Annotated in this window: 44 protein-coding genes and 1 pseudogene (1 of these 45 cut by a window edge); 12 read left to right on the top strand and 33 right to left on the bottom strand. The window is 34.0% G+C overall.

The features are described from left to right. Positions 1–946: DNA polymerase IV (dinB, locus tag RMO53_RS05540; protein WP_310378795.1), on the bottom strand; the 946-nt coding region annotated here is incomplete at its 3' end. Between the two features lie 154 nt (positions 947–1,100). On the opposite strand from dinB, the gene RMO53_RS05535 reads away from it, so the two are divergent. Beyond that, the gene (locus RMO53_RS05535; protein WP_310378793.1) at positions 1,101–1,568 is read left to right on the top strand and encodes a CYTH domain-containing protein; all 468 of its coding nucleotides are present in this window, start codon (positions 1,101–1,103) and stop codon (positions 1,566–1,568) included. Between the two features lie 3 nt (positions 1,569–1,571). On the opposite strand, the gene RMO53_RS05530 is transcribed toward RMO53_RS05535, so the two are convergent. The 11 genes from RMO53_RS05530 to uvrC all read right to left on the bottom strand — a co-directional run bounded on the left by RMO53_RS05530 (position 1,572) and on the right by uvrC (position 17,359). Next, positions 1,572–2,054 carry a septal ring lytic transglycosylase RlpA family protein gene (locus tag RMO53_RS05530; RefSeq protein WP_310378791.1) on the bottom strand — a complete coding sequence of 161 codons (483 nt, stop codon included), beginning with the start codon at positions 2,052–2,054 and terminating at the stop codon, positions 1,572–1,574. Positions 2,055–2,136: 82 nt separating this feature from the next. Continuing rightward, positions 2,137–2,559, bottom strand: coding sequence for a hypothetical protein (locus RMO53_RS05525; RefSeq protein WP_310378789.1), 423 nt, complete (start codon positions 2,557–2,559; stop codon positions 2,137–2,139). 99 nt (positions 2,560–2,658) lie between these two features. Further along, positions 2,659–5,433, bottom strand: coding sequence for a TonB-dependent receptor domain-containing protein (locus tag RMO53_RS05520; protein ID WP_310378788.1), 2,775 nt, complete (start codon positions 5,431–5,433; stop codon positions 2,659–2,661). A 228-nt stretch (positions 5,434–5,661) separates the two neighbouring features. Beyond that, complete coding sequence (gene pgi / locus RMO53_RS05515) at positions 5,662–7,305, bottom strand: glucose-6-phosphate isomerase (RefSeq protein ID WP_310378786.1); 1,644 nt, start codon at positions 7,303–7,305, stop codon at positions 5,662–5,664. A 112-nt stretch (positions 7,306–7,417) separates the two neighbouring features. Then, complete coding sequence (locus tag RMO53_RS05510; protein WP_310378784.1) at positions 7,418–8,632, bottom strand: peptidoglycan DD-metalloendopeptidase family protein; 1,215 nt, start codon at positions 8,630–8,632, stop codon at positions 7,418–7,420. Positions 8,633–8,658: 26 nt separating this feature from the next. After that, on the bottom strand, positions 8,659–9,591 hold the full coding sequence (locus tag RMO53_RS05505) for a tryptophan 2,3-dioxygenase family protein (RefSeq protein WP_310378782.1): 933 nt from the start codon (positions 9,589–9,591) through the stop codon (positions 8,659–8,661). Beyond that, positions 9,591–10,361, bottom strand: coding sequence for a DUF3108 domain-containing protein (locus RMO53_RS05500; protein ID WP_310378780.1), 771 nt, complete (start codon positions 10,359–10,361; stop codon positions 9,591–9,593). Before RMO53_RS05500 ends, RMO53_RS05505 begins: the two co-directional genes overlap by 1 nt. 291 nt (positions 10,362–10,652) lie before the next feature. Continuing rightward, the gene (gene hppD / locus RMO53_RS05495) at positions 10,653–11,813 is read right to left on the bottom strand and encodes a 4-hydroxyphenylpyruvate dioxygenase (protein WP_310378778.1); all 1,161 of its coding nucleotides are present in this window, start codon (positions 11,811–11,813) and stop codon (positions 10,653–10,655) included. A gap of 74 nt (positions 11,814–11,887) precedes the next feature. Next, positions 11,888–13,045: a homogentisate 1,2-dioxygenase gene (locus RMO53_RS05490; RefSeq protein WP_310378777.1), complete on the bottom strand. Its 1,158-nt coding sequence runs from the start codon at positions 13,043–13,045 to the stop codon at positions 11,888–11,890. A 167-nt stretch (positions 13,046–13,212) separates the two neighbouring features. Further along, positions 13,213–15,453 carry a patatin-like phospholipase family protein gene (locus tag RMO53_RS05485; protein ID WP_310378775.1) on the bottom strand — a complete coding sequence of 747 codons (2,241 nt, stop codon included), beginning with the start codon at positions 15,451–15,453 and terminating at the stop codon, positions 13,213–13,215. Between the two features lie 112 nt (positions 15,454–15,565). Then, positions 15,566–17,359, bottom strand: a complete 1,794-nt coding sequence (gene uvrC, locus RMO53_RS05480; protein WP_310378774.1) for an excinuclease ABC subunit UvrC — start codon at positions 17,357–17,359, stop codon at positions 15,566–15,568. Between the two features lie 89 nt (positions 17,360–17,448). Here uvrC and RMO53_RS05475 point away from each other — a divergent pair, with 89 nt between their 5' ends. Further along, positions 17,449–18,024 carry a 5-formyltetrahydrofolate cyclo-ligase gene (locus tag RMO53_RS05475; RefSeq protein ID WP_310378772.1) on the top strand — a complete coding sequence of 192 codons (576 nt, stop codon included), beginning with the start codon at positions 17,449–17,451 and terminating at the stop codon, positions 18,022–18,024. Between the two features lie 52 nt (positions 18,025–18,076). Here RMO53_RS05475 and RMO53_RS05470 read toward each other — a convergent pair whose 3' ends face one another. The 6 genes from RMO53_RS05470 to gdhA form a co-directional block, all read right to left on the bottom strand. Next, positions 18,077–18,694: a lipoprotein signal peptidase gene (locus RMO53_RS05470; RefSeq protein ID WP_310378771.1), complete on the bottom strand. Its 618-nt coding sequence runs from the start codon at positions 18,692–18,694 to the stop codon at positions 18,077–18,079. A gap of 86 nt (positions 18,695–18,780) precedes the next feature. Continuing rightward, positions 18,781–19,161 (bottom strand): TraR/DksA C4-type zinc finger protein, encoded by a 381-nt coding sequence (locus RMO53_RS05465; RefSeq protein ID WP_310378770.1) that lies wholly within the window; start codon positions 19,159–19,161, stop codon positions 18,781–18,783. A 7-nt stretch (positions 19,162–19,168) separates the two neighbouring features. After that, on the bottom strand, positions 19,169–22,582 hold the full coding sequence (gene ileS, locus RMO53_RS05460) for an isoleucine--tRNA ligase (protein ID WP_310378768.1): 3,414 nt from the start codon (positions 22,580–22,582) through the stop codon (positions 19,169–19,171). 180 nt (positions 22,583–22,762) lie between these two features. Then, positions 22,763–23,488 carry a DNA repair protein RecO gene (recO, locus tag RMO53_RS05455; protein WP_310378766.1) on the bottom strand — a complete coding sequence of 242 codons (726 nt, stop codon included), beginning with the start codon at positions 23,486–23,488 and terminating at the stop codon, positions 22,763–22,765. A 71-nt stretch (positions 23,489–23,559) separates the two neighbouring features. Continuing rightward, entirely contained in the window at positions 23,560–25,866 is a 2,307-nt protein-coding gene (locus tag RMO53_RS05450) for a T9SS type A sorting domain-containing protein (RefSeq protein WP_310378764.1), read from the bottom strand. 127 nt (positions 25,867–25,993) lie between these two features. Continuing rightward, complete coding sequence (gdhA, locus tag RMO53_RS05445) at positions 25,994–27,337, bottom strand: NADP-specific glutamate dehydrogenase (RefSeq protein ID WP_310378763.1); 1,344 nt, start codon at positions 27,335–27,337, stop codon at positions 25,994–25,996. 246 nt (positions 27,338–27,583) lie between these two features. On the opposite strand from gdhA, the gene RMO53_RS05440 reads away from it, so the two are divergent. Continuing rightward, positions 27,584–28,387: a THC0290_0291 family protein gene (locus tag RMO53_RS05440; protein WP_310378761.1), complete on the top strand. Its 804-nt coding sequence runs from the start codon at positions 27,584–27,586 to the stop codon at positions 28,385–28,387. Between the two features lie 76 nt (positions 28,388–28,463). Here the strand turns inward: RMO53_RS05440 and RMO53_RS05435 are convergent, their stop codons facing one another. Beyond that, on the bottom strand, positions 28,464–29,642 hold the full coding sequence (locus tag RMO53_RS05435) for a cystathionine gamma-synthase (RefSeq protein ID WP_310378799.1): 1,179 nt from the start codon (positions 29,640–29,642) through the stop codon (positions 28,464–28,466). A gap of 151 nt (positions 29,643–29,793) precedes the next feature. Here RMO53_RS05435 and RMO53_RS05430 point away from each other — a divergent pair, with 151 nt between their 5' ends. The 8 genes from RMO53_RS05430 (at position 29,794) to RMO53_RS05395 (ending at position 35,403) form a co-directional block, all read left to right on the top strand. After that, positions 29,794–30,150, top strand: coding sequence for an ArsC/Spx/MgsR family protein (locus tag RMO53_RS05430; protein ID WP_310378759.1), 357 nt, complete (start codon positions 29,794–29,796; stop codon positions 30,148–30,150). Between the two features lie 87 nt (positions 30,151–30,237). Next, entirely contained in the window at positions 30,238–31,098 is an 861-nt protein-coding gene (locus tag RMO53_RS05425; protein WP_310378757.1) for a YicC/YloC family endoribonuclease, read from the top strand. A 127-nt stretch (positions 31,099–31,225) separates the two neighbouring features. Continuing rightward, positions 31,226–31,798 carry a guanylate kinase gene (gene gmk, locus RMO53_RS05420; RefSeq protein ID WP_310378755.1) on the top strand — a complete coding sequence of 191 codons (573 nt, stop codon included), beginning with the start codon at positions 31,226–31,228 and terminating at the stop codon, positions 31,796–31,798. A gap of 68 nt (positions 31,799–31,866) precedes the next feature. Continuing rightward, the gene (gene nadD / locus RMO53_RS05415) at positions 31,867–32,502 is read left to right on the top strand and encodes a nicotinate (nicotinamide) nucleotide adenylyltransferase (RefSeq protein WP_310378753.1); all 636 of its coding nucleotides are present in this window, start codon (positions 31,867–31,869) and stop codon (positions 32,500–32,502) included. 258 nt (positions 32,503–32,760) lie between these two features. Then, on the top strand, positions 32,761–33,756 hold the full coding sequence (locus tag RMO53_RS05410) for an NAD(P)H-dependent glycerol-3-phosphate dehydrogenase (RefSeq protein ID WP_310378751.1): 996 nt from the start codon (positions 32,761–32,763) through the stop codon (positions 33,754–33,756). A gap of 53 nt (positions 33,757–33,809) precedes the next feature. Further along, the gene (locus RMO53_RS05405) at positions 33,810–34,526 is read left to right on the top strand and encodes a TIGR04255 family protein (RefSeq protein ID WP_310378749.1); all 717 of its coding nucleotides are present in this window, start codon (positions 33,810–33,812) and stop codon (positions 34,524–34,526) included. After that, positions 34,526–34,945, top strand: coding sequence for a hypothetical protein (locus tag RMO53_RS05400; RefSeq protein ID WP_310378746.1), 420 nt, complete (start codon positions 34,526–34,528; stop codon positions 34,943–34,945). The genes RMO53_RS05405 and RMO53_RS05400 overlap by 1 nt, the downstream gene beginning before the upstream one ends. Beyond that, a complete protein-coding gene (locus tag RMO53_RS05395; RefSeq protein WP_310378744.1) occupies positions 34,945–35,403 on the top strand; it encodes a hypothetical protein in 459 nt (152 codons plus the stop codon). The genes RMO53_RS05400 and RMO53_RS05395 overlap by 1 nt, the downstream gene beginning before the upstream one ends. Before the next feature lie 99 nt (positions 35,404–35,502). Here the strand turns inward: RMO53_RS05395 and RMO53_RS05390 are convergent, their stop codons facing one another. The 6 genes from RMO53_RS05390 to RMO53_RS05365 all read right to left on the bottom strand — a co-directional run bounded on the left by RMO53_RS05390 (position 35,503) and on the right by RMO53_RS05365 (position 40,821). Next, on the bottom strand, positions 35,503–36,384 hold the full coding sequence (locus tag RMO53_RS05390) for an aldehyde dehydrogenase family protein (protein ID WP_310378742.1): 882 nt from the start codon (positions 36,382–36,384) through the stop codon (positions 35,503–35,505). An 11-nt stretch (positions 36,385–36,395) separates the two neighbouring features. After that, positions 36,396–37,862 (bottom strand): aldehyde dehydrogenase family protein, encoded by a 1,467-nt coding sequence (locus RMO53_RS05385; protein ID WP_310378741.1) that lies wholly within the window; start codon positions 37,860–37,862, stop codon positions 36,396–36,398. Between the two features lie 5 nt (positions 37,863–37,867). Continuing rightward, entirely contained in the window at positions 37,868–38,770 is a 903-nt protein-coding gene (gene deoC / locus RMO53_RS05380) for a deoxyribose-phosphate aldolase (protein ID WP_310378739.1), read from the bottom strand. 85 nt (positions 38,771–38,855) lie between these two features. Continuing rightward, on the bottom strand, positions 38,856–39,263 hold the full coding sequence (locus RMO53_RS05375; protein ID WP_310378738.1) for a hypothetical protein: 408 nt from the start codon (positions 39,261–39,263) through the stop codon (positions 38,856–38,858). Between the two features lie 83 nt (positions 39,264–39,346). Beyond that, positions 39,347–40,366 carry a phenylalanine--tRNA ligase subunit alpha gene (gene pheS / locus RMO53_RS05370; protein WP_310378737.1) on the bottom strand — a complete coding sequence of 340 codons (1,020 nt, stop codon included), beginning with the start codon at positions 40,364–40,366 and terminating at the stop codon, positions 39,347–39,349. A gap of 98 nt (positions 40,367–40,464) precedes the next feature. Then, complete coding sequence (locus RMO53_RS05365; protein ID WP_310378735.1) at positions 40,465–40,821, bottom strand: hypothetical protein; 357 nt, start codon at positions 40,819–40,821, stop codon at positions 40,465–40,467. Positions 40,822–40,947: 126 nt separating this feature from the next. Here RMO53_RS05365 and RMO53_RS05360 point away from each other — a divergent pair, with 126 nt between their 5' ends. Then, positions 40,948–41,448, top strand: a complete 501-nt coding sequence (locus RMO53_RS05360) for a CvpA family protein (protein ID WP_310378733.1) — start codon at positions 40,948–40,950, stop codon at positions 41,446–41,448. 52 nt (positions 41,449–41,500) lie between these two features. Here the strand turns inward: RMO53_RS05360 and RMO53_RS05355 are convergent, their stop codons facing one another. From RMO53_RS05355 to RMO53_RS05315, 8 genes and pseudogenes are all read right to left on the bottom strand, one after another. Continuing rightward, on the bottom strand, positions 41,501–42,247 hold the full coding sequence (locus RMO53_RS05355) for a tetratricopeptide repeat protein (RefSeq protein WP_310378731.1): 747 nt from the start codon (positions 42,245–42,247) through the stop codon (positions 41,501–41,503). 171 nt (positions 42,248–42,418) lie between these two features. Then, positions 42,419–44,170 carry a BatD family protein gene (locus RMO53_RS05345; RefSeq protein WP_310378729.1) on the bottom strand — a complete coding sequence of 584 codons (1,752 nt, stop codon included), beginning with the start codon at positions 44,168–44,170 and terminating at the stop codon, positions 42,419–42,421. A 117-nt stretch (positions 44,171–44,287) separates the two neighbouring features. Continuing rightward, the gene (locus RMO53_RS05340) at positions 44,288–45,031 is read right to left on the bottom strand and encodes a tetratricopeptide repeat protein (protein WP_310378728.1); all 744 of its coding nucleotides are present in this window, start codon (positions 45,029–45,031) and stop codon (positions 44,288–44,290) included. After that, positions 45,031–46,065 carry a VWA domain-containing protein gene (locus tag RMO53_RS05335; RefSeq protein WP_310378726.1) on the bottom strand — a complete coding sequence of 345 codons (1,035 nt, stop codon included), beginning with the start codon at positions 46,063–46,065 and terminating at the stop codon, positions 45,031–45,033. The genes RMO53_RS05340 and RMO53_RS05335 overlap by 1 nt, the downstream gene beginning before the upstream one ends. Before the next feature lie 226 nt (positions 46,066–46,291). Next, positions 46,292–46,585: pseudogene (locus RMO53_RS05330) on the bottom strand (GxxExxY protein); the annotation flags it as partial. A 146-nt stretch (positions 46,586–46,731) separates the two neighbouring features. Then, complete coding sequence (locus tag RMO53_RS05325) at positions 46,732–47,733, bottom strand: VWA domain-containing protein (protein ID WP_310378724.1); 1,002 nt, start codon at positions 47,731–47,733, stop codon at positions 46,732–46,734. Beyond that, positions 47,733–49,358 (bottom strand): hypothetical protein, encoded by a 1,626-nt coding sequence (locus RMO53_RS05320; protein ID WP_310378722.1) that lies wholly within the window; start codon positions 49,356–49,358, stop codon positions 47,733–47,735. The genes RMO53_RS05325 and RMO53_RS05320 overlap by 1 nt, the downstream gene beginning before the upstream one ends. A gap of 50 nt (positions 49,359–49,408) precedes the next feature. Next, a protein-coding gene (locus RMO53_RS05315; RefSeq protein ID WP_310378720.1) for a DUF58 domain-containing protein crosses the window boundary here: on the bottom strand, positions 49,409–49,815 show its 3' portion. The gene runs 457 nt beyond the window's last position; 407 of the gene's 864 nt are visible here — the last part of the coding sequence; its start codon lies off the right edge, out of view; its stop codon occupies positions 49,409–49,411.

The raw sequence follows: 49,815 nt of genomic DNA, 5'->3' as shown, positions 1-49,815 counted from the left end.
TTCCTTTGTTAGCTATAAAATACGGAACGGTTTTGCTCCGTGTTTGTTGCGTAAAATCACTGTATTTTATTTTTAGCGTGACAGTTTTGCCTGCTATTTGATGTTTTTTTAATCTTTTTTCTAATGAAATTGCAATGTTTTTTAGTTGCTCCATCATAAAAATTTCGGAAGATAAATTGACATCAAAAGTGTGTTCTGCCGCTACTGATTTTGTAATTCGGTCCGATTTGACTTCGCTGTTGTGAATGCCACGAACCACATTATAATAGAAATTTCCTGACTTGCCAAAATGTTTCTCCAGAAATTCAACCGATTTACTTTTTAAATCTAATCCGGTAAAAATTCCTAGTTGATACATTTTTTCGGTGGTGACTTTTCCCACACCATAAAATTTTCGAATGGGCAATACTTCTAAAAAAGAAATTACTTCATCTGGATTTACCGTTTTTTGACCGTTGGGTTTGTTGTAATCACTAGCGATTTTAGCCACAAATTTATTAATTGATATTCCAGCCGAAGCAGTTAAACCGGTTTCATTTAGAACTCTCAGTCGGATTTCTTGTGCTAATAAAGTGGCACTCGGATTCCCTTTTTTGTTTTGAGTTACATCAAGATAGGCTTCGTCGAGCGAAAGTGGTTCGACTAAATCGGTATATTCGTAGAATATTTTTCTTATTTTGTTGGAAATTTCTTTGTAGCGGTCAAATCGTGGTTTTACAAAAATAAGTTCTGGACAATTTTTTCTAGCAAGAACGCCACTTATGGCAGAACGAACACCAAATTTTCGTGCCTCGTAACTTGCAGCAGCGACAACGCCTCGATTTTCTTCTCCACCTACAGCCACTGGTTTTCCTCGCAATACTGGATTGTCTAATTGTTCCACCGATGCGTAAAAAGCATCCATATCGATGTGGATAATTTTTCTTAAGGAATTCGATTCTGGCATAAAACAAATTTATGAAAATTATTAGTATGAGATAGCCAAAGATTTTTTATACATTTGAAATTGTAACTATCCCAGATTGCAGTAGAAATCCTTTTCTCACGCTTTTTTGCGTGATAAAAGATTGAAGCGAAAAGCTGGATAAAGCTTCAAAAAAATGATAGAAATAGAAAGAAAATTTCTCGTAACCTCTGATGCTTTCAAAAATGAAGCTTACACTCAAAACCGAATTACACAGGGGTATTTGAGTACTGTTCCTGAGCGAACAGTTCGTGTGCGAATAAAAAGCGGTAAGGGTTTCTTGACTGTAAAAGGGGTTTCTAATAATTCTGGCATGTCACGGTTTGAATGGGAAAAGGAAATTCCGTTTGATGACGCTAAAAACTTATTGCTACTTTGCGAGAAAGGAATTATTGATAAAACACGTTTTGAAGTAAAAGTCTGCAATCACGTGTTTGAAATCGATGAGTTTTATGGCGAGAACGATGGGTTAATTATTGCAGAAATAGAACTTAATTCTGAAAATGAACCGTTCGATAAACCGGATTGGTTGGGGAAAGAAGTTACAACAGATTCCCGTTATTATAATGCCTATTTAAGTATAAACCCTTATAAGAACTGGTAAAATTTATTCTAAAACGACTTCGAGTGTTACCAACATCATTCCGGATTTGGTGTTTTTGGTTATTTCCATAAAAGCTTTTTTTGACAAGTCTATTTCTCTTGATTTTACAAATGGACCTCTATCTGTAACTTCTACAATTACTGATTTTCCGTTGGCTTCATTGGTTACTTTTACTTTTGTTCCAAAAGGTAATTTTTTGTGAGCAGCAGTGTATTTATTCATGTCAAACTTTTTACCACTTGCGGTCTTTTTACCGTGAAATTTGTCTGCATAATAAGATGCATGTGCTGCTTTCTTGAACAATTTTAATTTTTCGTTGCCTGTAAATAAACTGTCTAATTGAAACTCATTTTGAAACAGTACATTTTTGTTTTTTTTGAGTGTATCTTTTTGGAGTGGTGCGTTTTGTTTAGTTACACTAGCGTTTTGACTTAAACCTAAACTTATTATAGCTACTAAAAAAAATAATGATATTGCTCTTTTCATTTTAAAAATTTTTGTTGAACTCTATTTTACAAAAACCATACCTTAACTAAAAAAGTCCCATTTCTAGGACTTTACACTTTGCTTACAACCACATTTTCCATGGAATTCTACTCAAAATAAACAGCAATCCCAAACCATAAAATAGAGACAAGGTTTTGAATTTTGACTCGCTTGTTACTTGTTTTTTGTGTTTAGACCAACCAATTGTAATAAGTACAATTGCAATAATATTGATTAACGGATGTTCTAATGAAGTCAATCTTAATGCTTTGTCAGCCATTTGCCCGAGTGATGCTAGACCTAATGGAGAAACAAAATAGAGTATCAATCCTGCTAATAATTGAATGTGTGTTGCTATCAAACCAAAGAGTACAATTTTTCTATCTCTGGTCGTAAACTCTTTTTTAGAAAACATTCCAAATAAGGAATTAGCCACTCCAATTATTAATAACAACAGTGCTACGTATGCCCAACCAGAATGGAATTTTTGAATAAAATCGTACATATATTAAGTTTTAGTTTAAACAAATATAAACAAAAAAAGACATAAAAAAAACGGCATCTACATTGAAGTGATGCCGTTTTTATATTTAAATGGTTACTTTTAGAACTTATAGTTTAAACTAAAGTTCCAAGTTCTTCCATAACCAAAGAATACTCTGTTTGCGTCTGCAACTCCTTTATAAAGTCTGTTGTTTGAAGCGTATGTTCCAAGAAGTGGATTTGTGCTACTTACATTATCGTCTGCAAAAATATTATCTCTAGATTCCGCAATGTAAACCGTGTCAAAAAGGTTGTTCACATTTAATCTAAAATTAATTGAATTTGAATCATTTTTCCCAACTGGCAATTTATAAGTAAATCCAGCATCAACTAGATTATAAGAAGGTAATTCTAAAGAACCTTTATTTGTTGGTGAATCAAAATTATTAGGGAAAATAAGCGCGTATAATTTATCGTAATAATTAAAGTTTGCATCAATTTTTGCTCTTCCTGATACCTGATAAGATGCCCCAAATGAAGCAGTAGTTTGTGCAGCATCGCCCACTTTTACATCTTGTAAATACAATGTTCTAATCGTTCCACCTGCAAAAGGTTCGTTTTGTGCATCAAATCTATTGCTCACACTGTTCCCATTATATTTCCAATCTCCTACTGAAGCTGATCCTCTTAATTTGAATTTCTCTGTAACATTTAAACTTGCTTCAAATTCAACTCCTTCGTGTACTTCATTAATTCCAGTAAAATCATAATAACCTCCGGGATTATCTGCAGCTATATCTGTTTGTCTCTGATATCTATCTTTCCAAGTAGTTTGATACGCATTCAAATTAGCTGTAAAGTTTCTAGATTTAAAACCGTATCCTGCTTCAAAACCAATAATGGTTTCATTTACCAAATTTTTACCTACAACAGAACCGTTATTTGGGTAAACCGCGTTAAAGAAAGGTTGTTTAGAATAATATCCTGAATTTACAAACACATTGTGGTGTTCGTTGATATTGTAATTTAATCCCCCTTTTATATTTCCTCCTAAAAGGTTTTCATAATCTGTTTCAGACAAAGGATTTGATGCTAAATATTTAAAATAATCAACTCTTTTAAATCCTTGTTGCGAAACTGATCCTTGTATGAAAGCTGTTAATTTTTCAGTTGAATATTCTAATTGCGTAAATGCTCCATACCATCTAACAAGTCCATCATTGTTAAAAGTGATTTTTTCTTCAAGGTTTGTGTTATAAAAAGGATTCCAAGAAGGACTTGCTGGATATGTTCCTGTAAGAAAACGGTTTGGATTGTTTACATCTGTGTTGTCTTTAAAAACTTGACCTCCTAATAAACTATTTACATTTTGATAGTGCAACCCTTTGTAGGTTCTTGCGTCAAGTCCAAAATCCAAAGTCAAATGTTCTCCTAATTTTTTATTTAATCCAATTACCGCACCATACCAATCGTGCGAATTAACCGAATTGATTCTAGAAATTCCAGAAGTTGAAGTGGTTGAAGACCCAGAAGTTGAACCGTTTTCAAATTGGCCTCCAACTTTTGTTCTTGTTCTTAGAACTCCAGCAATATAAACTGGTGTACCTGCATTGTAAGCTGCAATTTTGTCAAAGTCTACTAAACCCGTTGCTGTTCTAAAATTTGAGCTCAAATAATTTGAACCTCTAATTCCTCCTGTTCCATTAGAACCTGCTCCACGCCCTTTTGATGCATAAAGTACGGTAGATATTTTTGTAGTCTCGTTTATTCTCCAATCCCAGTTGATTGAAGCTATAGGTTTATGATAAAAATTTCTTCTCATGCTGAATTCTTGACCATCCAAGTAACCCCAATCCGAGTTGTATCTTGTATTAGGTGCTCCGTCTTTTCCGTATAATAAATACGTTGCTAGAGTAGGTGCAGCTGATCTTTGATTGTGCCATTGTGGCGCTCCAGTTACTGTTAATTGAAAATCATGCTTTTTATTTTTTGAAGCATAACCCACTCCAATAAAATAATTATTCCCTTTAAATCCTGTACCATCAATATAACCATCTCCTTGAGTTTGGCTAAATAAAACTGACATTGATAATCCATTTGCTAATAACCCTGTTGAATACGAAGCTTGGGATTTTAAATATCCTGAATTACCTATAGATGTACCTACTGTTCCACCTTGCTTTTTGTCAGTAGTTTTTGTTACTACGTTAATGGTTCCTCCAACTGATGCAATAGCTAATTTTGAAGATCCTAAACCTCTTTGTACTTGCATGAAAGTTGTAACATCAGACAATCCAGCCCAGTTACTCCAGAAAACGGCTCCGTTTTCCATGTCGTTCACTGGAACTCCATTTATCATCACAGCAATGTTTCGTTGATCAAAACCACGAATGTTGATTCTAGAGTCTCCAAAACCACCACCTGCTTTTGTAGCATATACAGAAGGTGTGTTTTTTAAAATTTCTGGGAATTCTTGTGATCCTAATTTTTCTTGAATTTCCGCAGCTCTAATAGTTGAGACGGCAACAGGTGTTTTTCTTTCTTTTGCAATATCAATTACGGTACTTTTTACAACAACCTCTTCTAATTCGTTTGAATTTGAAGTTAAAGCAATTGCTCCTAAATCTTGTGTTCCAGAAACTGTAAAACTTATTGTTTTGGTTTCGTAACCTAAATAAGTAATCACTATTACACCAGAGTTTGTTGTAGCATTAATAGAAAATTTTCCGTCAAAATCTGTAGTAGCTCCAATTGTAGTTCCTTTAATAGCAACGTTAGCGCCAGGTAAAGATCCTTGACCGTCAGTAATAGTTCCAGTAATTTTTCCTTGCGAGAATACAGTTGTTACTATCAAAAACAGTAATCCAGAGAGTAACCAATTTTTCATTGTCTTCATTTTTTTTAGTTTATTTATTTTTGGCAAAATTCTAACATTTAATTACAAAAAGTGTTAAGAAAATGTTAAGAAAGATGTTTTTAATGTGTTATAGTTAATAAATACATGTATTTGTTAATAAATCTTCATGCAATAGATTTTAAATTATTGGTAATCAAATAAATAGTTTTTTTTAAAGTATTATTATTGTGATAGAAAATTAGAATAAATGTAAGATTGTACTCTAAATTACTTGTTGTTCAAATAATGTTTTAATAAGAATTGCGTAGAGCTGTCGTGATTGTTTACATTTTTAGCCTGTATTTCGTCTAAAATTGAATTGGCTAATTGTTTACCAAGTTCAACTCCCCATTGATCGTAACTAAAAATATTCCAAATAATTCCTTGTACAAAAATCTTGTGTTCGTATAATGCAACCAAAGAACCTAGTGTTTTAGGTGTCAATTTTTGAATTAGAACTGTATTTGTAGGTTTGTTTCCAGAAAACACTTTGAATGGTAACAGAAACTCAGCTTTATCTTTAGAAAGTCCTTGTTTGTCAAATTCAGCTTGAACTTGTTCTGCAGTTTTTCCGTGCAATAAGGCTTCGGTTTGAGCAAAAAAATTAGACATTAATTTGTTGTGATGATCTTCGTTGCCGTGTAATGGTTTTACAAAGCCAATAAAATCGGTAGGAATCAACTTTGTCCCTTGATGAATCAATTGGAAAAAAGCATGTTGAGAGTTTGTTCCTGGTTCACCCCAAATAATAGTTCCTGTTTGATAATTTACTGTTTTTCCGTCACGCCCAACGCTCTTACCATTACTTTCCATGATGCCTTGCTGCAAATACGGCGCGAGTTTTTGTAAATATTGAGTATATGGAATTAAAGCTTCACTTTCGGCACCAAAAAAATTATTGTACCAAATGCTCAATAAGGCCAAAACTACGGGTATATTTTTATCGAAATCGGCAGTTTTGAAATGCTCGTCCATTTCGTTTGCTCCCACTAATAATTCGTCAAAATTATCAAATCCTACTGCTAAACTTATTGATAGTCCTACTGCGCTCCAGAGTGAAAATCTTCCTCCAACCCAATCCCACATTGGAAAAATATTATCTGGATTTATGCCAAACTCGGTTACCTTATGAATATTTGTAGAAACGGCAACAAAATGTTTGGCTACATCTTCTTGTGAAGCTGATTTGAGAAACCAAGTCCTAATAGTTTCTGAATTTGTTAATGTTTCTTGTGTGGTAAATGTTTTAGAAACAATAACAAAAAGCGTCGTTTCTGGATTTAATTTCTTGATGATTTCGTTAACATGATCGCCATCAACATTAGACACAAAATGAACATTCAAATGGTTTTTATAAAATTGCAACCCTTCTACAACCATTGCTGGTCCAAGGTCTGAACCTCCAATTCCAATATTTACTATATCGGTAAACGATTTGCCTGTAAATCCTTTTCGATCTCCGTTTACAATTTCGTTTGTGAAGTTTTTTATTTTGCTTTTTACAGCATAAATTTCTGGAATAACATTTTCACCATCAATTTTTATATTTGAAGTTGATTTTGCTCGCAAAGCGGTATGCAAAACGGCTCTGTTCTCTGTTTGATTTATAATATCTCCTTGAAAATATTGATTAATCGCGTCTTTTAAATCCAATTCATTTGCCAATTCAAGCAACAAATCCATGGTGCCTTGGTTAATGATATTTTTAGAATAATCGATCAAAAAATCATTCCATTGAAAATGAAATTTTGCAGTTCTAGTGTTATCGTCATTAAACATTGCAGACATGGAAACGTTTTTCATTTCGTGAAAATGTTTCTCGAGTTTTTGCCATGCAGCGGTAGTTGTGGGATTTGTATTTTGTAAAGCCATTTTGAAATTTATTTTTAAAAATGCAAATTTACACTTTTAGTTTGTAAAATTAACATTTATGGTTTGCAGCCAAAAACATGGTTGGAAACTATAAAATAAATTAAAGTTTGATTTACAATTTTGCAACACTGTCTAATGTTCGTTTTAAAGGTTTCATCTGTGTCATAAATCGAGGTAAATTATTTCTGTCCATGGGCTGAGAATTGGGCAGTTTTAATCTTAAAGCATCAACTTGAACACCGTTTTTCCAGAATCTATAGCATACATGTGGTCCAGTTGCAAGTCCAGTACTTCCTACTTTGCCAATAACGCTTCCTTGATTGACTCTCTGACCTCTGCGAACTAGAATTTTTGACATGTGTAAATATTGTGTAGCGTATGTTCTATCGTGTTTTACTTTTACAAAATTTCCGTTTCCGGCGGAATAGCCTGTCTGTTCAACAATACCAGATGCCGTTGTCATGATGGGTGTTCCTGTTGGCGCAGCATAATCAGTTCCTTTGTGGGCTTTCCAAATAAGTTGTACCGGATGAAATCTTTTTTTAGTGAAATGCGAAGTGATATTTACATACTTCAAGGGCGATTTTAGAAAGAAATTCTTGAGTGCTTTTCCTTGATCATCATAATAATCATGTTTCCCTGATGTTGCGTTTTGAGCAAATGGGAACGCATAAATTAATTTTCCTTTGTATTCAAAAAAAGCTGCTTTAAGGCTATCAACTCCGTCATAAATTGTGTCATCAATATACCTTTCGGTAAATGTTATCCCAAACTTATCGCCCTTTTTTAATTTAAAAAAATCAATTGACCAGGCATACACTTTGGTTAATTTATTGGCCAAAGCCGCATCAACGCCTTGTTTATTTAAGGCTTCGGACAAGGAACCGTCTAGTTTACCGGCAATTGTACGTTGCTTTATAGTAATGGGTCTGGTTTTCTTAAAAACCGTGATAGAATCTCTTAAATCTATAACATAATAGTTTGCTCTATCAGGTTGATAGACCAAAACTTGTAGTTTTTTTAAACGATCTTTTGTTCTTAAAAAAGTAAATGCTTTGCCAATTCTAACGGTTCTTACATCAAAGCTGTCTTTTACTTTTGCAATGAGGTCATATACTTTTTTGTCTCCAATATTTTGATGCTCTATAATACTCCCAAAAGTATCTCCTTTTGCAATGGTGTCGTGTTGGATATTAAAATCGTTGAAGTTAAACCCGAATTGTTCCACTTTTGGCAATGGTTTAAATGTTTTTTCAACTGTTTCATCGTCTGATTTTTTGCAAGAAAAAATACAGAATAGTATTAGGAGTAGGAATGCTTTTTTCAAAGATGGTTCTTTTATTGACAATTAAACTATTTCTCTTCTCCCCAATTTTTTAATTCCTCGACACTCCATAATTCTGGGAAAAATATTCTTCGTTGAAATTTTGGGTGCATGTATTTTTTCCAATCACTTCCACCAGTTGCTTCACCGTTTCCATTACCATTGTCTATATATTTTCTTGCGGCGTTCAAATGTCCCATTACCCAAGTAATATTTACAGTATGATCGTAATGACGCATGGCATTAATTAATTCTGTGTTTTTTTGATCTGACTCTGGTAACTGCTTGAATTTTTGCCAAAGATTAATAGTATTGTATTCCTTCATTTTTATTAAAAATGAAGCTTTATATTTTTCTTCAAATTCTTCTAACAAATAAGATTTTTTACCCGTTTGATGATCTTTTCCTGCGGCTTGCCAATACAAGTGTTCAAAAGCATTCTCAAAAGAAGTGTCTCTGTCAATATTTGCTCTAAAACGATAATCTATTAAATTAATCAAATCCGTTGATGCAAATTCAATAAATCTGTATTGTGCACTTTGAAAACCACTAGCTGGTGTAAGTGTATTTCTAAATTTCAGGTATTGTTCGACTTCCATTCCGTCACCCATAATATCAAATGAAGTGGTTAGCATATCAAAATACCTGCTGATTCGAGTTAACCTTTCGGTGAAGAACGGTGTTTCAAGATTTTGATGATGCGAAATTTGATTCATTTCCCATAATATCATTTTAAACAACAATTCATTGACTTGATGGTACATAATAAAAATCATCTCGTCCGGTAAAACTGTTCTCTGAATTTGAAGATTTAATAGCGCATCTGTTTGAATATAATCCCAATAAGTAATGGGTTTTGACCAAAGTAATCCTTCGAGTTGGGTTTCGGTCTTTTGATTTATGGCTTGGTATTTTAGCTCAATTTCTTTTAAAATTGCAGCCGAATTATCCTTTATTTTCATTATATTTTTATTTTAAACGGATATTTTAATCCTTTAAATCCTTCTAAATCAGCTTTTATGGAACCTACGGCTAAACTTGCTTTTATTCGTAATGGTAATTTATTATCATCATCTGAAATCCATACAGTCAAACTTTCTTCTTCTTTAAAAACACGCCCTGATTGCACTAATGGTCTAAAAATCATGGTTGATATTAATCCAAATTTAGTTTTAATATCTTCTCGACCTATAAATTTTAACTTAAATTTTGTGGTTTCATCATCAAAAAACAGGTCTACTGCAACTGATTCTCCTATCTTCATCTTATCAATATTTGGATAATTCCTCAAATAATAAAACGTAGATAAAATGTCTTGTGTGTTTTTTGGAATTATAAATGTTTTCTCACTTTTATTTTTATAATCTTTTACTAGAATTTTATTTTCTGTTTGATTAAAGAATCCTTCTTGATTTTTAGTATAACCACCTTCATTAATTTTTCTGACAAACTGATATGGAACACCTGTTTCTTTATCAATATAGCTCTCATATAAATCGTCTACTTTGAAAAAAAATCGAGACATTCCAGTAGTGTAGCCTTTCCCGATTACATGAAAAACTTTTTTGCTTTTTATTGTAGCTTCTTTTACCTCAACTGTCGAATATCCAGCGTTGACAAATCCGTAATGGATCCGAAATTTAAACCATTCGCCTACTTCAAAAGCATCTTCTTTAGGGGAACTGAAACCAGCAGTAAGGATAAATAGAATTAATAAAACTACTTTTTTCATGTTTTCATTTTTATAAATAACCTTAAATACAAATTTTGTTCCAAATGTATTAAAACAAAAAAACTCAGTCAAGTAATGACTGAGTTTTTATGCTATTAACTAACCAAAAAAACTATAAATTATGAAATTTATATGAAACTATTAAGGGAACCACCCCTTTCTAATTTACAAGTACAAAGTTAATTAATGAATCTAGTTATTGTTATCAAAAAATAAAGTTTAACACAATATTTGTAAACAAACCTGTCGTTCGTCGGTTATTTTTTTGCATAATGTAAAAAAAAGGCGCTTTTATAGTGTTCCTCGCAATTGTTGCTCTCTTTCTATAGACTCAAACAAGGCTTTAAAGTTTCCTGCGCCAAAACCTTTGGCTCCCATTCTTTGAATAATTTCAAAAAACAGTGTTGGTCTATCCTCAATAGGTTTGGTGAAAATTTGTAATAAGTAACCATCTTCATCTGCATCAACCATAATAGCGAGTTTCTCGATTACGGCTAAATCTTCGTGCATCATTTCCATGTGAACGCCCAGCCGTTCTGGAATAGCTTTATAATATTCGTGTGGCGGAGCAGAAAGAAACTCAATTCCTCTGGCTTTTAATTCTGACACTGTTGTAATGATATCATCCGTTGCAATGGCAATGTGTTGCACTCCTGAGCCTTCATAAAAATCCAAATATTCTTCTATTTGAGAACGTTTGTTTCCTTTTGCGGGTTCGTTGATGGGGAATTTTATACGTCCGTTTCCGTTGCTCATTACTTTACTCATCAAGGCGGAATATTCCGTATGAATTTGTTTGTCGTCGAAAGAAAGAAAATTGACAAATCCCATGACTTCTTCGTACCATTTTACCCAAATATTCATTTGGTTCCAACCTACATTTCCAACCATATGGTCAATGTATTTCAGTCCAATAGGAGTTGGGTTATAATCTGATTTCCATGCTACAAAACCTGGAAGAAATGCTCCAGTATAGTTTTTTCGTTCTACGAACATGTGGACGGTTTCTCCATAAGTATAAATTCCAGCCCGAACGACTTCGCCATATTCGTCTTTCTCGACAACGGGTTCCATATATACTTTTGCACCGCGACTGGTGGTTTCTTCGAATGATTTTCGCGCATCTTCAACCCAAAGTGCGATTACTTTGATTCCGTCGCCATGCTTTTTTACATGTTCGCCAACAGGTGAGTCGCTCGTTAATGCAGTTGTTAATACCAACCTGATTTTGTCTTGTTTTAAAACATACGAAACTTTATCTCTTGATCCTGTTTCTAATCCGCAGTAGGCATGGGATTGAAAACCAAAGGCAGTTTTGTAGAAATGTGCAGCTTGTTTGGCGTTTCCTACATAGAATTCTACATAGTCTGTTCCCATTAATGGAAGGAAATCTTGTGCTCCTTCGAATATTTTTTCGAGTCCGTAGTTCACGGATTTTATTTCTTTTGACATGATTTAGTTTTTTTAATTTAACCAAAGCTTCCAGCCTTAAAAAGGCTGGAAGCTTTTTAAAACATTCAGATTAATTATTCTACCCAAGATTTATAATATTCTCCATCGTCCAATCCCATGGCTTCTTGAGTTACCATAAGTGGACGAAACGTATCTACCATAACCGCCAATTCTTGAGTTTCGGTATGACCAATACTTCTCTCCATTGCTCCTGGTGCTGGACCATGAGGAATTCCTTTTGGGTGCAGAGTAATGTGTCCTTGCTCGATATTATTTCTCGACATAAAATCGCCATCTACATAATACAAAACCTCATCACTGTCTATATTGCTGTGGTTGTATGGCGCAGGAATTGCTTTTGGATGATAATCGTACAATCTTGGACAAAAGGAACAAACTACAAAAGTCGCCGTTTCGAATGTTTGATGTACTGGTGGCGGTTGATGCACACGACCGGTTATGGGTTCAAAATTTTGAATGCTAAAGCCATACGGAAAATTATAACCGTCCCAACCTATGACATCAAAAGGATGTGTGGCATACACTACTTCATGTATCATGCCTTCTTTTTTTATTTTGATCAGAAAATCTCCTTTTTCGTCGTGGGTTTCAAGCTCGGATGGGAGTTTGAAATCGCGTTCGCAAAATGGTGCATGTTCTAGGTGTTGTCCCGATGTGTTTTTGTATCGTTTAGGTGTGTAAAATGGCGCAAATGATTCTACATAAAATAATCTGTTTTCGGGTGTGTCAAAACTTATTTGATAAATCATTCCGCGAGGAATAATGAGGTAATCTCCGTATTCAAAAGGGATGTTACCCATCATGGTGCGCAATTTTCCACTTCCTTTATGGATGAAAATTAGCTCATCGGCATCGGCATTTTTATAGAAATAATTGGTTAATGATTTTTGTGGCGCTGCCAGACCAATGGTACAATCTTTATTGACCAACATGGGTTTTCGACTGTCCAGAAAATCTTCTTCGGGTTTTAAATCAAAGCCTTTTAATAATAATGATTTGATGTTTTTGCCAATGGCTATTTTTGGTTCAACCGAATAGGATTTGATAATTTCCTTGACTTGTGTTGGTCTGTGTACATGATAAAGCAAGGATGAATGCCCATGAAAACCTTCGGTACCAAAGAGTTGTTCGTAATAGAAGTTTCCGTTGGGTTTCTGGAATTGTGTGTGTCTTTTTTGAGGGAAATCTCCCAATTTATGATATAGTGGCATTTGAATTTAGATTTAAGATTTTTGAATTTAGATTTAAGATTTCTTTAAAGCTAAAAACGCTATCACTCCGGATTTCTCTTGATGAGAAATTGAAGATAGTCTAACAAACCGGTCCATATTGCTTTCATAATAGCAAATATCGTTATTTTTATTGAACTAAATTAAAATCAGAACGAAAAACCAATACTGAACCAAGTATAGCCTTTTGAAGTTTCTGGTGACCAAGAATGTTTTATTTCTATTGGCCCAACAATAGTTTCTAAACCATAACCTAGTGCATATCCAGAATATTTAGGCAATGATATCCAATCTATAGTTTCAAAAAGATTGTTTTCTATATTGGCGAAATTTGCAGAAAAATTTATGTGTTGTTTTTTAAAAATCTCATAATCTATAGTAAGGCTTGATTTTAAATAACTGTTTCCGGCTATACTTAAAAAATCATATCCATAAAAAGGTTTGAAATTATTTATGTTGTTGAACCCGTATCCTCCAAGTATAAAATTAAAAAACGGAATACTTTCATCTCCAAACGTAAATCCGGCTTCAGTTTGCAATTTAACAGTGGTGTTTTTAAAAACTGTTTTTACTATACTTACGTCTGCTTTTGCAATTGAAAAGGGATTGAATTCGTTTGTGTAATTTGATGAATATAAATACGATTGTATGTCTCCAGAAAAGCACCATCCTTTTTTGGGAAAATACTTGTTGTCTAATGAGTCATATTTCAGGTATCCAAAAACACTTAAATAACTGCTTTTGTCAATTAAAGGGGAAGCACTTGACAGCGTTTCTGAAGCGATTTTTAAAAGCTTAAATTCAACACCGCCACCTATTAAAAATTTTTGCACAAACAAAGACTGGAAATAGGCTTGATTTGTAAAATCCGAAAAGTCAATATTTATTGAACTAATTCCTGGAATATTATTGCTAAAATCACTTATTTCTGAAGTTACATTCTTGTTGAATTGATTGTAATGTGATTTAAAACCAAAACTCCAATAAAATCCATTGTCAATATAATAATCAAAATTATACCTGAAATTATCTCCAAGTATTATGTCTATAGATGCAATATCATTTTTTAAAAACGTCTTTTTTTGCGTAAGATTTACTAAAATTGCACTTTTAAATAAACCATCATAATGCAATCCAAACTTTAAAAATGTTCTGTTTAGGTTTTCTGTTAAAGTTAATTTCAAATCGTCTTTTTGATCGTTTTCATCAAAAAAATAATTGATTGTGCTGAAATTTTGAGTAGCATTAATGTTGTTTATTCCGTTTTTTAGATCGTCATAACTTATTTTATCACCTTCCTTAAAACGCAATTTCCCTTTTATATAGGAACGTGTATAGTTTTTTAATCTATTTGTACTTATGGAATTTATGTGCAGACTATCATCAACCCATAGTTGCCTTTTTTGTACAGAATTGTCTTTACCTCCATACTTTTTAATCTGTTCATAAACAGCGAATGCTGCTTCTTCTCCTTTCTTGATAATATCTATTCCTTTGTCAAATGAAATTACTCCATAGTTTTTGATGTCTGGTTTTATATAAATATCCGTGTCTTTTATTTTTTTCTTCATCTTTTCAATAGATTGAAGGTTGGTGATTTGTCCTAATATTTTAGTAGCATTCTTAAGTTCTGATTTGTCTAACAACCCATCTTGAACATCTACCCCAATGATGATGTCTGCACCCATAATTCTGACGGCTTCAATTGGATAATTGTTTGCAACTCCGCCATCGACTAGAATTTTTCCTTCTATTTCAACGGGTGAGAACAAAGTAGGAAATGCAGAACTGGCTATTAATGCTGTTGCTAAATTACCTTTGTTTAATATAACCTCTTCGCCAGTTTCTATATCTGTAGCGATACCTATAAAGGGAATTTTTAATTTATTGAAATCTCTTACATGTCTAACGTTTCTGGTAAGTGCGCTTAATAAATTGAAGTTATAAATCCCTTTTGATAGTGCATCGGGAATTCCTACATGAAACTTGTTAAATGGCAATACAACAGCATAAACTTCATCATTTTTTTTTTCATAAAAAGTCTTCGAGGATCTAGGAATAAAGTCTTTTATTAATTCGTTGAAATTTATGGTTTTAAAAATAGAATCGATTTGAGTTGCATTATATCCTGATGCATATAATCCTCCAACTACTGCTCCCATACTTGTACCGCCAATAAAATCAATTTTAACTCCCGCAGATTCTAGTACTTTTAAAACGCCAATGTGTGCAAATCCCTTTGCTCCACCTCCGCTTAAAACTAATCCTATCTTCGGTTTTTTCAGGGTGTCTTGTGAATAGCTGTTTTGAGATAAAAAGCAAAATATAAAAGCTAAAAGACTCGAAAAGCCCCAGATTGTAGTGGAAAGTCGCGATAGTAAAAAAGCCATTTTTTCTTGAAAAAAAAGAGCGACCAAAGAAGCTCCTTTTTTTTTATTAGAAAAAAAGATTTTTTGCAGAGCGCTTGAATCGGAAAGCTGGAATAGGCTCATAAAAAATTTGCTAATTTGTTTTGTAAAAGTCGGCAATTTTTTTGGCTTTTGAAACACCTACAACCTCAGAAACTTCTTTTTCTGTAGCTAATTTCAATCTTTTAACACTTTTGAAATGTTGTATTAAAGTTAGCATCGTTTTTTCGCCAATTCCTGGTATGCTTTCCATAGAGGAATTAAGGGCGGATTTACTGCGTTTGTCACGGTGATGGGTTATTCCAAAACGATGTGCTTCGTTGCGCAATTGCTGAATAACTTTTAAGGTTTCTGACTTTTTATCCAGATACAATGGGATTGAGTCGCCGGGATAAAACAACTCTTCTAGCCGTTTTGCTATGCCAATAATGGCGATTTTTCCTCTCAAACCCAATTCATCTAAACTTTTTAATGCCGATGATAATTGTCCTTTTCCGCCGTCAATAATTATTAATTGAGGTAAAGGTTGATTTTCGTCGAGCATGCGTTTGTAGCGACGATAGACCACTTCGGTCATTGAGGCAAAATCATCTGGTCCTTCAACGGTTTTTATATTGAAATGGCGGTAGTCTTTTTTGCTCGGTTTTCCGTCTTTGAAAACTACACATGCTGCAACTGGATTGGTTCCTTGAATGTTCGAATTATCAAAACATTCTATATGTCTGGGTTCTACAGGCAGTCTCAAATCCTTTTGCATTTGAGCCATAATCCTGTTTGCGTGTCGATCTGGATCTACAATTTGAAGTTGTTTTAGTTGTTCTATTCTAAAATATTTAGCATTGCGAACGGATAAATCCAGAATTTGCTTTTTGTCGCCTAATTGTGGAATGGTGATTTTGATGTTTTCGCCCAGATCAACATCAAAAGGTACAATAAGTTCTTTGGATACTAATTGAAATCGCTCTCTGAGTTCAACAATTGCTAGCGCGAGTAACTCCACATCGGTTTCGTCGAGTTTCTTTTTGATTTCCATAGTATGGGAACGAATAATCGAGCCATGTGATATTTGCATAAAATTTACGAAAGCGGCACTTTCGTCCGAAACTATCGAAAACACATCGAGATTGGTAATTTTTGGGTTTATAATTGTAGATCGAGATTGGTAATTTTCGAGAATTTGTATTTTTTCTTTTATTTTTTGGGCTTCTTCAAAATGCATTGCTGTTGCAAAGTCATTCATTACTTTCCTGAAATCCTTTAAGGATTCCTTGAAATTCCCCTTTAGAATTTCACGAATGGCATCAACTTGTTTTTGGTAATTTTCTATGGGTTCAAATCCTTCGCATGGACCTTTGCAATTGCCAATATGATATTCGAGACAAACCTTGAATTTCATGCTTTCGATATTGCTTTTGCTCAAATCATAATTGCAAGTCCGCAGTGGATAGAGCTCTTTTATCAAGTCTAAAATCGTACTTACGGTTTTGAAACTGGTATAAGGTCCAAAATATTCCGAACCGTCCTTGATTAGTCTTCGGGTGGAAAATATTCGCGAAAATGGTTCTTTTTTGATGCAAATCCAAGGATAACTTTTGTCGTCGCGCAACAAGACATTATATCTTGGCATTAACGTTTTTATGAGATTGTTTTCTAACAATAGCGCATCGGTTTCAGTGGCAACAACAATGTGCTTTATGGTAACAATCTTTTTGACCAAAACATTGGTTTTGGCCGTATCATGAATTTTATTAAAGTAAGACGAAACTCTTTTTTTTAGGTTTTTGGCTTTGCCCACATACAATATCTTCCCTGCTGCATCGTAATATTGATATACTCCTGGACTGTCGGGTAAAGTTTGAATTTGAAGTTCGAGCGTAGGGTTTTGCATGTAACAAAGTTAATAAAATGTGGGAACGAAAGACAAGTAATTCACAAAGAGATTCGGAATTTAACTACTTTTAACTTTTGAAATTTATTATGAATAAAAAAGAGTTACGGTTAAAATACAAATCCTTACGAAATCTACTTTCCGAAAGTGAATTGGAGAAAATGAGTTTGGCTATTGCCAATAAAATTTTGACACTTCCTATTTGGGAGAAAAATTATTTCCATATTTTCCTTCCCATCACGGAACATAAAGAGGTCAACACCGAGTTTATTTTGCACTTGCTTTCCGGAAAAGATAAAGAAATAATTGTCTCAAAAAGTAATTTCGAAACCCATAACATGACTCATTTTCTATTGACTGATAATACCAAAATCAAGAAAAACGAATACCATATTCCAGAACCTGTTGATGGTCAAGACGCTTCGGGAGAAGTTCCTGTTAGCAAAATTGATATAGTTTTTGTGCCGTTACTTGCTTATGACAAAACCGGACATCGAGTAGGTTATGGCAAAGGGTTTTATGATAAATTCTTGAATGAATGCAAGCCGGAAACCATAAATATTGGGCTTTCCTTCTTTGACCCAGAAGATTTAATTGACGATGTTTTTGAAAACGACGTGAGGTTGGATTATTGTGTAACTCCAATTGAAGTTTATCGGTTTTAATATTGTCAAGATTATTGCGTTCCAATAATTATTGGAATTTATAATAATTTCATTAATTACCAAAAGGCTTATGGTGAAATGCTTTTCGATTAAAAACAATTAGAATTCCTACACCTGTAGAAATCGCCATATCGGCAATATTAAAAATAGCATTAAAAAATTTAAACTGGCTTCCGCCCCAAAAAGGAACCCAACTTGGCAGATTTGTTTCAAAAAAAGGAAAATACAACATGTCAACAACTCTACCATGAAACCAAGTTCCATAAGGGTTTACGGCATTGAATGTTGCCAAATTATTGTAGCTGTCATCAAAAATAACCCCATAGAAAACGGAGTCAATGATGTTGCCTAAAGCTCCTGCAAATATCAGAGATATAGCAACAATCAAATAATCAGAACTGTGTCTTCTCTCTACTGAATCCCAAAGCCAATACCCAATTCCTGTTACTGCAAAAAGTCTAAAAATTGTTAATATTAATTTCCCGTGCTCGCCCGGTATTTGAGTTCCCCATGCCATTCCTTCGTTTTCTATCAAAAGTATTTTAAACCAACTTGTTATTTCTATCTGTCCGCTTTCGCCGTAGATAAAATTAGTTTTAATATAAATTTTGGTGATTTGATCGACAATTAACAGGATAAAAATAAGGAGGTAAGCTCTTCGTAAATTCATTTTTCTAATTTTAGTGTGGCAAATGTAATGTAATTTTCTAAAAAAAACGCTCCAAATGGAGCGTTAATAATTTAAAAATTAGGTGCTTATCTTTGTAGATTTTTTGCCTCAATACTCATTGTTGCGTGTGGAACTATCAAAAGTCTTTCCTTACTTATTAATTTACCTGTTACTTTACAGGTTCCGTAAGTTTTATTTTCAACACGGAAAAGTGCATTTTTTAAATCGCGTATGAACTTCTCCTGACGGATTGCTAATTGTGAATTAGCTTCTTTAGACATGGTTTCGCTTCCTTCTTCAAAGGCTTTGAATGTAGGCGAAGTGTCATCGGTTCCGTTATTTAAATCGTTCATGTAGGCACTTTTTATCAAATCTAAATCTGCCTGTGCTTTAGCAATTTTTTTAAGGATAAGCTCTTTGAACTCTGCTAAATCAGCTTCTGAGTATCTTGCAATTTCATCTATCATTTTCGAATTATTTTGTAATTACTATTTTTGTTTTTATTTCGTCGAATTCTATTTCTGTACCTTCTTCTATTTTTTCTTCAAAAACGAGTTCCCGTGAGAGCGTTTCAGATTTAATATAGGCTTCATTTGCTTTTACTGCTTTTTCTAATGCAGCATTTTTTTGCAAATGTACTTTAATTTTATCAGTAACTTCAAAACCAGAATCTTTTCTTATATTCTGAATTCGGTTCACTAATTCCCTTGCAATTCCTTCTTCTTTCAATTCCTCTGAAATTGTGATGTCTAGCGCAACCGTTATTCCGTTTGAATTAGCAACAAGCCAACCTTCAATATCTTGAGAAGAAATTTCTACATCTTCTTGAGATAAAATTATACTATTTCCAGCAATAACAAGAACTAAACTTCCTTGCTTGTCTAATTGATTGATTTGCTCCGCAGAAAAATTTTGTATCTCTTTGGCAATCAAACTCATATCTTTTCCAAAACGTGGTCCAAGTGCTTTAAAATTAGGCTTAATTTGCTTTACTAAAACACCCGAAGCATCATCCAAAAGCACAATTTCTTTGACGTTAACTTCGGCTTTTATAAGATCAGAAACAGCTTCAATTTCGGCTCTAAAACCCTCTTCAAGTACCGGAATCATTACCTTTTGCAGTGGTTGTCGTACCTTAATCATTTCTTTCTTTCGAAGTGATAATACCAGTGAAGAAACAATCTGTGCTTTCAGCATTTTGCTCTCTAACGATTTATTAACATAGTTTTCAACCGAAATTGGAAATTTTGCCAAATGTACAGAGTCAAATTCTTCGGTATGTGTTGTTTGCGTTAAGTCTCTGTAAAGCTTGTCCATAAAGAAAGGAGCAATTGGCGCACCGAGTTTACTTATGGTTAACAAACAGGTGTATAAAGTTTGATAGGCAGCGATTTTATCTTGCGCATATTCGCCTTTCCAGAAACGACGGCGACACAAACGAACGTACCAGTTGCTTAAGTTTTCTTGAACAAATTCTGATATCGCACGAGCGGCTTTTGTAGGCTCATAATCTGCATACGCTTCATCAACAACTTTTACTAATGTGTTCAATTCCGAAATAATCCATTGATCAATTTCGGGTCTTTCGTTCAACGGAATTTCCGCTTCGGAATAAATGAATTTATCGATATTAGCATACAAACTAAAGAACGAATACGTGTTGTATAGTGTTCCAAAGAATTTGCGTCTTACCTCAGCAATTCCCTCTAAATCGAATTTCAAGTTGTCCCAAGGATTCGCATTCGAAATCATATACCAACGTGTGGCGTCTGGACCATATTCATTTAATGTTTCAAATGGATCGGCTGCATTTCCTAAACGTTTTGACATTTTTTGTCCATTTTTATCCAAAACTAAACCGTTTGAAACTACATTTTTAAATGCTACTTTGTCAAAAACTAATGTTCCAATAGCGTGCAAAGTATAAAACCAACCCCGAGTTTGATCGACGCCTTCGGCAATAAAATCCGCAGGGAAATCTTTGTTTTCGTCAATCTTGTCTTTGTTTTCAAATGGGTAATGCCATTGTGCATAAGGCATTGCGCCAGAATCAAACCAAACATCAATCAAATCAGCTTCGCGTTTCATTGGTTTTCCAGTAGCAGAAACCAAGGTGATTTCATCGACTACATTTTTGTGCAAATCAATTAAGTCATAATTGGCTTCAGACATATTTCCGATTTCGAAACCTTTGAAAGGATTAGTGGATTGGAAACCTGCTGCGATAGATTTTTCTATTTCGTTGTATAATTCTTCGACAGAACCAATTAGAATTTCTTCTTCCGAACCTTCGGAACCAGGTTCGGTTCTCCAAATAGGCAATGGAATTCCCCAAAAACGGGAACGTGATAAATTCCAGTCGTTGGCGTTTTTTAACCAATTTCCAAATCGTCCTTCGCCCGTTGCTTTTGGTTTCCAGTTGATGGTTTCGTTGAGGTCAAACATTCTATCTCTCACTTCCGTGATTTTGATGAACCACGAATCTAGCGGATAGTATAAAATTGGCGTGTCGGTTCTCCAGCAATGTGGGTAACTGTGCACGTATTTCTCTACTTTAAAAGCTTTATTTTCTTCTTTTAACTGAATAGCGATTTCAACATCAATTGAGCGTTCTGGAACTTCGCCTTCGTTGTAATATTCGTTTTTAACGTATTTTCCAGAATAACTTCCTAAACCATCGATGAATTTTCCTTGTAAATTGACTAATGGAACTGGATTTGCGTTTTCGTCAAGAACTAACATTGGCGGGACTTCTGGTACAGCTTCTTTGGCAACTTTAGCATCATCAGCTCCAAATGTTGGAGCCGTGTGTACAATTCCTGTTCCGTCATCGGTGGTTACAAAATCTCCTAAAATTACTCGGAAAGCATGTTCTGAATTTTCGAAAGGCAACGAAAAAGGTAATAATTGTTCGTAACGAATTCCAACTAAATCAACTCCTTTACATTCGGCAATAATTTGGTATGGAATTGATTTATTGTCTTCTTTAAAGTTTTCAAAATCAGTTGGCTCGGTTGATGCAAAAAATCCTTTCGAAAATTGTTTTCCAACTAGATTTTTAGCCAAAATCACATTCGAAGGTAAAAAAGTATACTGATTAAAAGTTTTAACTAAAACATAGTCAATTTTTGGACCAACAGTCAACGCGGTGTTTGAGGGCAAAGTCCACGGCGTCGTCGTCCAAGCCAAAATATGAATAGGTCCAAAACCTTGAAGAAAACTAGGTAAAGTTTCGTTTAATGCTTTGAATTGTGCCACAACAGTTGTATCCGATACATCACGGTAACTTCCGGGTTGGTTCACTTCGTGAGACGATAATCCGGTTCCTGCTTTTGGCGAATACGGCTGAATGGTATAGCCTTTGTACATCAAATCCTTATTATAGATTTGTTTCAAAATCCACCAAACCGATTCCATATACTTGGATTTGTAGGTGATGTATGGATCTTCCATATCAACCCAATAGCCCATTTTTTGGGTTAAATCGTTCCACACATCGGTGTAACGCATAACGGTTTTTTTGCAAGCTTCGTTGTATTCTTCGACTGATATGGTTTTGCCAATATCTTCTTTAGTTATACCTAATTCTTTTTCGGTGCCTAATTCTATTGGTAATCCGTGTGTATCCCAACCTGCTTTTCGTTTTACTTGAAAGCCCTTTTGGGTTTTATATCTGCAAAAAATATCTTTAATCGCACGTGCCATAACGTGATGAATTCCTGGCAAACCATTTGCGGATGGCGGACCTTCAAAAAAAACGAACGGCGGGTTGCCTTCGCGAGTGGTTACACTCTTCTCAAATATGTTTTCTTTTTTCCAAAAATCAAGTACTTCAGATGCAACTTCGGGCAAGTTAAGTCCTTTGTATTCAGTAAATTTTATGCTCATTTTATCCTTTTCTTAAATCGTGGTGCGAAAGTAATAAATAGTTATGAGTTATGAGTTATGAGTTATGAGTTTTTGCGATTGTGCAGAAAATTTAACCACAAAGTTCACAAAGAAAAATCACAATGCTTACAAAGCTTTGTGTACTTTGAGCAAAAACTTAGTGTGCTTTGTGGTTAGATTCTAAGAAAAAACAGCTGCCAAAACCTCCAAAGATTTTGGTTTTCTGAAACCATCCAGATGAAATGCGTAGTAATCTATGAGGATTTTCAAGACGATTTGACGCTCGATAACGTGAAAAATTTTCTGGTCGTTATCGAATTTTAAATTAATGAGTTTTTTGAAAAGATTGGTTTCGTGTTCGGTAAGTGAATTAATGCCGTGAAAAGGTGTGAAAACGCCTTCAATCATTCCGAAAAAAGGCATGTCAATATCCGATACATCTGGGTAAAAACCAAGGTATTTTGTAATTTCGAGCATTAAAATTAGATGAAAATTAGCGGTTTGGTCGTGATTGTCGAGCCAATGTAATGCGGTTTCTAGAAAGGTAAAAAGTGACTCGTTTTTCTCTTCTTCGTGAATAGAATGGTGCAAAATTTCGGAAAGAAACATTGCAATGGTACTTTTATAAATATCCGAATGAATGGAATGAAATGGCGTGGCAATTTTAATCTCTTTGAAATTCTCAAGTGTTCCTTTGTTTTTGTGAACGGCTTCGATTTCGAGAATGGTCAGCGGCTGGAAATAAGCATTTTTTGTCCCGAGGCTTCGGGAGGATTTTCGGGACGAAAAAGCATCGCGGACGAAATACGATTTCAAACCGTGTGAGAGTGTAAAGCATTTGACAATCAAACTTTTCTCCTGGTATTTGAGGGACGAAATAACGATGGCTTTGGTTTTGACTTGCAATTTTAGATATTAGATTTGCCACGCCAGTTCGCTGACGCTGGGGTTATATTTTCAGAAACTGAAATCTGATTTTACCTTATAATCATTACTTTTTTGACTTTGGTTTCAATTCCGTCTTCAGCCGATATGAAAATCATATACACTCCTGATGCGACTTTATATTTTCCAAAAGCGCTGGTGTCCCATTCTATTGTTCCTCCTTCGGAAGTGGTTTCGTGAACAAGATTTCCTTCGATATCGGTAATTTTAATTGTTGCTTTATTGAGTAGTCCCGCAATTTTAACTGTGCCATTATATTCTGGTCGAACTGGATTTGGGTAGACATAAACATTGCTTAAATCATCATTTGCCTTTGTGGCTGTACCTTTGAACGAAACTAATCCTTTTTGGGTGGCTATAAAAACTTCTCCGGTTGTACTGTTGATGTCAATGTCATTTATTTCGTTACTGGGTAATGGGGAGTTTGTTGTCGTGAAATGATATTTTGTTTCTTGCCCGTTTGGTGATACAAAAAAAATACCAGAGTCTGCTGTGCCAATCCATTTGTTATTTGCACCATCAACAACTATGTCTGTAATAAACTGTTCGTATAACAGTTCTTGCGCAAGGTCATCCTCTAAAATAATTATTGGATTGGTTTTTAATTGATCATCGGTAAGGAAACTGCCTACATTTGGCAAAACCCGCAATCCTTTTGTGGTTCCTATCCATAATTGATTTCTGTTATCTACGGCAACAGCTCTCACGTCTATGAATGGTAAATTTCCGGTATCGTCTCCTGTTCCTATTTTTTTAAATTTATTACTACTTTCGTTAAAACCTATTACGCCATCTCTATAAGTGCTTAACCATTTTGTTCCGTTTTTATCTATTGCTATTCTTCCAAAACTGTTGTCTTCGGCTTTAACTAGTATGTTTTCAAGCGAAAAACTTTGCCATTGATTGCCTGGTTTTAAAACCTTTAATCCGTTTTTTATTCTACTGTTTGTAACCCAAAGATTACCAGATTTGTCGAATGCTGTTCCATTTATTCTAACATCAAAATAATTTGGCCCTGCAAAAGTTAATGTTTCTAAACCGCTATTGGTTTGGTTGTATAAAAATGTGGGAACATCTTCTTCAATTTTTAATAATCCCGAAAAAAAAGAGCTTGCATAAACCTCACTTTCGTTATTAGGATTTACAATTATTCTTGAAATGGCTTTTGCTCCTAAAACTTTTTCGTAGGGTAAATTTAACCAGCCTGTTTCGCTATATTTACTTATACCATAGGTGTTTAACTGATTTGATGGCGTGTAAGAATAAGGATTATAGTTTACTGAATAACCGCCATAAACCGTCCAAAGGACAGTTGAAGTGGCTTGCAAAGCAAATATTTTATTCCTAGAAGGTCCGTTTGGGGTTGTGTTTTCAAAAGTTACACCATTCGTTATTTCGGTTGAATAGATTCCGTTTTCGGAAGTTCCTAGGTAAAGTGTTTCGGAAATTTCTGTGGCACAAGTAAACCTTATGTTGGTTTCTGGTATTTGACTATTGTTTATTTGACGAATTAATGCCATTTGTTTATTGTAAACAAAAACGCTGTTTGGTGTAGTTATAATTAAATAATTAGCGGTTGCTCTCATATCCATAGTGGCTTGAGAAAGTGCTAAATAACCCGGAAAGGAATTTGAAGCTTCATTATATTTATGGATGTATCCTGCAGAATTTATTGCAAAAAGTGCGGTGTCAAAAGTTTCAATGCTAGACCAACTTCCTGCAATGACTTGTGACCACTGGTTAAAGTCAATTAAATTTTTATTGGTACTGTCGGCTCTTCGTATTCCGTCTACAGTTGCCGCATAAATAAATCCGTTGAAAACTGCTGTTTGAGCAACGCGTAATTCTGCTCCGTTAGTTCCTATAAAATAAGTATCGCCAAACAACATGGTTGCTAAGTTGAATTGTACAATTCCAAAATCACAAGAAACATACACAATCCCTTTGTATTCCATAAAATGATTGACCCTTTTAATGCTTGAGGGCAATTGTTTATTGATAATATCTACAATGTTTAACATGCTGCCATCGGCTTCGTTTATTACAATCATTAAGCCATTTTCATAACCTACAATAGTTTTATTAAAGGTTTTGCTATAATACAAAGAAGTTATTGTTTGTCCTGAAAGCCCATCGATAGTATTGGTGGTTTTAAGGAGATTTGTGTTCGTATTTATGGTAAACAAAGCGTTTTCTGCTGCCGCAAAAACGGAGGTTTCTGATTGCGACAAGTCTTTTATTTCATTATAAGAAAAATAGCCTTGCCACAATAAATTATTTTGTGCAAAAGCTATTTGTATGAATAAGAGAAACCCTATGTAAAAAACCTGCTTTTTCATTAATCTATTCCTGATTTTGTTCACAAATATAATACAAACGAAAGTATTAGAATTTTGTTATAAAAAAAACCTTCTTCCAATCTCGAAGTCTCGATAGGAAGAAGGTATTTAAAATAATAAATTAGATTTATACTACGCCTTGCGCAAGCATAGCATCGGCAACTTTTACAAAACCTGCAATGTTAGCTCCTTTTACGTAGTCTACATATCCGTTTGAATCCGTTCCGTATTTTACACATGAAGCGTGAATGGCTAGCATAATTCCTTTTAATCTTTCGTCAACTTCTTCAGACGACCAGCTCAAACGCAATGAGTTTTGAGACATTTCTAGACCTGAAGTGGCAACTCCACCAGCATTTGATGCTTTTCCTGGAGCGAATAATATTTTAGCTTTTTGAAAAACATGAACTGCATCTGGTGTTGTAGGCATGTTTGCTCCTTCGGAAACACAAATACATCCATTAGCAACAAGCATATTAGCTTCGTCTGCGTTCAATTCGTTTTGAGTAGCACAGGGTAATGCAATATCACATTTTACTTCCCAAGGACGTTTTCCAGCTATATATTTTGCGTTTGGATATTTTGTCAAATAATCAGAAATTCTCCCACGAAGTTCATTTTTAATTTCCATAACATGTGCTAATTTTACACTGTCAATTCCATCGGCATCATAAATATATCCAGCAGAATCTGACATTGTTACTACTTTTCCTCCTAATTGAGTAGCTTTTTCGGCTGCATATTGTGCCACATTTCCTGATCCTGAAATCACTACTGTTTTTCCTGTAAAGCTATCTCCTTTTGTAGCTAACATGCTTTGTGCAAAATACACATCGCCGTATCCTGTAGCTTCTGGACGAATTAGTGAACCGCCAAAAGAGATTCCTTTACCTGTTAATACACCGGTAAACTCGTTTCTTAATCTTTTATATTGCCCAAACATGTAGCCTACTTCTCTTCCTCCAACTCCTATATCTCCTGCTGGAACGTCTGTATTTGAACCTATATGTTTTGAAAGTTCTGTCATAAATGCCTGGCAAAAACGCATTACTTCATTATCTGATTTCCCTTTTGGTTCAAAATCCGCACCTCCTTTTCCACCGCCCATTGGCAATGTTGTTAAACTATTTTTAAAAGTTTGTTCAAATGCAAGAAACTTTAAAATACTCAAATTTACCGAAGGATGAAAACGAATTCCGCCTTTGTATGGTCCAATTGCTGAATTCATTTGAATTCGATATCCTCGATTCACTTGAGTTTCTCCTTTATCATCTATCCAAACTACACGAAACATAATGATACGATCTGACTCGACCATTCGTTCCAAAAGCATTTTGTTTTGGTATTTTTTATTTTCTTCGATAAAAGGAATTACGGTTTCAGCAACTTCTAAAACAGCTTGCATAAATTCCGGCTCGTTTGGATTTTTTTTGGCAACCAATTCGATAAAATTCGTAATACTTTGTGACATGATAATTAGATTATTAACGTTTAAGAAAACGTTTTCGTTAGTGGGTACAAATATACATTTTATCATAATATTTAGTAATTAATTTTAAATTTCTTATAAATTTTATGTTCTTTTTATAGATGCTGAAACGTTTTTTATTAAAATCAATGTTATCAACAGATAAATTAAGTAATCAATATATTTTATTTATATAATCTCCGTTATGATTGATGTTTTTATATATTTGTAGAAAGTAATTTAGTACAAATGGTCCCAAAGTCTATTATTTTATTCTGTTTACTGTTTTTTGGATTCTCAAATGTGGCTATAGCCCAGTTTGGTTTTTCTCATGAAATTGGCGTTATTGCTGGACCTGTTGCCTTTCAATCCGACTATGGCGAAAGGTATGATTTGAGCACAAATGCTGGGAATACAGGTTATGGCATAGGTTTAATTCATTATTTAAACTTTTCTTACAAAGCCGAATGTAATTGTTACACTCCTGAGACCTATTTTAATGATCACTTTAAATTACGAAGTGAGTTGTCTTATAATAAAACAAAACTAGAACATTTTGGGCGATGGGTTGAGGGCAATAATTCACTTGGAAAACAGCAGTTGCGTGCGATGACTGGAAGTACTGCAGTTACTAATATAGGTATGCAATTAGAATATTTTCCATGGAGCATTCGTGATTTTACCTCAAGAATTGAAAGTTGGGGACCGTTTATAAGTCTTGGCGGACAGTTCAGTTATTACAATGCAGAAGCTTCATCAACCCTAGGTAAATTAGGAACTCCTCTGACCACTTTCCCCAAATATTTAGTACCTACTGACGATCGTCCATTTGGTTTTTCGACTGAAAGCAATTCGGTTTGGTCCGTTGTAACTAGTGTTGGGACACGTTACAAATTAAGTCCATTGCAAGATTTAATGGTAGATTTAAGATTTCAGTATTATTTTTCAAACTGGGTCGATGGCTTAAACCCCAACCCAACTTTTTTTAAAGAAAACAAAGCTAACGATTGGTTGGTTTGGTTCAATGTAGGCTACATCTATTATTTACAATAGCCAAACACAAGGATATAAAAAATAAAAAACGGTGTTCTAAAAATTTTAGAACACCGTTTTTTTATGCAAAATCAGCTTATCCTAATGCTTGTTTCAAATCTTCGATTAAATCATCAATATCTTCGATTCCTACACTCAATCGAACCATGTCATCAGTAATTCCTATTTCTTTACGTTTGTCTTCTGGAATTGAAGCGTGTGTCATTAATGCTGGATGGTTTGCTAGTGATTCAACTCCACCAAGCGATTCCGCCAAAGTGAAGACTTTTAATTTTTCTAGAAATTGTACTGAATCTTCTTTTTTTTCTGAAACGAAGGTAAAAGAAACCATTCCGCCAAAATCGCTCATTTGCTTTTTGGCAATTTCGTGATACGGATGACTTGGTAATCCTGGATAGTAAACGGTTTTGATTTTTGGGTGATTTACTAAAAATTCTACCACTTTTACACCATTTTCGCAATGTCTTTGTACTCTTAAATGCAATGTTTTTATTCCTCGCAAAACCAAAAAACTATCCATTGGTCCCAGTGTTGCGCCTGTGGCAAATTGTTGAAAATGCAATTGATTTCCCAACTCTTCATCTTTTACAATCAATGCGCCCGCAATAACATCAGAATGTCCGCCAAGATATTTAGTTGCGGAATGCATCACAATATCTGCGCCTAAATCCAATGGTTTTTGTAAATAAGGTGTTGCAAAAGTATTATCTACGGCAAAAAAGATTTTGTTTTCCTTAGTGATTTTGGCAATTTCTTGAATGTCTGCCAGTTTCATCAAAGGATTTGTGGGTGTTTCAACCCAAACCAGTTTTGTGTTTTCATTGATATGCGATTTAAATTTTTCTATATCATTCATATCTACAAAGTGAAATTTTATTCCACTGTCTTTATAAATACGCGTAAACATTCTGTACGTTCCGCCATACAAATCGTCCATAGCGATAATTTCGTCTCCTGCTTTGAAGGAACGCAACAAACAATCTGTTGCGGCTAATCCTGACGAAAAAGCCAGTCCGCGAGTTCCGTTTTCTATGCTTGCCAATGCATTTTCAAGCGCTGTCCTTGTTGGATTTGCGGCGCGAGAATATTCGTAATCAGGATTTAATGGTTTTCCAGGACTGGTTTGAACAAAAGTTGATGTTTGATAAACTGGTGGCATTACGGCTCCAGTTGACGGATCATGATGCTGTCCTCCGTGTATGGTTTTTGTATTGAATTTCATTTTAGAATAATTTTTTGTAAATTTAAGTTTAATTCTACTTTATATGTCCTTCAAAAAATAAATAAATACAATTTTAAACTTACTTCCTAAATTTTAAAAAGGATATGCCTAAATAAATTTTTGATAAAAATAAACATTTTCAAAGTCAAATGAATTTTCTTTGCACAAAGAAATTCTTCAGACTATGAACAAAATATATTATCTCGCTTCCTGTGATACGTGTCGAAAAATTATAAAAGGTTTGCCAAAAAATAATGATTTAGTTTTTCATGACATCAAACAAAACCCAATTTCAATTGAAGAATTAGAAGAAATGCACCGCCTTTCAGGAAGTTACGAAGCACTTTTTAGCAAAAAAGCACAACTTTACAAAACGATGGATTTAAAAAACAAATCCCTGACCGAAGAAGATTTCAAAAAACACATTATGGAACATTACACGTTCTTGAGTCGTCCCGTTTTTATTATTGACAACAAGATTTTCATTGGCAACAGCCAGCAAAACATGCTACAAGTGATGAAAGTTTTCAATGGTTTGTAATATTTCAGGCTGAATACTAATCCCGTAGCCTCGGGACTGAACACTGACCACTTTTTCCTTATCTTTGAGAACTTTTAGAATAAATTTATGATACAATCAATGACTGGTTTTGGTAAAGCCACTTTGCAATTACCAACCAAAAAAATTACAGTTGAAGTAAAATCCCTGAATAGCAAAGGTTTGGATTTAAGCGTGCGCATGCCATCGCTTTATCGTGAAATGGAATTGGGTTTACGCAATCAAATTGCTTTGAAACTGGAACGCGGAAAAGTTGATTTTTCCGTTTTTATCGAAAGTACCGCTGAGCAAACTTCGACTAGAGTTAATGTTCCAATTGTAAAAGGATATATCAATCAGCTTCGCGAAGTTTACGCTGATGCTGACGAAACCGAACTGATGAAAATGGCAATAAGAATGCCCGACACCATGAAAATTGAGCGTGATGAAATCGACGAAAATGACTGGATTCAAATTCAAACCGTAATCGAGGAAGCTTTGCAAAATATTTTGAATTTTCGTCGTGATGAAGGATTGTCATTAGAAAAAGAATTTCAGTTGCGCATAAGTAATATTCGCCAATACATGAACGACGCATTGGTGCTTGATCCAGAACGTGTTAAAGCCATAAAAGACCGTTTGCAAACCGCGATTTCAGAGTTAAAAGTCAACGTTGACGAAAATCGTTTTGAGCAAGAATTAATTTATTACCTAGAAAAACTAGACATCACCGAAGAAAAAGTTCGTTTAACAAATCACCTAGATTATTTCTTGGAAACCATCAAAGGAACCGAAGCCAATGGTAGAAAACTAGGTTTTATCACTCAAGAAATGGGTCGCGAAATTAATACTATGGGTTCGAAATCGAATCATGCCCAAATGCAAAAATTGGTTGTGATGATGAAAGACGAATTAGAAAAAATAAAGGAACAGGTTTTGAACGTGTTGTAATTACAATTACTAGTTGTAAAGACGCCATTGTAAAGACGCGATTGTAAAGACGCGATTGTAAAGACACGATTGTAAAGACACGATTGTAAAGACGCGATTAATCGCGTCTCTACCAAAAAAAATATCAATGAAAAAAGGAAAATTAATAGTGTTTTCGGCACCATCAGGTTCAGGAAAAACAACCATAGTCAGACATTTATTAGGTATTCAAGAATTGAATCTGGAGTTTTCGATTTCGGCAGCTTCACGCGAACCAAGAGGTGAGGAAGTTAATGGTAAAGATTACTATTTTATTTCAACCCAAGAATTTAAAAAACACATCAAAGCCGAAGATTTTTTAGAATGGGAAGAAGTCTATCGTGATAATTTTTATGGCACTTTAAAAAGTGAAATAGAACGCATTTGGGCAATGGGAAAAAACGTTATTTTTGATATTGATGTTGCGGGCGGATTGCGTATAAAGCATAAATTTCCGGACGAAACTCTAGCAGTTTTTGTAAAACCACCAAGTATTGACGAGCTAAAAATTAGATTAAAAAAACGCTCCACAGAAAGTGATGATAAAATCAATATGCGAATTGCAAAAGCATCTGTGGAACTTGCAACAGCGCCACAATTTGATAAAATTATTAAGAATTACGATTTAGACATTGCTAAAGAAGACGCATATCAGTTGGTAAAAGAGTTTATAAACACCTAAATCGAAAAATTTAATACTTGAAAAATTACGAAAAGTGACTTAAATTTTTAAATCTTACAATTAAATTAATGAAAATAGGCTTGTATTTCGGAACATTCAATCCCATTCATGTTGGGCATTTGATAATTGCAAACCATTTTGCAGAGCATTCTGATTTAGAACAAATTTGGATGGTTGTTACGCCACACAATCCCTTAAAAAATAAAGATAATTTACTGAACGATTATAAACGTTACGAAATGGTGTTTTTGGCCACAGAGGATTATCCAAAAATTAAACCTTCGGATATTGAATTTAAATTACCCCAGCCTAATTATACTGTAAATACATTAGCTCATTTGCAAGAAAAATTTCCGCAACATGAGTTTTCGTTAATTATGGGGGAAGATAATTTGAAATCATTACACAAGTGGAAAAATTTTGAAGTGATTTTACAAAGTTATTCGATTTATGTTTATCCAAGATTAGAGGTGAAAGACCAAACTAAAGATGCAATTTTAAAAGCCGCTGTAAATTCAACGTCAAATGAATTGTATAATAAATACCTAGATAAAGGAGTAAGAATACACATTATAAATGCTCCTGTAATAGAAATATCATCTACATTTATACGAGAAAATATAAAAAATAAGAAAAATGTTCAGCCACTTTTACCTCAGAAAGTATGGGAATATATAGAGTATGGAAATATTTATAAAAAATAAAAAGGCGCTCTGGTACTACCTTTAGAACGCCTTTTTCAAAATACTAAAACAAAACTAACTAATTCAAATTGCATACTATAAATTTATATTATTTAACAACGGAATTCTAATTTAAATATTGTGTAGATTAGTATAAAAGTTTTATTTATATCTAAATTACATTCACTTGTTCTAAAATAAAAAGGACTGCTTACTTTCAAAATAATTTATTTATGTTAAGAAATACATTTTTAATTACTATTGGTTAAATCAAAAAATATGACAGAAAATCTAAAATTTGCAGTAATTGGCGGTGGAAGTTGGGCAACTGCAATAGCTAAAATGCTATGTGTTAATCTGCCTGAAATTGCTTGGTATATGCGAAATGAAGATGCAATACAACATCTGAAAACACATCGTCACAATCCAAATTATTTAAGTTCGGTTGAATTTGATATTTCAAAACTTAAACTAACCCATGATATAAATGAAGCAGTAGCTTATGCTGATTACATCATTTTTGCTATACCATCGGCTTTTTTAAGCAATGAACTCAAAAAATTAACGGTGTCTTTGAGTGATAAAGTCATTTTTTCTGCGATAAAAGGGATTGTTCCAGAAACGAGTCTAATTGTTGGAGAACATTTTAACAAAACCTATGATATTCCGTTTGAAAATATTGGCGTAATTACTGGACCTTGCCACGCCGAAGAAGTAGCGCTGGAACGATTATCCTATCTTACAATTGCCTGTGGCGATGCAAAAAAAGCTAAAATTGTTGCCCAATGTTTGTCTGGAGATTTTATCAAAACAAAAATTTCTGATGATATCATTGGTACAGAATATGCAGCAATGCTCAAAAACATTTATGCAATTGCAGCCGGAATTGCACACGGTTTGGGTTATGGTGATAACTTTCAATCGGTGTTGATGAGTAATTCTATTCGTGAAATGAAAAAATTTATCAAGAAAGTGCATAAAATGAAACGTAATATTAACGATTCTGCTTATTTAGGTGATTTATTAGTTACTGGCTATTCTGTGTTTTCTAGAAATAGAATGTTTGGTAACATGATTGGCAAAGGGTATACTGTAAAATCGGCTCAAATGGAAATGAGTATGGTTGCCGAAGGCTATTATGCTGTAAAAAGCGCTTATAATCTCAACTTGGTTTATGGCGCAAAAACACCTATCATCGATGCGGTTTATAGCATTTTATATGAAGGAAAAGAAGCGAAAGCCGTGTTTAAAAAACTAACGGAGGTTTTGGATTAGATAATTTATAAATTCTCATAAACAAATAGCAATTTATTTTATATATTTGAATTATGAAATACACGAATGCTCCAATAAAAGAAGCTGTTTTTGATATTCAAGTTTTTAACATTAATGAAATTTCTCAAGTTAGTCTTGATGAAATACATTTATTAATTAAGGAAAAGTATCCAAACAAAAGAAAGGTTTTTAATTTTTCAAGTAGTATTGATTTACAAGAAAGCGGGTCTATTTCAAATGATACTAAATCGGAATTTAAAGGGGTTATTTTTTCAAATAAAAATAGTCAAAAACAAGTTCAGTATAGAAATGACGGTTTTTCATTAAATTTTTTATCTCCATATTCAAATTGGAATGAATTTTTTAATGAGGCTGTTGAATTATGGAATATATATGTATCAATATTGAAACCTACAAAAGTTAATCGAATTGCTTTAAAATATATAAATAAAATAGACATTCCATTACCTATAAATAACTTTCAAGATTATGTGACAAATATGCCACCAATACCTAAAAGCCTTCCTCAAATGTACAATCATTTTTTTATGCAGATACAGGTTCCGTGTGAAGATTCAAGATATTCAGCTGTCATTACTGAAACTATGGAAACGCCAACTGATAAAATTATTCCTTTTATATTAGATATTGATGTTTTTAAGAATGTTGAGAATGATTTTGAAATAAATGATTTTAATTATTTACGTGATGTAAAAAACATCATTTTTGAGGATTTTATTACAGATAATACAAGAAAATTATTTAACTGATGTATTCATATAAAACTGAAATAACTCGAACCACAAGTATTACAAGAGAGGCACAAGTTGTGTCTTGTAATTTCTCTAATGCTATCATTGCGTTTAAAGGCAATAGCATACTTGTTTCTGAAAGGATTGAAAATAGGCAATATAAAAATTTCTTAATTTTAAAAAATAAATGGAAATCAGAAACGTTATTTCTTTCAAGTTCAACTTCTATTTATAATAATTCAGCTTATAAAGAAATTATAAATTATGGAAGAAAGTCTATCCCATGGATAATTAGAGAGTTAAAAAAAACTGATGACCATTGGTTTTATGCTTTAAGTAAAATAACAGGTGTAAACCCTGTAAACCCTGAAAATTACGGCGTAATAAGCAAAATGAGAGAAGATTGGATTAAATGGGCAGAACAAAACAATTATTGATGCTTATAATCCCTGATGCTTTCCCTAATACAATAAACGAACCCTTCATAATTACAAGTCCGGAAACAACACATTATAATTGTATTGCTTGGGCATTTGAAGATGATTCCAGATGGTATTGGCCAGATCCTTTTGGCATGGCATATTGGCCAGAAAATATACCTAGAACAATAGAAACAAATTCTTTTATTGAGTTATATAAATTAATCCGCTATAGTTTATGTGAAAACGGTGAATTAGAAATAGGAATTCAAAAAATTGCAATTTTTACAGATAATAATTCTTTACCTACTCATGCCGCAAGACAGTTATTAAATGGTTTCTGGACAAGTAAACTTGGAGAAGGTAACGATGTTCAGCATACTTTATTTTCTATAAGTAATGGATTTTATGGTAACGCTACTGTTTTTATGAGTCGTAAAACAACCTCACAATCACACCATCCACGAACAAAATAGACACTTCCTAAACATTTCGACAAAGGAGAAGTTAAAAAATTATAACTAGAAATTGAAAAACATAAAAAAACCTGTAATTACTTTACAGGTTTTCATGTATTAATAACCACTTCCAGCGCCACCAATTTGTTCGATAGGATGCCAGGTTGTTTTGGTTTCTTGAAAATCGTAGATATAATGCAAATTATCATGTTTTTCATCAATATAATCGCTATTCTCACGAATAACAAAACGTTTCATATTCTCGATGGCAAGGTCCTGAATGGATTTAATAATATTCGAATCGGCACCGCAATACAACAACGCATTTACATTCATATGAGAAGCAAAAACCGAACTTAACTCTGCAATTTTGCCTGTTAAAATATTGACAACCCCATTGGGCACATCAGATGTAGCAATAACTTCCGAAAAAGAAACCGCACATAACGGCAAATGCTCTGAAGCTAAAACTACACAGGTATTTCCGCCAGAAATAATGCTGCATATTTGCGTTACTAATCCTAACAATCCGCTGTCTTCTGGTGCAAAAACTGCCACAACTCCCATTGGTTCCGGAACAGAGAAATTAAAGTAACTTCCTGAAACCGGATTCACGCTACTGTGCATTTGCATGTATTTGTCGCACCAACCCGCATAATAAATCAATCGGTCGATGCTTAAATCCACTTCATTTGTAGCTTTGCTTTTCGCAATGCCCTGTGTTTCCAATTCGCTTACAAACTGCGCTTTTCTTCCTTCTAAAACTTCGGCCATTCTATATAAAATCTGGCTTCTGTTGTATGCGGTTTTATTCGCCCAAGAACCTTGTGCAGAACGAGCAGCAACTACTGCATTTCTAAAATCTTTTACAGAGGATAAACACATGTTTGCGATTATTTTATTGTTGTTTATTAATGGATAAAAACGCCCAGATTCCGTTCTTGGGAATTTTCCACCAATAAAAATTTTATACGTTTTTAAAACTTCAATTCTAGACATAACTTACAATTTTAAACAAATTTTAAATACTGATCCAATCCGTGAACGCCGCCTTCTCTGCCAAAACCACTTTCTTTATAACCTCCAAAAGGTGATGCTGGGTCAAATTTATTGAAGGTATTTGCCCAAACTACTCCTGCGCGTAGTTGTGAAGTCATATTGAAAATCTTAGAACCTTTATCAGTCCAAACTCCAGCTGAAAGACCATAAGGCGAGTTATTGGCTTTGTCAATGACCTCATCAATGGTTCTAAAGGTTTGAATGGCTAAAACGGGTCCAAATATTTCTTCCTGTGCAATTCGGTTGGATTGCGTCACACCAGTAAACAAGGTTGGTTTACACCAAAATCCTTTGTCTGGAACGGTACAATCTGGTTGGTAAATTTCAGCACCTTCAGCCAAACCAATTTCAATATATTTCTGAATCGTTGTTAATTGCTTTTTAGAATTAATCGCTCCAATGTCGGTGTTTTTATCAATTGGATCACCAACGGTTAAAGCCTGCATCCTGTCTTTTAATTTCTGAACTACTTTGTTATAAACTGATTCCTGCACATATAATCTTGATCCAGCACAACAAACGTGACCTTGATTAAAAAAGATTCCGTTTACAATACCTTCTACCGCTTGATCTAAAGCCGCGTCTTCGAAAATAATGTTGGCGGCTTTTCCACCCAATTCCATGGACGCTTTTTTAGGTGTTCCGGAAATGGCTTTCATAATAATTTTCCCAACAGCAGTTGAACCAGTAAAAGCAATTTTATCCACATCGGGATGGTTGACAATATGCGAACCTGTCAATCCTGCGCCGGAAACTATGTTTACAACTCCGTCTGGTAATCCAGCTTCCTGAATAACTTCAGCCAATAAATAAAGCGTTAAAGGAGTGGTTTCTGAAGATTTGATTACAACTGTATTTCCTGTGGCTAAAGCGGGTGCGATTTTCCACGCTGCCATTAACAATGGGAAATTCCACGGGATAATTTGTCCTGCAACACCAAGTGGTTTTGTTTTTCTATTGGGGAAAGCGTAGTCTAATTTATCCGCCCAACCTGCATAATAGAAAAAATGTGCTGCTGCTAAAGGAACATCAATATCACGTGATTCCCGTATGGCTTTTCCGCCGTTTAAAGTCTCAACAATTGCAAATTCTCTAGAACGTTCTTGGATAATTCTGGCTATGCGATACAAATATTTACCACGTTCTTTACCTGAAAGTTTTGACCAAGAGCTAGTATATGCTTTTCGCGCTGCTTTCACAGCCAAATCAATATCTTCTTCGTTTGCTTCGGCTACTTTTGCCAGTACTTTTTCGTTAGCTGGATTAATCGTATCGAAATACTTCCTAGATTTTGGCGCTACAAATTTTCCGTTTATGAACAGATTGTATGTTTCTTTCAACTTGATATTTGCTGTACTTTCGGGAGCTGGAACTAAATTCCAATCTGAACTAAAATCTATATTATGTTGTTTCTTCATCTGATTTAAACTTTAGAAAAATAATCCCCTGATTGATAAATACCTGATTTTTGTTTTACAACTTGCATCAAAACATCGTTGGCCAAACTGCTTGCTCCAAATCTAAAATATTCATTGGTAAGCCATTTTCCTCCCAATGTTTCTTTTACCATTAAAAGGTATTGAAGTGCTAGTTTTGAATTGGATATTCCGCCCGCAGGTTTCATTCCAATCCTGATCCCGGTTTCGTAATAATAATCTCTGATGGCTTCAAGCATTACCAAAGTAACGGGTAATGTTGCTGCAGGACTTATTTTTCCGGTAGATGTTTTTATAAAATCTGCTCCGGCAAACATGGCGATATCACTGGCACGACGCACTTTGTCTAGTTCTCCTAATTCGCCTGTTTCCAGAATTACTTTTAGTCGTACGTTTTTTCCACACGCTTCTTTAATCATGGCGATTTCGTCAAAAACAAAATTATATTCGCCACTGTGAAATTTACCGCGACTGATTACCATATCGACTTCGTGAGCACCATTGTCCACTGCCATTTTTACATCGAGTAATTTTACTTCTGCACTAGATTGCCCGCTTGGGAAAGCAGTTGCAACAGAAGCCACTTTTACATTTGTCCCTTTGAGTTCATGTACTGCTGTTTTTACAAAATTGGGGTAAACACAAACGGCTGCCGTTGAGGGTAAACCTGGCATTGAATCGTGTAAATGATGTGCTTTGTAGCAAAGTTGTTTTACTTTTTCTTCCGTATCAGCACCTTCTAATGTAGTCAAATCTATCATGCTAAGTGCCATCATTAGCCCTTGCATTTTAGCTTCTTTTTTGATGCTTCTTGCGGTAATTCTACTAATTCTATCATCCACTCCAACTTGATCAATTGTAGGAGAATTCAAAAAATTATAGTGTTTCATTACTGTTGTTTTTTAATGGAAATTTTACCGTGTGGTTCAATTTTGATAAATTAATTTGATTTTTATTAAACAAATTAACAACTTTTTATCTTACAATCACTCCATCTACAAACAAAATTGGAACTTCTTCTACATAATCTGGTGTTATGGAATTTGCCTTAAAAATGTATTTTCTATCGAACAAAGTGGAACCTATAAAGTAAGTTACCATGAATTCATTATTCAAGAGTAGGACATTTTTTTCTAGCATTTCGATTTTTACGACCGAAACTGGTGGAACTTCTACAAAAGCGTGTCGCAAAAGTGAGGTTTTTTTCATTTCGCCATCAATTGTTCCAAAAGCTTTTGAAACTATCATTACGCTTTCTATTAGAAAATCGCTGTCGTTAATTAAATATGCGAACCAAACTTTTTCCATAAAGTCGTCGCTCCATTCTTGAACTGCAGCTAGGAAAACGTTTTCTACTTTTGGGATTTGAATGTCTGATTTCATAAAATTAAAACTTAACCACAAAGTTCACAAAGTAGGCACAAAGTACACAAATTTTGAACTTAAATATCTATAAAGTATGGGAATTAGATTGATGCTTTGAATTGTTCCAAGAAACGTACGTCGTTTTCATAAAACATTCGGATATCGCCAATTTGGTACAATAACATGGCTATTCTTTCGATTCCCATTCCAAAAGCAAAACCAGTATATTCCTCTGGGTTGATGTTGCAATTTTTCAAAACATTGGGATCAACCATTCCACAACCACCAATTTCTAACCAACCAGTTCCTTTGGTAATTCTATAATCGGTTTCGGTTTTTAAACCCCAATAAATATCAATTTCGGCGCTTGGTTCTGTAAACGGAAAATATGATGGGCGAAGTCGAATTTTCGATTTTCCGAACATTTCTTTGGTAAAATACAAAAGTGTTTGCTTCAAATCAGCAAAAGAAACGTCTTTGTCAATATACAATCCTTCGACTTGGTGAAAAATACAATGCGAACGCGAGGAAACAGCTTCATTTCGAAAAACTCTTCCTGGCGAAATGGTACGAATAGGCGGTTTGTTGTTTTCCATATAACGCACCTGTACCGATGAAGTGTGGGTTCGCAATAAAACATCGGGATTGGTTTGTATAAAGAAAGTGTCTTGCATGTCACGTGCCGGATGGTATTCTGGCAAGTTTAATGCGGTGAAATTATGCCAATCATCTTCGATTTCTGGTCCTTCGGAAACATTGAAACCTACGTTAGAAAAAATATCGATGATTTGGTTTTTAACCAATGAAATAGGATGGCGTGAACCAATAATTACGGGTTCTGCTGAACGGGTTAAATCACCATAAAATCCCTTGATTTCTTCTTTACTTTCCAAAGATTCTTGTATGGATTTTACTTTTTCTTCAGCTGAAGTTTTTAACAAATTGATGACTTGGCCAAATGCTGCCTTTTGGTCGTTTGGGACATTTTTAAACTCAGCAAAAAAATCTTTTAAAAGTCCTTTGCTTCCTAGAAATTTAATACGAAAGGCTTCGAGTTCCGCTGCATTTTGTGTTGTGAAAGCTTGAGCTTCGCCTATATATTCTTTGATCTTGTCTATCATCGGTCTTTTTGTAAAGGTGCAAATTTAGGAAAAAGTTAGAAGTTAGAAGTTAGAAGTTAGAAGTTTTTATGCTGATTCCTGCCTTATGTCACGGAATACTATTGAATGACTTCTTTTTCGAGGAAATAATTGACAATCGCTTCTTTCATCAAAACGGATTGTTCTCCTGCTTTGAGTGCCGGTAATTCTTCTTTTACGGTGTAATGTGGCCAACCTTCTTCATCGAAAAAATCGAATTCGTAAAATCCATAAGGTTCTAATAATCTACAAATTGCAATGTGCATCAGGTTTAGTTTCTCGTCTTTGGCAAACGATCGATGCACTTTGCCGAGTTCTTGCACACCTATTAAATAAATTATGGCATCAAGGTCTAAATCTTCGCCTTGTGAAAACTGGTTAGATAGTATTTGAACTAGGTTTTCCCAGCGTTCTTTGAGTTGTATATCTCTTGACATTCAGATTTTAGATTTTAGATTTTAGATTTTAGATTGCAGATTTTTAAATCTTATCACTAAAATTATTCGTGCAAATATACCAACATAATTCTTTTATCTTTGTTCTTTATTCTTATCTCTTTTTATATGAGTTTTTTAGATATTGTTTTGGGTGTATTGCTAGGGTATGGTTTGTATCAAGGAATCAAAAATGGACTATTTGTAGAATTGGCTTCCTTAATTTCATTGCTATTAGGAATTTATATTGCTATAAAATTTTCTGCGGTGGCACAAGAAATACTTTCTGGTTTTGTGCATTGGAATCCTAAAAAGATTCAAATTTTGGCTTTTATAATTACCTTTATTTTAGTGGTTATTGGAATACATCTTTTGGCTAAATTTTTGACTGGAATTGCAGATTTTGCTTATTTAGGTTGGATTAACAAACTGGGCGGTGGTTTTTTTAGAATGTTGAAAACCATATTGATTGTGAGTATATTTTTAAATCTATTCGAAAAGATAAACTTCAACAATACGTTTGCAAAAAAAGAAACTTTAGATAATTCGCTGTTTTATCGTCCAATTCAAAAAACGGCTAGTTTTATATATCCTTCGATTGAGAAATGGGTTGAGGACTTGAAGAAGTAGGAAGTTGGGAGATGGAAGTTTGAAGCTGAAAACTGCACCAGAATACTAAACGCTAATCTTTCACTTCCTTAATTGTTGAACTTTCAATCCAACCTTCGGTTGTGTCTGTCAATTGAATTTTTTTCCAAATCCCAACGGTTTCTAGAATAAAAACTTTTGTTCCTTCGTGTATTGTTACAACTGTTGAACTTGATTTTTGTGGCTCGCTTTTTACTATTACCATTTCTGCAAAAACAATCGCTGGTTTTTCATTTTCGTAATGATTTTTTTCAAAAATTGATGCTGAAACGCTGATCAATAATAGAGAAAGGATTACAAACATTCCAAAGAAAAACGTTCGTTTTAAAACTGTGGTTTGAGAGAAATAATACCCCATAAAAAACAACAGGAATAGTGTTGAAAATGACACCGATATCCATGCCCAAGTGTTGTAGTGAAATGCCGAAGTAAAGTCTTGAATTAGTTTTGAAAAGCCCACTTTTGGGATAACTTTTATCTCGTCAATTTGTAATTTTTGAGCAAATTTAAGATTGTTTACTGTTTCAGTATCATTAGGATTGAGCACCAAAGCTTTTTCATAATAATAAATTGCTGGAGCTACTTTGTTTAATTTATAGTAGCAATTTCCTAGATTAAAATACAATGCTGCCGAATGCTTTTTTGATGTTAGAACGTTTTTATATTCAGCAATGGCTAGGTCGTATTTGCCTTTTTGATATAAGGAATTCCCTTTTTCGAAACCGGTTTGGGCAAAGAAAATATGAGTTGATAGTAGGAAAATATAAAGTGTGTTTTTCATAAATAAAAAATTTAACCACAAAGGGCACAAAGAAGGCACAAAGCTCACTATTTAAAGCACTCCAGAAACCACTCTTCTTACTCCATCTTTGAGTAATTTTACATTAAAATTGATTAATAATCCTAATTTACAGTTTGATAATTTTAACTAAAAACCTTTGTGAACTTTGTGTTAAGCAATTTGTTTTTCTAAATCAGAAATTATCACTACAGCTTTGTCAAAATCCTCTTGAATTGCTGTGCTTGAGGATTGTGCAAAACGGACTAATTCGCAATTTTCGGTTAGCGTTATAAAATCGGTTACGGTTGCTGAATTTGCTTTTCGAGACAATAAAAGTTCTTGAATGTTTGCTTTACTCATTTCGGATGTTTCGATATGTAGCTTTGCTTTCAAGAAATTATGCATTGCTTTTTCGAGTGCAACATAAAACGGTTCTTTATTATTGAGTTGTTTTTTGGCTTCGGATAAATATTTTTTGGCTAGCTTGTTGTTCATTTTTATTCTGTTCCCAAACACATCTCCATCTATTGCTTCTTTTTTCTTTTTGAATAAAACGATTATTGGCAAAATTAAAAAAGGAAAAAATAGCAATCCATAAAAAAAGTTTGATTGGAAAAAATCCGTTGGTTTTATTGAAGCCAGATTGGTTTTTAGTTTAATAAATTTGAATTGTTCGTTACTATAAATTTTATTTTTGACAACAGCTGTTGTATCCTCAACTCCTGCGGTTGCCATTGGACCATCGAGAACATTGATAATTATTTCAGGTGAATTTATGGTTTTGTATGTTCCAGAACCCAAATCGAAATAAGAAAATTGCATTGATTTAACGGGATAATTTCCTCTGTATTGCGGAATAATTGTATAGCTATCCGAGATTTTTCCTGACGTTCCTGATAAAACTGTGGATACATTTTCTTTATGTACAGGATCATACATTTCGAGTGAATTTGGGACAACTGGTTTGGGTAAAGTGAATAATTTCATGTTGCCTTTTCCGGTTACACTTACAACTAAATCAAGGCTTTCGCCATTTTTTAGGTTCGTTCTTGAAGGCATTACTTTAAAATCAAATTTTCCTACTGCGCCTGTAAATCCTTCTGGTTTTCCTGCTTCGGGAAGTACTTTTACTTGTATCGTTTTGGCTCCAGCCGAAACTCTTTTATTCCCTTCGGCAAGGATTACTCGTCCAAAAACATCTCTACGGTTTGTAGGTAATTGTACATCGATGTCTAACGAAAGTGGTTCTATTTCTAATTTGCCTGATTTTTGAGGATAAAGTACGGTTTTCTTTAAAACTACAAAACGATATTTTTCGCCTTTGAACATTCCTTCTTCGGCTACAAGTTGTTTTATTTCGATGTTTTGGCTCCAAAAATCGTTGTACTTTGGTTTATTTAATTCTCGAAAATTTGAGATTCCTATATTGTTAAAATACAGCTTATAAACTACTGTTATTGGCTCATTTATGTATGGATTTGTTTTGGAAATATCAGCAACTAGATACAGATTATTATCGGCTGTAACTTGTGTATCGTTTGGATCTTTTGGCATTTCGACCGCTGCGGTAACATTAATTTTTATGGGTGATGTTTTGAAAATTTGACCGTTGTATTCAATCGAAGATTGTTTGATTACTAAAGTTCCTTTTTGAGTAGGCAATAAATAATAGGAATAGGTTTTCTCGAATGAACTGCGGCCATTGACCCAGGATTGACTTACTTGCTGGCTTGGACCAGCAATGATTTTAAATCCTTCGAAAGTAGGTTGTATAAAATTGTCGCCATCAACATTCATTATAAAATCAATGCGAAGTCTTTCGTTTAGTCCAAGTGTAGTTTTGCTGACTTTTGCTTCAAATTGTACTTGAGCCAAAAGGGCGTTACAGAGAACTAATGCGAATGCTATTATAAATTTTTTCATTTTTCCTCTCCCCAACCCTCTCCAAAAGAGAGGGAGTTGAAACGGGGTATTTATTATTTTGTTATTATTTTAAATCTTAAGAATAGAATTCTAAAATCCGTTTTTTATCTAATTGGACTACCAATCTTTTTCTGTTTTTCTTGGTTTTCCCTTTACTTTTTTGGCGTTTACTTTATCTTGAATCTTTTTTTCTTCGTTGTTTACAGCGTCTAAAAGATTTTCTAATCGTTGTTTAGAAATTCCACCTGGTTGAGGCTTTGGTTTTCCATCCTCTTTTGGTTTATCTTCTTTATTACCGTCTTTGTCTGATGGTTTATCCTTGTCTTTTCCTTTATCGTCTTTCTTGTCTTTGTCTCCGTCCTTTTTCTTGTCGTCTTTTTTGTCGTCTTTCTTATCTTTATTTTTATCGTCTTTTTTCTTATCGTCCTTTGGCGGGTTTTCTTTCAGTTTCTTTTTGGCCAAAGCAAAATTATATCTTGATTCCTCATCCGAAGGATCGTTTCTTAATGCGTTTTTATAGGCTTCGACGGCTTGTGTGTAATTTTTTTCTTTCATTAAAACATTTCCTAAATTATGAAATGCTTTGTGTTTTTGAACTCTTGATTTTGTGTTTTCGATCGCTTTTAAATAGGCTAATTTCGCTTCGGAATTTTGGTTTTGTTTGTAAATTGAATTTCCTAAATTGTATGGAGCAACGGTTCTTTTTGGGAACTTTGAATTTGAAACTCTGTAATTTGCTTCGGCTTCCACAAATTTATTTTTTGCATATTCTTCATTTGCTGTTGGCAACACCTTGTCTTTCTGTTGTGCAGAGATACATAGTGTAGAGGTTAGCAATATATATAAAATAAAATTTTTCATTATTGTTTTTCGTTAAATAAATTCAACTTTTTTACCCAGTTTGTTTTTCTTTCTAAAAAGAAAACATCCAAAAATAGGAGCATAAAAGCAAATCCTAAAAACCATTGAAACTGTGATTGAAAGTCCGCCATTTGCGTCGATTCGAATTCGGTTTTTTGTATGGTATTTAGTGTGTTTTTTATATATTCCACTACTTTTTTGGTGTCATTCCCATTGATATAACCTCCTTTTGTTGCCTTCGCAATTGTGGTTAAACTCTCCTCATTTAATTTGGTTACAACCACTTCGTTGTTATTGTCTCGTTGAAAACTTTCTACAATTCCGTTTCTTTTTAACGGAATTGTGCTTCCTTTTTCGGTTCCAATACCAATAGTAATGATTTTGATTCCTAGCTTATTTGCTTCTTCGGCAGCGGTTTCTGCTCCTTCTGAATGGTCTTCTCCGTCTGAAATTAAAATTAATAATTTGCTAGTTTTGCTTTTATCGTCAAAATAAGTTGCCGATAAACTTATGGCTTCGTCAAGTGATGTTCCTCTGGAAGAAACCATTTCGGTATTCATGCTTTGCAGAAACATTTTAGCAACACCATAATCTGTTGTGATAGGCAAAACAGGGAATGCGCTTCCGGCGTAAGCCACAATTCCTATTCTATCATTTCCTAATTGATTGATTATTTGGGAAACTATTTGTTTGCTTTTGTCCAATCGATTTGGCGCTACGTCTTCTGCGAGCATACTTTTGGAAACATCCATAGCGAAAACTATATCGATTCCTTCGCGTTTTACGGTTTCCATTTTGGTTCCCATTTTTGGGTTTACCAATCCTAAAATTATTCCTATTAATGCTAAAATTAGTACCACTAATTTCAAAACTGGTTTGAAAATAGACTTTTCAGGGCTTAATTTTTTTATCAATTCTAAATCCCCAAATTCATGTTGCTTTTTGCGTTTCCAGTATTGATTATACAAAAAAAGCAACACCAATAATGGTAGTATGAATAAAAGGTATAAATATATTTTTTCGTCTAATTCCATTTTTATTAACCACGAAGGGCGCAAAGTTTTCTCACTAAGCTCACAAAGTTAATTGCAAAGTTAATTGCAAAGTGTATTTATAATGTTCCGTTTATTACTCTTTTAACACCGTTTTTTAATAAATTAACAAGGTATAAATATTTTTTTTCGTCTAATTCCATTTTTCTTAACCACGAAGGGCACAAAGTTTTCTTACTAAGCTCACAAAGTTAATTGCAAAGTGTATTTATAATGTTCCGTTTATTACTCTTTTAACACCGTTTTTTAATAAACTAACATTGAAATTAATTAACAATCCTAATTTACAATTAGACAATCTCAAGTAGGTTAAAAGTTGTGCCAAATGGACATCATTCAAGGCTTCAACTGATTTAATCTCAACTATAAATTTATCTTCTATAATAATATCAATTCTATATCCTGCATCTTGTTTTACATCTTCATAAACCAAAGGCAATTTTTTTTGCTTTTCAACTTTTAAATTATACTTCTTTAATTCATAAAACAAACACTCTTCATAAGCGCTTTCTAATTAATCTGGACCTAAAGTTTGATGCATTTTTAAAGCACTTTCAAAAACAATTTTTGATATATCATTTTCGCTCATATTTCAATATCGTTTACTTTGTGCTCTTTGTGGATTCATTGTGCTCTTTGTGTTTAAACCTATATAAAACTTCTATAAACCGTATTTCGTAATCCCAACTCTACAAGTACTAATATAAGTGCGATGCCTGCAAATAGCCTAAACTTTTCATCGTAATCATAGAATTTCAATTCTTCAATTTCGGTGGTTTCTAGTTTGTTGATAAAGGCATAAATTTCGGCTAGTTTATTGTTGCTTGTTGCTCTAAAATATTTTCCATCGGTTTTACGAGCGATACTTTTTAATAATTGTTCGTCAATTTCTACTTGCATCATTCGAAATAAAAACTGTCCGTTTGGTGCAATTGCATAAGGAAACTCTGCCATTCCGTTTGTTCCTATTCCTATTGTGTATACTTTTATTCCGTATTGTTTGGCTATATCTGCTGCGGTTTCTGGCTCAATAAATCCTGCGTTATTGACTCCGTCTGTCAATAGAATGATTACTTTACTTTTTGCTTTGCTGTCTTTTAAACGATTTACAGCTGTGGCCAATCCCATTCCTATTCCTGTTCCGTCTTGCAAAACGTTGTCGTATTTTATGCTTTTGATTGCTTCAAGAACGACTGCTTTGTCACTTGTTACTGGAGTTTTGGTGTACGCTTCTGAGGCATAAACCACAAGTCCTATTCTGTCGTTTGGTCTTTCTTGTGCAAAATCTGCAGCTACTCTTTTTAGCGCTTCCATTCTATTGGGTCTCAAATCTTTAGCAAGCATACTTCCAGAAACGTCAATTGCCATAACAATATCGATACCTTTGGTGGTTTTTGTTTTATTGCTTACATCCACTGTTCTTGGTCTTGCCAACGCAATAATTAAAAAACACAATGCTACTAAACGCAATACATTTAGATACGGTTTCAGTTTTGCCAAAATAGAATTTGACGCTTTAAATCCTTGTATTGAACTCATTTTGAATGTTGCTGATTGTTCGTTTCTTTTCCAATACAACCAAACAATAGCAACTGGAATGAATAGCAACAACCAAAAAAATTCTGGATTTAAAAAGGTTATATTTCCCATTAGTTATTCCCTTTATTAAGTTCCACTGAGTTCAAGATCCGAGTAGCTATTTCATTTGCGTATGTATCGCCTTCTTGATGAATCATCATGATTTGTTGCAAACCTCCATTTTGGCTAAAAAGTAATACTTCATAATACAATTTAGTACTGCTTTTTTTCTCTCCATCAATTTTCGAAAAAGTTCCGTATCCTTTAATTCCTCTGATTCCTTGACCGGTTTCAAACTCTTCTTGCTTGACAATCATATTTTGCGCACCTCTTGATTCAATGGCTTGCAAAGTTCCATCTAATGATTTTGACAAATCGATTTGCTGGTCTTGTTTGTATTGAAAGGTGGAAATCATGAGATAAAAATTATCGGTTAAGGTTCCGTATGCAAAGGATTGCATTTCCTTAATCAAAGCCATGCCATTTCGAGGTAAGGTTTTTGTTAAATCAACTCGTGTGAGCACTTTTGGGGTTTCGATTCTAATACTTGGATTTCCGTATTCACTTTTTACCCATTCGCCTTCAAGCAGTTCTTTGGATGGATGACCAAAAATATTGTCTTTCACATAATCGAATCCTTTGGTTGCAACCAAAAAAATAAATACTGTTAGCACCGAACCGACCAGAACACCAACTGCGGTTTGTATCCGTTTTTTTCGTTGTTTTTGTAGTTCTTTTTTTAATTGTTCTTGACGTTGCATTTCGTTCAGCAACATATCATCTTCTGCTTCAACAACTTTTGGAATGGATTTGTCCAATGTAACTATGGCTCTTTCTATCTTTTTTCTATCTTCGGTGATTTCAAAATCCAATGGTTTAGATTTAGCAAATTTTACTAAATCGGCTTGTTTTAAAACCACGAATAAATTTTCGATGGTTTCTTTAGAAAGATTCATCTTCTTTTTAAGAGAGGCTAATTTAAGTCCTTCGATCAATTCAGATGTAGTGCTTTCCATGGCCGGAATTTCTATGGCTTCTTCGATATAATTCCGAACAATATCAGTCAATTCGCTATAATATGCTTTGATTTCACCGTGTTGCCAAAGTTCTTTTTTTTCTAAATTGTTAAGTAAACTGGTGGCTTTTTCAATAGGTGTTTTATAAACTTCTTCTTGGGTTTTCTTCTTTTTATACTTTGTTACAAACCAATAAATACCTGCTGCAATTCCTGCAATCAATAGTAAACCTAAAATATATTTCCACCAATTTCCAATTGAATTCTCTGCTTGAATAATATCTTTTATATCAAACATTTTTTGTTTCAAGGTGTCCACTTGTACATTGTTGACTTCGACTAATAATGAATCCGATAAAAACGGTTTGTTATTAATCAGAATTTTTATACTCGGAATGGTATATTTCCCTGAATCAAATTGGGTCAACCCGTATTTTTTTATCAATTCATAACGGTCATTATTCTTGATAGTATCAATTGGATAGGACTGAATCACCTCGAGAGCACCAAAGTTTCGTGCATTAGGAAAGACCACTTTAGACAAGGTATCAACATTGGTTTTTAAGGTCAGTTTGAACTCCGCGCCAATTTTGTTTCTGGTCGTATCAATTGAAGTGGTCACTTTTTGAGCAAAAAGTGATGTAGATAGTAGAAAAAGGAATATATAAAATTTAATTTTCATTTGTTTTTAATCTTAAACCCATCAGGTTTTATAAATCTGACGGGTTTAGTTTATCTCGATTTAAAATACCCTAATAATTTGGTTACATAACTTTCGTCAACTCTTGTATTTACTACTCCAGCACCCGATTTGCTAAACGTTTCCTTAAAATATTTTAGCTTTTCTTGATAGTATTTTTCATAATTGATTCGTACTGATTTTGAGCTCGTATTGATCAACTGGATTTCTCCAGTCTCGGCATCAAGCATGGAAACCATTCCTAAATTTGGAATTTTTTCTTCGCGAATATCATACACTCGTATTCCTGTAATATCGTGTTTTTTTGAAGCTATTTTCAACGTTTGCTCATAATCATCTGACATGAAATCAGAAATTACAAAAACTATCGCTTTCTTTTTCTGAGTACTTGATAAGAATTTTAAGGCTTGAGCAATATTTGTTTTGTGGCTTTTAGGCT

It is taken from the genome of Flavobacterium sp. (assembly GCF_031409475.1).
In the GTDB taxonomy this organism is placed as follows: domain Bacteria; phylum Bacteroidota; class Bacteroidia; order Flavobacteriales; family Flavobacteriaceae; genus Flavobacterium.
The sequence above is the reverse complement of the archived record's forward strand: the minus strand, read 5'-3'. Positions and strand labels throughout refer to the sequence as shown.

What these genes read in the sequence shown, in the direction of transcription:
- RMO53_RS05375 (WP_310378738.1), bottom strand. Translation starts at nt 39,263, where the DNA reads ATGAAATCAGACATTCAAATCCCAAAAGTAGAAAACGTTTTCCTAGCT.
- RMO53_RS05355 (WP_310378731.1), bottom strand. Translation starts at nt 42,247, where the DNA reads ATGAAAAACACACTTTATATTTTCCTACTATCAACTCATATTTTCTTT.
- nadD (WP_310378753.1), top strand. Translation starts at nt 31,867, where the DNA reads ATGAAAATAGGCTTGTATTTCGGAACATTCAATCCCATTCATGTTGGG.
- RMO53_RS05325 (WP_310378724.1), bottom strand. Translation starts at nt 47,733, where the DNA reads ATGGGAAATATAACCTTTTTAAATCCAGAATTTTTTTGGTTGTTGCTA.
- RMO53_RS05470 (WP_310378771.1), bottom strand. Translation starts at nt 18,694, where the DNA reads ATGAATTTACGAAGAGCTTACCTCCTTATTTTTATCCTGTTAATTGTC.
- RMO53_RS05360 (WP_310378733.1), top strand. Translation starts at nt 40,948, where the DNA reads ATGAGTTTTTTAGATATTGTTTTGGGTGTATTGCTAGGGTATGGTTTG.
- RMO53_RS05320 (WP_310378722.1), bottom strand. Translation starts at nt 49,358, where the DNA reads ATGAAAATTAAATTTTATATATTCCTTTTTCTACTATCTACATCACTT.
- RMO53_RS05395 (WP_310378744.1), top strand. Translation starts at nt 34,945, where the DNA reads ATGCTTATAATCCCTGATGCTTTCCCTAATACAATAAACGAACCCTTC.
- RMO53_RS05385 (WP_310378741.1), bottom strand. Translation starts at nt 37,862, where the DNA reads ATGAAGAAACAACATAATATAGATTTTAGTTCAGATTGGAATTTAGTT.
- RMO53_RS05535 (WP_310378793.1), top strand. Translation starts at nt 1,101, where the DNA reads ATGATAGAAATAGAAAGAAAATTTCTCGTAACCTCTGATGCTTTCAAA.
- RMO53_RS05520 (WP_310378788.1), bottom strand. Translation starts at nt 5,433, where the DNA reads ATGAAGACAATGAAAAATTGGTTACTCTCTGGATTACTGTTTTTGATA.
- RMO53_RS05345 (WP_310378729.1), bottom strand. Translation starts at nt 44,170, where the DNA reads ATGAAAAAATTTATAATAGCATTCGCATTAGTTCTCTGTAACGCCCTT.
- uvrC (WP_310378774.1), bottom strand. Translation starts at nt 17,359, where the DNA reads ATGCAAAACCCTACGCTCGAACTTCAAATTCAAACTTTACCCGACAGT.
- RMO53_RS05410 (WP_310378751.1), top strand. Translation starts at nt 32,761, where the DNA reads ATGACAGAAAATCTAAAATTTGCAGTAATTGGCGGTGGAAGTTGGGCA.
- ileS (WP_310378768.1), bottom strand. Translation starts at nt 22,582, where the DNA reads ATGAGCATAAAATTTACTGAATACAAAGGACTTAACTTGCCCGAAGTT.
- RMO53_RS05450 (WP_310378764.1), bottom strand. Translation starts at nt 25,866, where the DNA reads ATGAAAAAGCAGGTTTTTTACATAGGGTTTCTCTTATTCATACAAATA.
- RMO53_RS05405 (WP_310378749.1), top strand. Translation starts at nt 33,810, where the DNA reads ATGAAATACACGAATGCTCCAATAAAAGAAGCTGTTTTTGATATTCAA.
- RMO53_RS05365 (WP_310378735.1), bottom strand. Translation starts at nt 40,821, where the DNA reads ATGTCAAGAGATATACAACTCAAAGAACGCTGGGAAAACCTAGTTCAA.
- deoC (WP_310378739.1), bottom strand. Translation starts at nt 38,770, where the DNA reads ATGAAACACTATAATTTTTTGAATTCTCCTACAATTGATCAAGTTGGA.
- RMO53_RS05525 (WP_310378789.1), bottom strand. Translation starts at nt 2,559, where the DNA reads ATGTACGATTTTATTCAAAAATTCCATTCTGGTTGGGCATACGTAGCA.
- pheS (WP_310378737.1), bottom strand. Translation starts at nt 40,366, where the DNA reads ATGATAGACAAGATCAAAGAATATATAGGCGAAGCTCAAGCTTTCACA.
- RMO53_RS05490 (WP_310378777.1), bottom strand. Translation starts at nt 13,045, where the DNA reads ATGCCACTATATCATAAATTGGGAGATTTCCCTCAAAAAAGACACACA.
- RMO53_RS05440 (WP_310378761.1), top strand. Translation starts at nt 27,584, where the DNA reads ATGGTCCCAAAGTCTATTATTTTATTCTGTTTACTGTTTTTTGGATTC.
- gdhA (WP_310378763.1), bottom strand. Translation starts at nt 27,337, where the DNA reads ATGTCACAAAGTATTACGAATTTTATCGAATTGGTTGCCAAAAAAAAT.
- RMO53_RS05530 (WP_310378791.1), bottom strand. Translation starts at nt 2,054, where the DNA reads ATGAAAAGAGCAATATCATTATTTTTTTTAGTAGCTATAATAAGTTTA.
- hppD (WP_310378778.1), bottom strand. Translation starts at nt 11,813, where the DNA reads ATGTCAAAAGAAATAAAATCCGTGAACTACGGACTCGAAAAAATATTC.
- pgi (WP_310378786.1), bottom strand. Translation starts at nt 7,305, where the DNA reads ATGGCTTTACAAAATACAAATCCCACAACTACCGCTGCATGGCAAAAA.
- RMO53_RS05400 (WP_310378746.1), top strand. Translation starts at nt 34,526, where the DNA reads ATGTATTCATATAAAACTGAAATAACTCGAACCACAAGTATTACAAGA.
- RMO53_RS05485 (WP_310378775.1), bottom strand. Translation starts at nt 15,453, where the DNA reads ATGGCTTTTTTACTATCGCGACTTTCCACTACAATCTGGGGCTTTTCG.
- gmk (WP_310378755.1), top strand. Translation starts at nt 31,226, where the DNA reads ATGAAAAAAGGAAAATTAATAGTGTTTTCGGCACCATCAGGTTCAGGA.
- RMO53_RS05430 (WP_310378759.1), top strand. Translation starts at nt 29,794, where the DNA reads ATGAACAAAATATATTATCTCGCTTCCTGTGATACGTGTCGAAAAATT.
- RMO53_RS05475 (WP_310378772.1), top strand. Translation starts at nt 17,449, where the DNA reads ATGAATAAAAAAGAGTTACGGTTAAAATACAAATCCTTACGAAATCTA.
- RMO53_RS05505 (WP_310378782.1), bottom strand. Translation starts at nt 9,591, where the DNA reads ATGAAAATAAAGGATAATTCGGCTGCAATTTTAAAAGAAATTGAGCTA.
- RMO53_RS05335 (WP_310378726.1), bottom strand. Translation starts at nt 46,065, where the DNA reads ATGGAATTAGACGAAAAAATATATTTATACCTTTTATTCATACTACCA.
- RMO53_RS05500 (WP_310378780.1), bottom strand. Translation starts at nt 10,361, where the DNA reads ATGAAAAAAGTAGTTTTATTAATTCTATTTATCCTTACTGCTGGTTTC.
- RMO53_RS05425 (WP_310378757.1), top strand. Translation starts at nt 30,238, where the DNA reads ATGATACAATCAATGACTGGTTTTGGTAAAGCCACTTTGCAATTACCA.
- RMO53_RS05340 (WP_310378728.1), bottom strand. Translation starts at nt 45,031, where the DNA reads ATGAAAAATTTTATTTTATATATATTGCTAACCTCTACACTATGTATC.
- RMO53_RS05465 (WP_310378770.1), bottom strand. Translation starts at nt 19,161, where the DNA reads ATGATAGATGAAATTGCAAGATACTCAGAAGCTGATTTAGCAGAGTTC.
- RMO53_RS05390 (WP_310378742.1), bottom strand. Translation starts at nt 36,384, where the DNA reads ATGTCTAGAATTGAAGTTTTAAAAACGTATAAAATTTTTATTGGTGGA.